Origin of the sequence: Chitinasiproducens palmae, from assembly GCF_900095735.1 — a bacterium.
Taxonomy (GTDB): domain Bacteria; phylum Pseudomonadota; class Gammaproteobacteria; order Burkholderiales; family Burkholderiaceae; genus Chitinasiproducens; species Chitinasiproducens palmae.
On the sequence record NZ_FNLO01000004.1, the window covers coordinates 226,741 to 282,275 of the forward strand.

At 67.7% G+C, this 55,535-nt stretch carries 51 protein-coding genes and 1 tRNA gene (2 of these 52 only partly in view); 27 read left to right on the forward strand and 25 right to left on the reverse strand.

Features of this window, described 5'->3' with window-relative positions; genetic code table 11:
* The 13 genes from clsB to BLU54_RS08770 form a co-directional block, all read right to left on the reverse strand.
* On the reverse strand, positions 1 to 172 hold the beginning of the coding sequence (clsB, locus tag BLU54_RS08710; RefSeq protein WP_091907397.1) for a cardiolipin synthase ClsB. 1,010 nt of this gene lie to the left of the window's left edge; the window shows 172 of its 1,182 coding nt (coding positions 1–172); the start codon lies at positions 170 to 172; its stop codon lies off the left edge, out of view.
* A gap of 97 nt (positions 173 to 269) precedes the next feature.
* Positions 270 to 773, reverse strand: a complete 504-nt coding sequence (gene nudB, locus BLU54_RS08715) for a dihydroneopterin triphosphate diphosphatase (protein ID WP_091907099.1) — start codon at positions 771 to 773, stop codon at positions 270 to 272.
* A gap of 22 nt (positions 774 to 795) precedes the next feature.
* Entirely contained in the window at positions 796 to 2,580 is a 1,785-nt protein-coding gene (aspS, locus tag BLU54_RS08720; protein ID WP_091907102.1) for an aspartate--tRNA ligase, read from the reverse strand.
* Positions 2,581 to 2,684: 104 nt separating this feature from the next.
* The gene (locus BLU54_RS08725) at positions 2,685 to 3,335 is read right to left on the reverse strand and encodes a DUF502 domain-containing protein (RefSeq protein WP_091907104.1); all 651 of its coding nucleotides are present in this window, start codon (positions 3,333 to 3,335) and stop codon (positions 2,685 to 2,687) included.
* Positions 3,336 to 3,383: 48 nt separating this feature from the next.
* Positions 3,384 to 3,791 carry an FmdB family zinc ribbon protein gene (locus BLU54_RS08730; protein ID WP_091907106.1) on the reverse strand — a complete coding sequence of 136 codons (408 nt, stop codon included), beginning with the start codon at positions 3,789 to 3,791 and terminating at the stop codon, positions 3,384 to 3,386.
* A gap of 212 nt (positions 3,792 to 4,003) precedes the next feature.
* On the reverse strand, positions 4,004 to 4,690 hold the full coding sequence (locus BLU54_RS08735; protein ID WP_091907108.1) for a class I SAM-dependent methyltransferase: 687 nt from the start codon (positions 4,688 to 4,690) through the stop codon (positions 4,004 to 4,006).
* Positions 4,691 to 4,704: 14 nt separating this feature from the next.
* Positions 4,705 to 6,282: a ubiquinone biosynthesis regulatory protein kinase UbiB gene (ubiB, locus tag BLU54_RS08740; protein WP_091907110.1), complete on the reverse strand. Its 1,578-nt coding sequence runs from the start codon at positions 6,280 to 6,282 to the stop codon at positions 4,705 to 4,707.
* Positions 6,283 to 6,284: 2 nt separating this feature from the next.
* Positions 6,285 to 7,004, reverse strand: a complete 720-nt coding sequence (locus BLU54_RS08745; RefSeq protein WP_091907112.1) for a ubiquinone biosynthesis accessory factor UbiJ — start codon at positions 7,002 to 7,004, stop codon at positions 6,285 to 6,287.
* 203 nt (positions 7,005 to 7,207) lie between these two features.
* Positions 7,208 to 8,227, reverse strand: a complete 1,020-nt coding sequence (locus BLU54_RS08750; RefSeq protein ID WP_091907114.1) for a Tim44 domain-containing protein — start codon at positions 8,225 to 8,227, stop codon at positions 7,208 to 7,210.
* 33 nt (positions 8,228 to 8,260) lie between these two features.
* On the reverse strand, positions 8,261 to 8,992 hold the full coding sequence (gene ubiE / locus BLU54_RS08755; RefSeq protein WP_091907116.1) for a bifunctional demethylmenaquinone methyltransferase/2-methoxy-6-polyprenyl-1,4-benzoquinol methylase UbiE: 732 nt from the start codon (positions 8,990 to 8,992) through the stop codon (positions 8,261 to 8,263).
* Positions 8,993 to 9,112: 120 nt separating this feature from the next.
* Complete coding sequence (locus BLU54_RS08760) at positions 9,113 to 9,574, reverse strand: gamma-butyrobetaine hydroxylase family protein (RefSeq protein ID WP_091907118.1); 462 nt, start codon at positions 9,572 to 9,574, stop codon at positions 9,113 to 9,115.
* A 187-nt stretch (positions 9,575 to 9,761) separates the two neighbouring features.
* Positions 9,762 to 10,190 (reverse strand): HIT family protein, encoded by a 429-nt coding sequence (locus BLU54_RS08765; RefSeq protein ID WP_091907120.1) that lies wholly within the window; start codon positions 10,188 to 10,190, stop codon positions 9,762 to 9,764.
* Positions 10,187 to 14,164 (reverse strand): DUF3683 domain-containing protein, encoded by a 3,978-nt coding sequence (locus BLU54_RS08770; protein ID WP_091907122.1) that lies wholly within the window; start codon positions 14,162 to 14,164, stop codon positions 10,187 to 10,189. The genes BLU54_RS08765 and BLU54_RS08770 overlap by 4 nt, the downstream gene beginning before the upstream one ends.
* Before the next feature lie 384 nt (positions 14,165 to 14,548).
* Here BLU54_RS08770 and BLU54_RS08780 point away from each other — a divergent pair, with 384 nt between their 5' ends.
* From BLU54_RS08780 to queF, 3 genes are all read left to right on the forward strand, one after another.
* A complete protein-coding gene (locus BLU54_RS08780) occupies positions 14,549 to 15,187 on the forward strand; it encodes a nucleotidyltransferase family protein (RefSeq protein ID WP_091907399.1) in 639 nt (212 codons plus the stop codon).
* A 157-nt stretch (positions 15,188 to 15,344) separates the two neighbouring features.
* Positions 15,345 to 16,886 carry a threonine ammonia-lyase, biosynthetic gene (ilvA, locus tag BLU54_RS08785; RefSeq protein WP_091907126.1) on the forward strand — a complete coding sequence of 514 codons (1,542 nt, stop codon included), beginning with the start codon at positions 15,345 to 15,347 and terminating at the stop codon, positions 16,884 to 16,886.
* 177 nt (positions 16,887 to 17,063) lie between these two features.
* On the forward strand, positions 17,064 to 17,891 hold the full coding sequence (gene queF / locus BLU54_RS08790) for an NADPH-dependent 7-cyano-7-deazaguanine reductase QueF (RefSeq protein ID WP_091907128.1): 828 nt from the start codon (positions 17,064 to 17,066) through the stop codon (positions 17,889 to 17,891).
* Here the strand turns inward: queF and BLU54_RS08795 are convergent.
* Positions 17,881 to 18,300 (reverse strand): MarR family winged helix-turn-helix transcriptional regulator, encoded by a 420-nt coding sequence (locus tag BLU54_RS08795; protein WP_091907401.1) that lies wholly within the window; start codon positions 18,298 to 18,300, stop codon positions 17,881 to 17,883. The genes queF and BLU54_RS08795 overlap by 11 nt on opposite strands.
* A 152-nt stretch (positions 18,301 to 18,452) precedes the next feature.
* Complete coding sequence (locus tag BLU54_RS08800) at positions 18,453 to 20,060, reverse strand: MDR family MFS transporter (protein ID WP_091907130.1); 1,608 nt, start codon at positions 20,058 to 20,060, stop codon at positions 18,453 to 18,455.
* A 497-nt stretch (positions 20,061 to 20,557) separates the two neighbouring features.
* Between BLU54_RS08800 and BLU54_RS08805 the strand changes: the two genes are divergently transcribed.
* On the forward strand, positions 20,558 to 21,394 hold the full coding sequence (locus BLU54_RS08805; protein WP_091907132.1) for an EcsC family protein: 837 nt from the start codon (positions 20,558 to 20,560) through the stop codon (positions 21,392 to 21,394).
* Between the two features lie 27 nt (positions 21,395 to 21,421).
* Here the strand turns inward: BLU54_RS08805 and BLU54_RS08810 are convergent, their stop codons facing one another.
* Positions 21,422 to 22,327, reverse strand: a complete 906-nt coding sequence (locus BLU54_RS08810) for an alpha/beta hydrolase (RefSeq protein ID WP_091907134.1) — start codon at positions 22,325 to 22,327, stop codon at positions 21,422 to 21,424.
* Positions 22,328 to 22,644: 317 nt separating this feature from the next.
* Complete coding sequence (locus tag BLU54_RS08815) at positions 22,645 to 23,025, reverse strand: RidA family protein (RefSeq protein ID WP_091907136.1); 381 nt, start codon at positions 23,023 to 23,025, stop codon at positions 22,645 to 22,647.
* A 341-nt stretch (positions 23,026 to 23,366) separates the two neighbouring features.
* Between BLU54_RS08815 and BLU54_RS08820 the strand changes: the two genes are divergently transcribed.
* The 4 genes from BLU54_RS08820 to BLU54_RS08840 all read left to right on the forward strand — a co-directional run bounded on the left by BLU54_RS08820 (position 23,367) and on the right by BLU54_RS08840 (position 26,403).
* Complete coding sequence (locus tag BLU54_RS08820; protein WP_091907403.1) at positions 23,367 to 23,987, forward strand: UbiX family flavin prenyltransferase; 621 nt, start codon at positions 23,367 to 23,369, stop codon at positions 23,985 to 23,987.
* Positions 23,988 to 24,063: 76 nt separating this feature from the next.
* A complete protein-coding gene (gene cadR / locus BLU54_RS08825) occupies positions 24,064 to 24,540 on the forward strand; it encodes a Cd(II)/Pb(II)-responsive transcriptional regulator (RefSeq protein WP_091907138.1) in 477 nt (158 codons plus the stop codon).
* Positions 24,541 to 24,635: 95 nt separating this feature from the next.
* Positions 24,636 to 25,526 carry an NAD-dependent protein deacetylase gene (locus tag BLU54_RS08830; protein ID WP_091907405.1) on the forward strand — a complete coding sequence of 297 codons (891 nt, stop codon included), beginning with the start codon at positions 24,636 to 24,638 and terminating at the stop codon, positions 25,524 to 25,526.
* A 328-nt stretch (positions 25,527 to 25,854) separates the two neighbouring features.
* Positions 25,855 to 26,403, forward strand: a complete 549-nt coding sequence (locus tag BLU54_RS08840; protein ID WP_091907142.1) for a glutathione peroxidase — start codon at positions 25,855 to 25,857, stop codon at positions 26,401 to 26,403.
* A 588-nt stretch (positions 26,404 to 26,991) separates the two neighbouring features.
* Here BLU54_RS08840 and ssb read toward each other — a convergent pair.
* Positions 26,992 to 27,522, reverse strand: coding sequence for a single-stranded DNA-binding protein (gene ssb / locus BLU54_RS08850; RefSeq protein ID WP_091907146.1), 531 nt, complete (start codon positions 27,520 to 27,522; stop codon positions 26,992 to 26,994).
* Positions 27,523 to 27,639: 117 nt separating this feature from the next.
* Positions 27,640 to 28,830 carry an MFS transporter gene (locus BLU54_RS08855; protein WP_091907408.1) on the reverse strand — a complete coding sequence of 397 codons (1,191 nt, stop codon included), beginning with the start codon at positions 28,828 to 28,830 and terminating at the stop codon, positions 27,640 to 27,642.
* A 173-nt stretch (positions 28,831 to 29,003) separates the two neighbouring features.
* On the opposite strand from BLU54_RS08855, the gene uvrA reads away from it, so the two are divergent.
* Positions 29,004 to 31,871: an excinuclease ABC subunit UvrA gene (uvrA, locus tag BLU54_RS08860; RefSeq protein WP_091907148.1), complete on the forward strand. Its 2,868-nt coding sequence runs from the start codon at positions 29,004 to 29,006 to the stop codon at positions 31,869 to 31,871.
* A 100-nt stretch (positions 31,872 to 31,971) separates the two neighbouring features.
* Entirely contained in the window at positions 31,972 to 33,015 is a 1,044-nt protein-coding gene (locus tag BLU54_RS08865; RefSeq protein ID WP_091907152.1) for an AI-2E family transporter, read from the forward strand.
* 19 nt (positions 33,016 to 33,034) lie between these two features.
* Here the strand turns inward: BLU54_RS08865 and purU are convergent, their stop codons facing one another.
* The 4 genes from purU to BLU54_RS08885 form a co-directional block, all read right to left on the reverse strand.
* The gene (purU, locus tag BLU54_RS08870) at positions 33,035 to 33,898 is read right to left on the reverse strand and encodes a formyltetrahydrofolate deformylase (RefSeq protein WP_091907154.1); all 864 of its coding nucleotides are present in this window, start codon (positions 33,896 to 33,898) and stop codon (positions 33,035 to 33,037) included.
* 15 nt (positions 33,899 to 33,913) lie between these two features.
* The gene (locus BLU54_RS08875) at positions 33,914 to 34,831 is read right to left on the reverse strand and encodes an NUDIX hydrolase (protein ID WP_091907156.1); all 918 of its coding nucleotides are present in this window, start codon (positions 34,829 to 34,831) and stop codon (positions 33,914 to 33,916) included.
* A gap of 57 nt (positions 34,832 to 34,888) precedes the next feature.
* Positions 34,889 to 35,491, reverse strand: a complete 603-nt coding sequence (locus BLU54_RS08880) for an adenine phosphoribosyltransferase (protein WP_091907158.1) — start codon at positions 35,489 to 35,491, stop codon at positions 34,889 to 34,891.
* Between the two features lie 171 nt (positions 35,492 to 35,662).
* Complete coding sequence (locus BLU54_RS08885) at positions 35,663 to 37,645, reverse strand: monovalent cation:proton antiporter family protein (RefSeq protein ID WP_091907160.1); 1,983 nt, start codon at positions 37,643 to 37,645, stop codon at positions 35,663 to 35,665.
* 231 nt (positions 37,646 to 37,876) lie between these two features.
* On the opposite strand from BLU54_RS08885, the gene BLU54_RS08890 reads away from it, so the two are divergent.
* From BLU54_RS08890 to BLU54_RS08940, 11 genes are all read left to right on the forward strand, one after another.
* A complete protein-coding gene (locus BLU54_RS08890; protein ID WP_091907162.1) occupies positions 37,877 to 38,860 on the forward strand; it encodes a KpsF/GutQ family sugar-phosphate isomerase in 984 nt (327 codons plus the stop codon).
* Positions 38,860 to 39,444, forward strand: a complete 585-nt coding sequence (locus BLU54_RS08895; RefSeq protein WP_091907164.1) for a KdsC family phosphatase — start codon at positions 38,860 to 38,862, stop codon at positions 39,442 to 39,444. Before BLU54_RS08890 ends, BLU54_RS08895 begins: the two co-directional genes overlap by 1 nt.
* Positions 39,445 to 39,458: 14 nt before the next feature.
* A complete protein-coding gene (lptC, locus tag BLU54_RS08900; protein WP_235837862.1) occupies positions 39,459 to 40,097 on the forward strand; it encodes an LPS export ABC transporter periplasmic protein LptC in 639 nt (212 codons plus the stop codon).
* Between the two features lie 10 nt (positions 40,098 to 40,107).
* Positions 40,108 to 40,743: a lipopolysaccharide transport periplasmic protein LptA gene (gene lptA / locus BLU54_RS08905; protein ID WP_091907168.1), complete on the forward strand. Its 636-nt coding sequence runs from the start codon at positions 40,108 to 40,110 to the stop codon at positions 40,741 to 40,743.
* 20 nt (positions 40,744 to 40,763) lie between these two features.
* Positions 40,764 to 41,567 carry an LPS export ABC transporter ATP-binding protein gene (gene lptB, locus BLU54_RS08910; RefSeq protein WP_091907410.1) on the forward strand — a complete coding sequence of 268 codons (804 nt, stop codon included), beginning with the start codon at positions 40,764 to 40,766 and terminating at the stop codon, positions 41,565 to 41,567.
* Positions 41,568 to 41,755: 188 nt separating this feature from the next.
* Positions 41,756 to 43,252: an RNA polymerase factor sigma-54 gene (locus BLU54_RS08915; protein ID WP_091907170.1), complete on the forward strand. Its 1,497-nt coding sequence runs from the start codon at positions 41,756 to 41,758 to the stop codon at positions 43,250 to 43,252.
* Between the two features lie 111 nt (positions 43,253 to 43,363).
* The gene (gene hpf, locus BLU54_RS08920) at positions 43,364 to 43,723 is read left to right on the forward strand and encodes a ribosome hibernation-promoting factor, HPF/YfiA family (RefSeq protein WP_091907172.1); all 360 of its coding nucleotides are present in this window, start codon (positions 43,364 to 43,366) and stop codon (positions 43,721 to 43,723) included.
* A 365-nt stretch (positions 43,724 to 44,088) separates the two neighbouring features.
* Positions 44,089 to 44,544, forward strand: coding sequence for a PTS sugar transporter subunit IIA (locus BLU54_RS08925; RefSeq protein WP_091907174.1), 456 nt, complete (start codon positions 44,089 to 44,091; stop codon positions 44,542 to 44,544).
* A 117-nt stretch (positions 44,545 to 44,661) separates the two neighbouring features.
* A complete protein-coding gene (hprK, locus tag BLU54_RS08930) occupies positions 44,662 to 45,618 on the forward strand; it encodes an HPr(Ser) kinase/phosphatase (protein WP_091907176.1) in 957 nt (318 codons plus the stop codon).
* A gap of 216 nt (positions 45,619 to 45,834) precedes the next feature.
* Entirely contained in the window at positions 45,835 to 46,749 is a 915-nt protein-coding gene (gene rapZ / locus BLU54_RS08935; RefSeq protein WP_091907178.1) for an RNase adapter RapZ, read from the forward strand.
* Positions 46,750 to 46,880: 131 nt separating this feature from the next.
* A complete protein-coding gene (locus BLU54_RS08940; protein WP_407919405.1) occupies positions 46,881 to 47,507 on the forward strand; it encodes an LON peptidase substrate-binding domain-containing protein in 627 nt (208 codons plus the stop codon).
* A 24-nt stretch (positions 47,508 to 47,531) separates the two neighbouring features.
* On the opposite strand, the gene mutY is transcribed toward BLU54_RS08940, so the two are convergent.
* Together mutY and mutM are read right to left on the reverse strand one after the other, a co-directional pair.
* Positions 47,532 to 48,632: an A/G-specific adenine glycosylase gene (gene mutY / locus BLU54_RS08945; protein WP_091907182.1), complete on the reverse strand. Its 1,101-nt coding sequence runs from the start codon at positions 48,630 to 48,632 to the stop codon at positions 47,532 to 47,534.
* Entirely contained in the window at positions 48,629 to 49,462 is an 834-nt protein-coding gene (mutM, locus tag BLU54_RS08950; protein WP_091907184.1) for a bifunctional DNA-formamidopyrimidine glycosylase/DNA-(apurinic or apyrimidinic site) lyase, read from the reverse strand. The genes mutY and mutM overlap by 4 nt, the downstream gene beginning before the upstream one ends.
* 356 nt (positions 49,463 to 49,818) lie before the next feature.
* On the opposite strand from mutM, the gene BLU54_RS08955 reads away from it, so the two are divergent.
* From BLU54_RS08955 to BLU54_RS08980, 6 genes are all read left to right on the forward strand, one after another.
* Complete coding sequence (locus BLU54_RS08955; RefSeq protein ID WP_091907186.1) at positions 49,819 to 51,786, forward strand: tetratricopeptide repeat protein; 1,968 nt, start codon at positions 49,819 to 49,821, stop codon at positions 51,784 to 51,786.
* Positions 51,783 to 52,445 carry a lipoprotein insertase outer membrane protein LolB gene (gene lolB / locus BLU54_RS08960; RefSeq protein WP_091907188.1) on the forward strand — a complete coding sequence of 221 codons (663 nt, stop codon included), beginning with the start codon at positions 51,783 to 51,785 and terminating at the stop codon, positions 52,443 to 52,445. The genes BLU54_RS08955 and lolB overlap by 4 nt, the downstream gene beginning before the upstream one ends.
* A 330-nt stretch (positions 52,446 to 52,775) precedes the next feature.
* Complete coding sequence (ispE, locus tag BLU54_RS08965) at positions 52,776 to 53,741, forward strand: 4-(cytidine 5'-diphospho)-2-C-methyl-D-erythritol kinase (protein ID WP_091907190.1); 966 nt, start codon at positions 52,776 to 52,778, stop codon at positions 53,739 to 53,741.
* A gap of 49 nt (positions 53,742 to 53,790) precedes the next feature.
* A tRNA-Gln gene (locus BLU54_RS08970) sits at positions 53,791 to 53,867 on the forward strand.
* A 51-nt stretch (positions 53,868 to 53,918) separates the two neighbouring features.
* A complete protein-coding gene (locus BLU54_RS08975; protein ID WP_170845084.1) occupies positions 53,919 to 54,881 on the forward strand; it encodes a ribose-phosphate pyrophosphokinase in 963 nt (320 codons plus the stop codon).
* Between the two features lie 164 nt (positions 54,882 to 55,045).
* Positions 55,046 to 55,535 carry the 5' portion of a 50S ribosomal protein L25/general stress protein Ctc gene (locus tag BLU54_RS08980; RefSeq protein WP_091907413.1) on the forward strand. 122 nt of this gene lie beyond the right edge of the window, so 490 of the gene's 612 nt are visible here — the first part of the coding sequence; its start codon is at positions 55,046 to 55,048; its stop codon lies off the right edge, out of view.

Consider the following 55,535-nt stretch of genomic DNA (forward strand, 5'->3'; position numbering starts at 1 on the left):
GCCCGATGCGGTCGTGGCAGAAGATGTAGGTTTCGAACAGGATCTCGCGGCGCGCTTGGTCGATTGCCTCGACCATGCGCTTGAACAGCGCGTCGCCGCCCTGATGCAGCACCAGCGCATTGCCGGTATGAAAGCCGGCGCGCGAAGCCCAGGCGCCCCGCAAGCGCAGCATGCCCTTGGCGGCCGCGGCGCGGCCACTGAGCCGGGTGGCCCGTCCCGGCGCACGGGCCGGTTCGTCGGCGGCCGCGCCCTCGCGCGCGCGCACTCCGTCAGCCATTGCGGTCTCGCACCAGGCGCCGGATCGCATCGCCATTGGACGGCGAAAAACACTGCCGCACCGCTTCCTGCCACGGCAGCCAGCGGAAGGCGACATGCTCGCGCGGCGCCAGCACGATCTCGACGTCGCGCGGCACTTCCAGTGCGAACCAATGCTCGGTATTGCGCACCACGCCGCTCGCGTAGCGATGCCGCCACTGCGGATAGATGTCGTATTCGATGGCGTGCGCCATGTCGCGCAGCGCGGCGGCGGGCACCCGGGGACCGCCGACGACGATGCCGGTTTCCTCGCCGACTTCGCGGCTGGCGACTGCGCGCAGCGGCTCGTCGAGGCGGTCCTTGGAACCGGTCACCGACTGCCAGAAGCCCGCACAGTCGGCGCGTTCGATCAGCAGCACCTCGAGGTCCGGCGAGTGAATCACGACCAACACCGACTCCGGAATCTTCGGCGCGCGCGCCGGCCGCGCCTCGGGTGCGAGTACGGGAGCGCGCGTCATCGCGGGGCGGTAGCGCGGCGCTTCAGTTGCGCAGCCGGATGTGCAGCTCGCGCAATTGCTTCTCGTCGACCGGGCTCGGCGCCTGAGTCAGCAGGTCCTGCGCGCGCTGCGTCTTCGGGAAGGCGATGACATCGCGGATCGAGTCGGCGCCAGCCATCATCGTCACGATGCGGTCCAGGCCGAAGGCGATACCGCCATGCGGCGGCGCGCCGTACTGAAGCGCGTCGAGCAGGAAGCCGAACTTCTCGCGGGCCTCGTCGGCATCGAGCTTCAGTGCGCGGAACACCTTGCTCTGCACGTCCTCGCGGTGGATCCGCACCGAACCGCCGCCGATTTCCCAGCCGTTCAGCACCATGTCGTACGCCTTCGCGAGGCAACGGCCCGGATCGGTCTCCAGATAATCGAGATGCTCGTCCTTCGGGCTGGTGAACGGATGGTGGGTGGACACCCAGCGTGCGTCGTCCTCGTCGTATTCGAACATCGGGAAATCGACGACCCACAGCGGTTGCCAGCCGGCTTCGAACAGACCGTTGTTCTTGGCGAACTCGGAATGGCCAATCTTCAGGCGCAGCGCGCCCAGCGCGTCGTTGACCACTTTGCGGCGGTCGGCGCCGAAGAAGATGATGTCGCCGTTTTCGGCACCGGTGCGCGCGACGATTTCGGCCAGCGCGGCATCGTGCAGATTCTTGACGATCGGGCTTTGCAGGCCATCGCGGCCCGCCGCCTTGTCGTTGACCTTGATCCAGGCCAGCCCCTTGGCGCCGTAGATCGCGACGAACTCGCCATAGCCGTCGATCTCGCTGCGGCTCAGTTCCGCGCCCTTCGGCACGCGCAGGGCCGCGACCCGTCCGTCGGCCAGGTTGGCGGCGTTGCTGAACACCTTGAAATCGACGTCCTTCATCACGTCGGTGAGCTCAGTGAATTCGAGCTTGACGCGCAGGTCGGGCTTGTCCGAGCCGAAACGCTGCATGGCCTCGCTGTACTGCATGACCGGGAACGTCGCGGCCAGCGTCACGCCGATGGTCTCGGTGAAGACCGAGCGGATCATCGCCTCGAACAGATCGCGGATTTCCTGCTCGGCGAGGAACGACGTCTCGCAGTCGATCTGCGTGAATTCCGGCTGACGGTCGGCGCGCAGGTCCTCGTCGCGGAAGCACTTGGTGATCTGGTAGTAGCGGTCGAAGCCCGACACCATCAGCATCTGCTTGAAGAGCTGCGGCGACTGCGGCAACGCGAAGAACTGGCCGGCGTTGACCCGCGACGGCACCAGATAGTCGCGCGCGCCTTCCGGCGTGCTCTTGGTCAGCATCGGCGTTTCGATGTCGATGAAGCCCTGGTCGTCGAGGTATCGGCGCACGGCCATGGCGACGCGGTAACGCAGGCGCAGGTTCTTCTGCATCTGCGGGCGACGCAGGTCGAGCACGCGATGCGTCAGCCGCGTCGTTTCGGACAGGTTGTCGTCGTCGAGCTGGAACGGCGGCGTCACCGACGCGTTCAACACCGTCAACTCGTGGCACAGCACCTCGACCTTGCCGCTTACCAGGCCGCTGTTCTCGGTGCCGGCGGGGCGCGCGCGCACGACACCGTCGACCCGCAGGCAGAACTCGTTGCGCACGCCCTCGGCGGTCTTGAACATCTCGGCGCGATCGGGATCGCACACCACCTGCACCAGACCCTCGCGGTCGCGCAGATCGATGAAGATCACGCCGCCGTGGTCGCGACGCCGGTGAACCCAGCCGCAAAGCGAGACGCTCTGTCCCATCAGGTTTTCGGCGACGAGGCCACAGTATTCGGTACGGGTCGACATGTCAGATTCGTGGTTGTGCAAATGTGGCGCCGCGGTGGGCGCCGTTCCTCGCCGCCGTTGTATGGCGACGCGTTAGGTGAGCGACGGTCAGGCGAACGGAAACGTCACAGCGGTGGCTCCAGCGGCTGGCCGCGCGATGGTGGCAGCGGCGTGACCACGCCCATCGAGACGATGTATTTCAGCGCCGCGTCCACGCTCATGTCGAGCTCGACGGTGTCCGAACGCGGCAGCATCAGAAAGAAGCCGGAGGTCGGATTCGGCGAGGTCGGCACATACACGCTGACGTAGTCGCCTTGCAGATGCTGCGCGACGTCCCCGCTCGGCGCACCGGTCAGGAACGCGATCGTATAGACGCCGGGCCGCGGGTACTCGATCAGCAATGCCTTGCGAAACGCATTGCCGTTGCCCGCCAGCAGCGTGTCCGACACCTGCTTGACGCTGGCATAGATCGGCCCGACGATCGGAATGTGCTTGAGCAGCCAGTCCCACCACTTGACCAGCGTCTGGCCGATGAAGTTGTGCGCCAGCAGGCCGACGAGCAGCACGAAGGCCACGGTCAGCAGCGCGCCAAGCCCTGGCAGGTGGAAGCCGAGCAGGCGCTCGGACTGCCACGCGCCCGGCAGCAGCGTCATCGACTGGTCCAGCGTGCCGATTACCAGACCCAGCACCCACAACGTGATCGCGAGCGGCACCACCACCAGCAGGCCGGTGAGGAAATAGGTCTTGAGCGTCTTCTTGGGTTTGACGGTGGTCATGGTCTGCAGTCGCAGCTAGGCGCGATCGGGATCGATCGGCCGCGCCGCTCAGGCGGATGTCGTCGGCGTGGACGATGACGTACCGGAGGCGCCCGACGTGCCCGAAGTACCGGAACCCGTCGACGTGCCGCCGGCCGACGCGGTGCCGCTCGCGCTGCCTGGCGCAGCGGACTTGCCGGCATCGCCGCCGCTCGCGTCGTTCTTCCCGCCCTCGCTCTTCGCCGGCTCGGTCTTGCCCGTGCTGGCCGCGTTGCCGCTGCCGGACTTCTTGCCGCTGTCCCGGAAATCGGTGACGTACCAGCCGGAACCCTTCAATTGGAACCCGGCCGCGGTCACCTGCTTGCGGAACGCGTCGGCATGACACTGCGGGCAGACCGTGAGCGGCGCATCGGACATCTTTTGCAGGACATCCTTCTCGAAACCGCAGGACTCACAGCGATAGGCATAGATAGGCATGGCGGTTCAATCGAATTCGCGTAGGCGGAGATTCAGGACAACGCGCGCACCACCGGCCCGGGCCAGACGCGCGGCAACGACCGCACGGGTGCGCAAAGCCTTGAATTATAGCCGACTGCTCTTTATTCAAGTCCTGAATGCCGGCCGCTGCCTCGTTCGCGGTCGGCGTCGGACCGGTGCGCCGCCCGCGACAACCGCGCCGCGCCGGTGCGCTAGACGCGTCGGCGCCAGACCATCCATCGCTCGCCGCTGCCGAACACCGGCAGCGAGCGGACCGGAACGCGGTGCTCGACCAGCTCGAAGGCCGGCGTCAACAGCGCGTGCAAGGCGGCTTCCGGCATCGGGAACGGCGGCCCGCGCCCCTCTTCGCCGACCAGGAAGTAGCCGGCCAGCAGCGCGCCAGGCGCCAGCCAGCTTGCGAGCCGCGCCGCATAGGCGTCGCGCAACCGCGGCGGCAACGCGCACAGGAATGCGCGCTCGTACACCCAGCCGGGCGGCGCCGGCGGCGTCCATTCGAAGAAATCGGCCTGGACGATCAAGCGGGCCACGCGCTCGCCCCCGTCGGCACTGCCGTCGCCTTCGCTGGCCGGGCCAAGGCGCGCCGTGGCCACCGCGCGCGCCGCGCGCACCGTGGTCGCGCTGAAATCGAACGCCGCCACCGGCCAGTCGTGCTGCGCCAGCCATATCGCCTCGTGCGCGATCCCGCAGCCCGGAATCACCGTCGGCACCGGCGTCAGCGACCGCGCAAAGGCGATGAAATCCTCGGGCACCGCATCGGCATCCCATGGCATGAAGCCGCGAGCCACGCGTTCGTCCCAGAAGCGCGGCTCGGCACTGTCGCGCGTCTCGAAGCGCGCCGTCGCCGGCTGGCGTTTGCCCGGGATTTCAGGATCGCTCATCGCACGGCCCTCGCTCAGCCGAATGTATAACCCAGCCAGATCTGCGTAAGCACGATGCCGGCGCCGACCGCCAGTCCGAACACGATCATGCCGCGCAGCAGGCGATTCGTGCGTTGCTGCTCGACGACCAGGGTGCGCAGCAGCGCGTCGTTGCCGTAGCCGCCGCGCCGGTCCTGCATCTCGGCCAGCGCATGGTGGATCAGGCGCGGCACCTGAGGCAGCGTCTTGCTCCATTGCGGCACTTCGTATTTCAGGCGTTCATACCAGCCACGCCAGCCCACCTGCTCGTTCATCCACCGTTCCAGGTAGGGCTTGGCGGTCTTCCAGAGATCCAGCTCCGGATCGAGATCCCGGCCCAGACCCTCGACGTTCAGCAGGGTCTTCTGCAGCAGCACCAGCTGCGGCTGGATTTCGACCTGGAAGCGCCGCGAGGTCTGGAATAGCCGCATCAGTACCTGGCCCAGCGAGATGTCCTTCAGCGCCTTGTCGAAATACGGTTCGCACACTGCCCGGATCGCGCCTTCCAGTTCCTCGACGCGCGTCGCCGGCGGCACCCAGCCGGATTCGAGGTGGAGCATCGCGACGCGGTGGTAGTCGCGCTTGAAGAACGCGAGAAGGTTCTGCGCCAGATAGTTCTTGTCGTAGTCGGACAAGGCGCCGACGATGCCGAAGTCGAGCGCGATGTAGCGGCCGAAGGTATCGGGCGCGAGGCTCACCTGGATGTTGCCCGGGTGCATGTCGGCGTGGAAGAAACCGTCGCGGAACACCTGCGTGAAGAAGATCTCGACTCCTTCCCGTGCCAGGCGCGGAATATCGACGCCCGCGGCGCGCAGCGTGTCGGTCTGGCTGATCGGCACACCGTCCATGCGCTCCATCACCAGTACCGTCGGGGTGCAGTAGTCCCAGTACATCTCCGGCACCAGCAGCAGATCGCTGGCCGCGAAGTTGCGGCGCAGCTGACTGGCGTTGGCCGCCTCGCGCATCAGGTCGAGTTCGTCATGCAGGTACTTGTCGAACTCGGCAACCACCTCGCGCGGCCGCAGCCGCTTGCCATCCGACCACAAGCGCTCGATCAACGACGCGACGTCGGCCATCAGCGACAGGTCGCTGTCGATCACCGGCAGCATGTTGGGGCGCATGACCTTGATTGCGACCGGCTTGCCGGCGTGCTCGCCGAGTTTGATCTTCGCGAAGTGCACCTGCGCAATCGACGCGCTGGCCACCGGAATGCGCTCGAAGTCGTCGAACAACGCGTCGATCGGCCGGCCCAGCGACTTCTCGATCAGCGCCACCGCGAGCGCGGAATCGAATGGCGGCACCTGGTCCTGCAGCTTGGCCAGTTCGATCGCGATGTCGGGCGGCAGCAGGTCGCGCCGCGTCGACAGCACCTGGCCGAACTTGACGAAGATCGGGCCCAGGCTTTCGAGCGCGAGACGCAGCCGCACGCCGCGCGGCTGCTCGAAATTGCGGCCGATCGTCAGCGCGCGCACCAGCAGCTTGATCCGACGGTGCCGGAACCCTGACAGCATGACCTCGTCGAGGCCGAAGCGGATGAAGGTGAGAAAGATCTTCCAGAGGCGCGGGCTACGCATGTTTACAGTTCCGACGGCTTCGAGGCGTCCGCCGGCAACTGCGGCACCGCCTCCGGCTGATCGATGCGCGCCAGCGGCGCAGCAGACACGGAGGACGTGGGGTGGCGGCCGCTCGGCCGCGCGCCGGCGGCCGCGAAGTGCCGTTCCAGCTTCTCGATACGTTTCTCCAGACGGGCCACTTCGTCGCGCGCGTCGGCCAGCTCGTCCTGCACCGCCTGCAAGGCCTGCACGCGCACCAGGTGCGGATTCTCGTCGAGCAGGTAATCGGCGGCCGCGCCGGCAAAGCCGCGCCCGACGCGCAGCGCATGCTCCAGCGCCGTGCGGCCGAGGCTGCCCAGCCGATGTGCCGGACCGTCGCCGACGAGGTTGGCCAGGTCCGCCTCCGGCTCCCAACGCAGGCGTTCGGCAAGCTTGCCGATGGTGGCGGCGAATTCGGCATCGCCTTCGATGCGCACATGCCGCATCGCGGCCGGGCGGCCGCCCTGCAGGAAGGCCGGATAGGCGTCGCCACCCACTGAAATGGTTACGTCGGCCGGCGCCTCGTCCTCGTGCTCGACCGGCCGCAGCCGGCCGTCGGCCTCGACCGCGACGCGCAGTTCGACAGGGGCGGCGACCAGGCGCGCGCGCTTGCCGGCGAAACGGGCCAGCTCGGCGCTGGCCCACGCTTCGCGGGCCAGCAGGTGGTTGACTGCGGCGGAAAACGACTGGGCGGCAAGACTCATTGCATCAGCTTGGGATTCGGTGCAGAGACGGCCGGCTGGGTCTGGCACGACGCCCGGCATCGATGCCGGAGTGGCGCGCAGGCACTGTTGGCCACGACCCGGCTTGCGCCGGTCCTGCACGGACGCGGCGTCCGATAAAAAAGCCCGCTGCGAGCATCTCGCAGCGGGCTTCTATTGTAGGGCACTTCGCCGTCGGTGGGCCGTCAGTGCGCGGTGCCGTCGGCCTGTTGAATGCCGGCCAGCAGCCAGCCTTCACCGCCACCCTTGCGGCGTGCCAGGTTCCAGACCTCGTCGAGCGGCTCCGCGGCGGCATCCTTCTCCTCGCGGATCAGGCCGGTGTAGCGCACGCTGGCGATGTACTGGTCGTTGCGCTCCTCGATGCCGAGCAGTTCCGCGTCCAGGCGGACGACATCGGTCCGATTCGGCGAGGTGCCGCGCGACGCGAGTTCGACCCGCGTGTCGGCGAACATTTCCGGCGTCGTGAACTCCCGGATGTCATCCAGGTTGCCTTCGTCCCAGGCCGCCTGCAGGCGGATGAAGTGAACCTTCGCGTTGCGCAGGAACGCGTCCCGGTCGAAATCGGCCGGCACGCCCCACGGTTGGGCCGCGGCGGTGGCAGCCGTCGCGCCGCCGAATGCGCCCGTGCCCGCACCCGCGCCCATGCCCGCGCCGAGCGAGGCCGGCGTCTGGTAGCCACCGTCGGCACGCGTCGCGCCGTAGGACGGTGCATCGTCCTGACGGCCGTAAGCGGCGCCGCCCGCGGCGCCGTAGGCCGGCTGCGGCTCGCGACGGCGCATGAAGCGGCGCACCAGCCAGATGACCGCGAACGCGATGATCGCGATCACGATCAGGTTCGCCATCGCGCCGGCGAACGCGCCGCCGAGACCGAAGTGCGACAGCAGCGCGGCGATGCCCAGCCCCGCGGCGAGGCCGGCGATCGGGCCGAGCCAGCGATTGCGCGCGGGCTGCGGGGCCGGCGTGGCGGGTGCCGCAGCCGGCGCGGCCTGCTGCGCGGGACGCGTCGGCTGCGTGGCCGGCGCGCGGTATTGCTGCGACACCGAATTCGACTGGTGTCCGAAGCTGCGGCCGCCGCCGAGCCGCTTGGCATCGGCGTGCGTCGGCAACATCGTCATCGCGACAAAGCCGGCCACGGCCAGCGCGCCGAGCCGGGAAGCGAGCGCGCCGCGCCAGCCGCGTCTGTGTACCGTCTTTGAAATGGACATCCTGGAAACCCTCAAAAGGTTGGGAACGAACCGTCAGAATTTAACGCCAACATGCAGCGCAACGACGCCACCTGACAGATTGTAATATTTGACGCGCTCCAGTCCAGCTTGTTCCATCATTTTTTTGAGTGTTTCCTGATCCGGGTGCATCCGGATCGACTCGGCGAGATAACGATAGCTGTCGGCATCGCCGGCGAAACGGCTGCCGAGCCACGGCAGGACCCTGAACGAATACAGGTCGTAGGCCTGCGCCAGCGGCTTCCAGACCTTCGAGAATTCGAGCACCATGACCTTGCCGCCGGGCTTCACGACACGGTGCATCTCAGCCAGCGCCTGGTCCTTGTGAGTCATGTTGCGCAGCCCGAAAGCCACCGTCACCAGATCGAAGTGGTTGTCGGGAAAGGGAATTTTCTCCGCGTCGCAAAGCACTACCGGCGTCACCACGCCAGCGTCGAGCAGGCGGTCGCGGCCGACGCGCAGCATCGAGCCGTTGATGTCCGACAGCCAGACCTCGCCATCCGGACCGGCCTGCCGCGCGAACGCCTTGGCGAGGTCGCCGGTGCCGCCTGCAATGTCGAGCACCTTCTGGCCCGGACGCACCGCGGCCTGCCCGATCGTGAACGCCTTCCACATCCGGTGCAGCCCGCCGGACATCAGATCGTTCATCAGGTCGTACTTGCCTGCGACGGAATGAAACACCCCGGCGACCTTCTGCGCCTTTTCGTCTTCATCAACCGTCTGATACCCGAAGTGCGTCTTGCTCATTGCTGTTGTCCTTGTCGTGTCGTCCACGCCATGCGCCCGGTGCCGCACGCCGGCGCGGCATCGGGGCAGGCAGTCCTGCCGGCCTCAGTGGCTTCCGTGGCCTCGGTGCTGGCCGCAGCCTCAGTGGCAGCCGCAGCCGCTGCCGCAGCCGCCCGCGGCGTTCGCCGGGGCCGGGGCGCCACCGGTACCGCTGACGCGCGCCGGCTCCAGCGGCTCGCGGCTCGCGCCGGCGGCCTGCAGGCGATCCAGATACTGCTGCCAGAGCGCCTCGCGGCGGATCGCCAGATTGTAAAGATAGTCCCAGGAATACAGGCCCGACGCATGGCCGTCCGAAAAGACCGGCTTGATCGCATAGTTGCCGACCGGTTCGATCGCGTCGATCGACACCTCGCGCTTGCCCGTCTGCAGCGTCTCCTGCCCGGGACCGTGACCGACCACCTCCGCGGAGGGCGAATAGACGCGCAGGAATTCGCACGGCAGCCGGAACACCCGCCCGTCCTCGTATTGGAGTTCGAGCGCACGGGATTGGCGATGCAGCACCAGGCCGGTCGGCACCGGCGTATCGTTGGACAAACCTGCCATGACGGCTCACTCGGTGATCGTCCACGACGCGGCGGGCCGCGGACTGAAAAAGGAATGGCTGCGGCCGGCCTGCGCGGGCTGCAGCACATCGGCGCGGCTCAGTTGCGGCCCAGTTGCGGCTCAACTGCGGCTTCAGTGCGGCTCAGTTGCCACTTCGCCACAAAGGCCGCATGCCCAGGCTCGCCGGCTAGCGCCACTCATGCAATTCTGCCACGACTGCCGCGCGCAGATCGCTGGCGCGCGCCCGGCGTGCGGCCAGGATTTCCGGCGCCACATCCCGCACCGGCGCGGCCCAGATCGCCTGCGGGAAGTGCCGGTCGTCGCGGTAGCGCGGGATGACGTGCCAGTGCAGGTGCGGCACCATGTTGCCCAGTGCGGCCAGGTTGATCTTGTCGCACGCCATGACTGCGCGCGCCGCCCGTTCAACCGCCATCACCACGTCCAGCATGTGGGCCTGATCATCGCGCGGCAGGTCCGACGCCTCGGCGACGTGGGCATCCCAGATCACCCGGCACAAGCCGGGATAGTCGGGCTCGTCGGCCAGGATCACGCGCAGTCGCTCGCCGCGCCACAGCACCGTGCCGCCGTCCGTCTCGCACAACGGGCAACCGCTCATACCAGCACCCGCTCGATGCCGCCGTCGTTGGCGCGGCCGACATAGTCCGCCATCCAGTTTTCGCCCAATACGTGGCGGGCCATCTCGACGACGATGTAATCCGCCTCGACCGCCGCATCCTCGCCATAACGCGACAGACCCTGCAGGCACGACGGGCAGCTGGTCAGCACCTTCACCGGCCCGTCGAAGCCGTCGGCCCGGACCTTCGCCGCGCCCTTGCGCATTTCCTCTTCCTTGCGGAACCGCACCTGCGTCGACACGTCGGGGCGCGTCACCGCAAACGTACCGGACTCGCCGCAGCACCGGTCGTTCTTCTCGATCTTCGGCGCGCCGGTTTCGCTGCCCATCAGCGCATTGACCAGCTTCAGCGGTTCGATGGTCTTGATCGGCGTGTGGCAGGGGTCGTGGTACATGTAACGCTGCCCAGTCACGCCGGTCAGCCGCTGCCCCTTTTCCAGCAGGAACTCGTGGATGTCGATGATGCGGCAACCCGGGAAGATCTTCTCGAATTCGTAGCCGGCGAGCTGGTCGTAACAGGTGCCGCACGACACCACCACGGTCTTGATGTCGAGGTAGTTCAGCGTGTTGGCGACGCGGTGGAACAGCACGCGGTTGTCCGTGATCATCTGCTCGGCCTTGTCGAACTGGCCGCTGCCGCGCTGCGGGTAGCCGCAGCACAGATAGCCGGGCGGCAGCACCGTCTGCACGCCGACGTGCCACAACATCGCCTGCGTCGCCAGCCCCACCTGCGAGAACAGCCGCTCCGAGCCGCAGCCCGGGAAGTAGAACACCGCCTCGGTGTCCGCCGTGGTCGACTTCGGGTTGCGGATGATCGGGACGATCTTGTTGTCCTCGATGTCGAGCAGCGCGCGGGCCGTCTTCTTCGGCAGATTGCCCGGCATCTTCTTGTTCACGAAGTGCACGACCTGCTCGACCACCGGCGCGCGGCCGACCGTCGCGGGCGGGTGCGCGGTCTGCTTGCGCGCCAGCTTCTTCAGCACGTCGTTGCCGGCGCGCTGCGCCTTGTAGCCCCACTTCAGCATCAACTGCCGCGTGAAGTCGATGGTGCGCGGGTTGGTCGCGTTCAGGAAGAACATGCCGGCGGCCGCGCCCGGATTGAATTTCTTCTTGCCCATCTTGCGCAGCAGATTGCGCATGTTCATCGACACGTCGCCGAAGTCGATCTTCACCGGGCACGGCGTCGCGCACTTGTGGCAGACCGTGCAATGGTCGGCCACGTCGGTGAACTCGTCCCAGTGACGGATCGAGATGCCGCGGCGCGTCTGCTCCTCGTAGAGGAAGGCCTCGATCAGCAGCGAGGTCGCGAGGATCTTGTTGCGCGGGCTGTACAACAGGTTGGCGCGCGGCACATGCGTCGCGCACACCGGCTTGCACTTCCCGCAACGCAGACAGTCCTTGATGCTGTCGGCGATCGCGCCGATCTCCGAGCGCTGCATCAACAGCGATTCGTAGCCCATCAGACCGAAGCTCGGCGTGTAGGCGTTGCGCAGATCGGCGCCTTCGAGCAGCTTGCCCTTGTTGAAGCGCCCTTCCGGATCGACGCGCCGCTTGTAGTCGCGGAACGCGGCGATCTCGTCGTCGGTGAGGAATTCGAGCTTGGTCACGCCAATGCCGTGCTCGCCCGAGATGACGCCGCCGAGCGCGCGCGCCAGCGCCATGATGCGGGCCACCGCGGCATGGGCGTCCTGCAACATCGCGTAGTTGTCGGAGTTGACCGGCAGATTCGTGTGAACATTGCCGTCGCCGGCGTGCATGTGCAGCGCCACGAACACGCGGCCGCGCAGCACGCGCTTCTGGATGGCCTGTGCCTCGTCGAGGATGGGCTTGAATTCCCCGCCGGCAAAGATCTGCCGCAACTGGGCGCGCAACTCGGCCTTCCACGACGCGCGAATGGTCCGATCCTGCACTAGGTCGAACAGGCGGGCGCCCGGCTGCTGTGCCTGGCGCGCCTCGAACGCCGCCGCGTGGTCAGCGTAACCGAGCGTATCCAGCGCGGCGCGCGCCTCGGCCAGCGGCGTATCGAGATGGTCGCGCAGGTATTGCCAGCGCCGGTCGACCGCGTCGAGCAGCGCCAGCGCCTGGGCCACGCGGTCCTCCAGCAGCTCGGCGCTCGGAATGTCGTTGGCGTCGTCGCTCTTGCCCAGCGGCAGGTTGCCCGCCGCGAAGAACTGCCGCAGCGCGGCCAGGATCGCCAGCTTGTTCTTCAGCGACAGCTCGATATTGATGCGCTCGATGCCGTCGGTGTACTGGTCCATCCGGTCCAGCGGGATGACGACGTCCTCGTTGATCTTGAACGCGTTGGTGTGCTTCGCAATGGCTGCGGTGCGGGAGCGGTCGAGCCAGAAGCGCTTGCGTGCCTCCGGACTGACCGCCACGAAGCCCTCGCCGCTCTTGCCGTTGGCCATGCGCACGACCTCGGAGGTCGCAAGCGCGACGGCGTCGGCGTCGTCGCCGACGATGTCGCCGATCAGCACCATCTTCGGGAAGGCATTGCGCTTGGACTTGGTCGCGTAGCCGACCGCGCGCAGATAGCGTTCGTCCAGGTGTTCGAGGCCCGCCAGGATCGCGCCGCCCGCCTTCGCGGTCTGGAACAGGTAATCCTTGATCTCGACGATCGACGGAATGGCGTCGCGCGCCTGCCCGAAGAATTCGAGACAGACGGTGCGCGTGTGGGCCGGCATCTTGTGCAGGATCCAGCGGCCGCTGGTGATGAGACCGTCGCAACCCTCCTTCTGCACGCCGGGCAGCCCGGCGAGGAACTTGTCGGTCACGTCCTTGCCGAGGCCTTCCTTGCGAAAGCGCCGGCCCTCGATCCGCAGCGTCTCCGCGCGCAGCCGCTTCTCGCCGGGCGCGTGCCTGCCGTCGTACCAGACGAGCTCGAAGGTGGCGACGTCGACATCGTGGATCTTGCCGAGGTTGTGATCCATCCGCGTGACTTCGAGCCAGTCGCCGTTCGGATCGACCATCCGCCACCACGCCAGGTTGTCCAGCGCCGTGCCCCACAGCACCGCCTTCTTGCCGCCGGCGTTCATCGCGATATTGCCGCCGATGCACGAGGCATCGATCGACGTCGGATCGACGGCGAACACGAAGCCGGCCTGGTCGGCCGCCTCGGCCACGCGCCGCGTGACCACGCCCGCGCCCGAAAAGATCGTGGCGACCGGCTGCGAAACGCCGGGCAGCAGCGTCATCTCGACCGCGCCCAGGGTTTCGAGCTTCTCGGTGTTGATCACCGCCGAGAAGGGCGTGAGCGGCAGCACGCCGCCGGTGTAGCCGGTGCCGCCGCCGCGCGGGATCACGGTCAGACCCAGTTCGAAGCAGGTCTTGACCAGCGCCGCCATCTCGTTTTCAGTGTCCGGCGTCAACACGACGAACGGAAACTCGACGCGCCAGTCGGTGGCATCGGTTACATGCGACACGCGCGACAGGCCGTCGAACTTGACGTTGTCGCGCCGCGTGACTTTCGCGAACGCCTTCACCGCGCGGCGGCGCAACTCGGCGGTGGTCTCGAATTCGCGCGCGAACAGGTCGACCGCCGCACGCGCGGCAGCGAGCAGCACCTCGACGCGTCCCGCGCGTTCGCGACCCGCCACGTCCGCGTGGCTGGCCAGGTCCGCGTCGCGTCGCTTGGCGATCTCGCCGAGCCGGTGATGCATTGCGTCGGTCAGCGCGGCGCGGCGCCGCGGATTGTCGAGCAGGTCGTCCTGCAGATACGGGTTGCGCTTGACTGCCCAGATGTCGCCCAACACCTCGTAGAGCATCCGCGCCGAGCGGCCGGTGTTGCGCTCCGCGCGCAGCTCCGCCACCGTCTGCCAGGCATCGTCGCCCAGCAGGCGCATGACGATCTCGCGGTCCGAGAACGAGGTGTAGTTGTACGGGATTTCGCGCAGCCGGGGCTCGTCGTGCGCGTCGGCAAGCGCACCGTTCAGGTCGAGGACGTGGGGAGCGTTCATGTTTGATACTGTGAGGGCCGGACGGGCCGGCATTGCGCTCGGATGGCGCATTGGGCACTACGGAAAGCGGCCGGGAAACGGATGCGACACACCGGGAACAGTCACCGGTGCACCACCCGTTGCCGACGGCTCGGCGGAACTCAGCGGGATCGACGACAGCGCCACGATCGTGCCCGGCCCGGCACCGCGGCGGCAGCGCCAGCGAACGGGGAGCGAAGCGATCGGCGGATCGGAGAGCGCATTGACTGGCGCGTCGCGAAAAAGGAAAGCGCGATTGTACTGCAAGCCCCGCGACCGCGCCGGCCCGGCATGCGTGCGTCCCGCGCCGTGCCTAGGGGAAGCTCCCCGATGGCCGGTTGGCCGCGAATCGGCGAGAATGATGCGATGAAACCGTCGTCCGCCCCCGCATCCGCCGCTGCCGCTCAGACCGTTCCGCTGGGCATCCTGCTTGCCGCCGGTTCCGGCAGCCGTTTCGCCGAAGCAGGTGGCGAAGGCCCGAAATTGCTGGCCCCGCTCACCGACGGTCCCGAAACCGGCCTGCCGATCGCCTTCGTCGCCGCGCGGCGCATGCGGGCCGCCCTGCCCCGGGTGGTGGCCGTGGTGCGCGAAGGCGACGGCGCGCTGGCCGACTGGCTCAGCCGCGCGGGTTGCGACGTGTTCACTTCCGCGGAATGCGCGCGGGGCATGGGCGCCAGCCTCGCGGCGGCGATCCGCGCCTTCCCGTCGCCGAGCGGCTGGGTGGTCGGGCTGGCGGACATGCCGTCGATCGCGCCCGCCACCATCCAGCAGATCGCACAGGCCTGCGCCACCGAGGACGCGATCGTCGCCCCGGCCTTCGAGGGCCGACGCGGCCATCCGGTCGCGTTCGGCGCCGCGCACGGCCCGGCGTTGGCGCTGCTCGATGGCGATATCGGCGCGCGCACGCTGGTCGCCTCCTATCCGGTCGAAGTGCTCAACACCCGCGATGGCGGCGTGGTCCGCGACATCGACCGGCCGCGCGATCTGCTCAAGCGCTCCCACTGACGCTCCCTCGGCCCCCTCCGCCCCTTGCCGCGCGCGACCGGCCGGCCATGGCGGCATAGAGCGCGGGGTAGAGGGCCGCATAAAGGGCAGGTACAAAGGCTGGCCTGACGGCAGCAGGCGCTATCATGCTGCTTTTTCCGCACGCAGCGCCCTGCCGATGTCCGCCACCGACTACCTCCGCAAGATCCTGAATGCCCGCGTCTATGACGTTGCACGCGAATCCGAGCTGGATTTCGCGCGCAACCTGTCCGCCCGCTTCGGCAACCGGATTCTGCTCAAGCGCGAGGACAACCAGAGCGTGTTCTCGTTCAAGCTGCGCGGCGCCTACAACAAGATGGCGCAGCTGGGCGAGGCCGAGCGTGCGCGCGGCGTGCTCGCGGCCTCCGCGGGCAACCATGCGCAGGGCGTGGCGCTGGCCGCCTCGCGTCTGAGCTGCACCGCCGTCATCGTGATGCCCGTCACGACGCCGCCGGTGAAGGTCGAGTCGGTGCGCGCGCATGGCGGCGCGTGGGTCGAGGTGGTGCTGGCCGGCGAATCGTACTCGGACGCGTACGCGCGCGCGCTGGAGCTGCAGGCCGAGCGCGGGCTGACCTTCGTGCATCCGTTCGACGATCAGGACGTGATTGCCGGTGCCGGCACCGTCGGCATGGAGATTCTGCGGCAACACCAGGGGCCGATCGAGGCCGTCTTCGTGCCGATCGGCGGCGGCGGGCTGATCGCCGGCGTGTCGGCCTATGTGAAGGCGGTACGGCCGGGCACCAAGGTGATCGGCGTGCAGACGGAAGACTCATGCGCGATGGCGCGGTCGCTGGAATTGGGGGCGCGCGTCGCGCTGGACGAGGTCGGACTGTTCTCGGACGGCACCGCGGTCAAGCTGGTTGGCGAGGAAACCTTCCGGCTCTGCCAGGCGCACGTCGACGAGGTGATCCGCGTGGACACCGATGCGCTGTGCGCGGCCATCAAGGACATCTTCGCGGATACGCGCAGCCTCGTGGAACCGGCGGGCGCGCTGGCCGTGGCCGGGCTGAAAGCCTATGTGGAGCGCGAGGGGCTGCGCGACGCGACACTGGTCGCGATCAATTCCGGCGCCAATCTCAATTTCGACCGGATGCGTTTCGTCGCGGAACGGGCGGAAGTCGGCGAGGCCCGCGAAGCCGTGTTCGCGGTGACCATTCCGGAAGCGCGCGGCAGCTTCCGCCGTTTCTGCGCCCTGGTCGGCGAGCGCAGCGTGACCGAATTCAACTATCGGATCGCCGACCCGGAGAAGGCGCACATCTTCGTCGGCATCCAGACCCGCAACCGCGGCGAACGCGCCGAGCTGGCCGCCGCGTTCGAACAGGCCGGCTTCCCGACCGTCGACCTCAGCAGCGACGAACTGGCGAAGCAACACGTGCGCTACATGGTCGGCGGCCACTCGCCGCTCGCCCACGACGAACTGTTGTACCGCTTCGAATTTCCTGAACGGCCCGGTGCGCTGATGCGCTTCCTGTCATCGATGTCCCCCGACTGGAACATCAGCCTGTTCCACTATCGCAACCAGGGCGCCGACTACAGCAGCATCCTGGTCGGCCTGCAGGTGCCGGCCGCCGAGTCGGCGGAATTCGCCGGCTTCCTGAAGAACCTCGGCTACCCGTGGTGGAACGAGAGCGACAATCCGGCCTACCGCTGCTTCCTCGGTGGTTCCGCCCGCCAAAGTTGATTCATCGGCCGCGCCGGCGCCATCGCGCGAACGAGCGCCGCGGCGCATGGCCGGCGGGAACGGAGCGAACGCAAGGAACGGCAGAACCGACGCGAGCCGGCACCGGCGCGGCCGTCGCGACGTGACGGACCGCAGGCCGGACGCGCCACGCGCCGGCACGCATCATTGGAGTCTAGTATGCACACCCCTGAACAGTCGCCGCTGGGCAAGACCAGCGAATATCGCGAAGAGTACGATCCCAGCCTGCTGTTCGCGATCCCGCGCGCGCAGGGCCGCGACGCCCTCGGCCTGGGCGCCAGCCTGCCGTTTTTCGGCATCGATATCTGGAACGCCTACGAACTGTCCTGGCTCGGCGTACGCGGACGCCCGCACATCGCGATCGCGACGCTGCTGGTCCCGGCCGATTCGCCGAACTTGGTCGAATCGAAGTCGCTGAAGCTGTACCTGGGCTCGTTCTCGCAGAGCCGCTTCGAGTCCGACAGCGTCCTGCGCGCGACGATCCAGGCCGACCTGAGCCGCGCATGCGGCGCCTCGGTTCAGGTGCGTCTGACCCGCCCCGCCGATTTCGGCACCTTGCGGCTCGAAGAACTGGCCGGCACGCCGCTGGACCGGCTCGACTTGGACACGGATCGCTACACGCCCGATGCGTCGCTGCTCAGTGCGGCGCGCGACGAAGCGCCGGTGGAGGAGACGCTGTTCTCGGACCTGCTGCGGACCAACTGCCCGGTCACCGGGCAGCCGGACTGGGGCAGCGTCCAGATCCGCTATTGGGGTCCACAGATCGATCACGCGGGACTGCTGCGCTATCTCATTTCCTATCGGACCCACACCGGCTTCCACGAGCAGTGCATCGAACAGATCTTCGTCGACGTCATGCGCGAATGCGCGCCGCACAAGCTCGCGGTGTACGGACGTTACACGCGGCGCGGCGGCATCGACATCAATCCGTTCCGCACCAATTTCAACCTGCCACTGCCGGACAACGCGCGCACCGCTAGACAGTAGGACGCACGGCGACCTGCTCGCGCAACTGGGTCTCGAACAGACCCAGGGCCGTCGACAACACGTTGAGCATGTCGTCCGGCAGCGCCACCGTCACCGTTTCGAGAAATGCGTTGCGGCGGGGCAGCGCGTCGTCAACGGCGGCCCGTCCCGCCGACGACAGGGACACGTTCGTGATGCGGTTGTCACGGGCGTCGACCGCCCGTTCGATCCAGCCCATCGCCTGCAAGTGCTTCAACTGGCGCGTCAGCGCGCCGGGATCGATCTGCAGATGCTCGGCCAACTGTTTCTGGGAGATCGCTTCGTCGCGCTGATGCAGCGAAAGGAGTACCCGCCAGCGTTGCATCGGCAGGCCGACGGCCGCCTCGAACGCGGCCAGGAAAGTGCGATAGGTCCTGCCGAACTGGCGCATCACCGCCAGCCGTTGATCGAGGTCACTCACGCGCTGCCACCTTGGCGATCCTGCACCGACACCTCATCACTTCGCCTGCGCTCCTTGTCTTCGTCATGCGTACGCCCCGTTCGCGCGATCGCCAGGGACTGCCATCCTCTCGGCCGATGGGTTCATTCGGACATCGTCGGCTCGAGCTTGCGGTGCAGCGACACCGGCGGCACCCGACGCGTCCGCCACATCGCATAGACCGTCACCAACGCGGCGATCGCGATGCCGATGTGGATCGCGCCGACCAACGAGTGACGGGCTGCCTCCACCAGCAGCGCGCCGTTGTCGCCATGCGCGGTCGCATCGGTGACGAAACGCTGCCGGTCGACGGCGTTGACCAGCAGTTGCGGATCGGCCAGCCGGCCATACCAATGTTGCGTGTTCTCGCCGAGGCTGCGCCGCACGCCGGCATGGTACACGGCCTGGATGGTGGTTCCGACCAGCGCGGCGCCGATCATGCCGCCCACCATCCGCAGCGATTGCAGCAAGGCCGTCGCAATGCCCAACTGCTCGCGCGGCGCGGTCTGCTGCGCAAACACCGTCAGGTTGGGCAGGATGAAGCCAAGTCCGACACCGCCGCATAGCATGCCGACCATCAGCACGACCCGCGGCAGATCGGTGGTGGCCACCGCCAGACCGATGCAGGCGACGAACAGCAGGCCGAAACCGATCGGCAGCATGCGGTTCGGCGTCTTCATCCGCGACACCAGCCGGCCGTTGACGATGCTGCCAACGGTGATGCACACCACCAGCGGCGTGATCACCAGGCCGGCTTCCCGCGGCGACCAGCCGAAACCGCCCTGGAACAGCAGCGGCGCGTAGAACAGCATCGCGAACAGCGCGAAGCCGCCGAGCAGCGACAGATTGAACAATTCCGCGAGACAGGGATGACGCCACATCTCCAGCGGCAGCATCGGCTGCGGATGACGACGCTCCCAGAAGAACAGCACCGTTCCGCAAACCACGGTCAGCACCAGCAAACCGCCGGTGTACAGGCTGAAACCGTGCTGCGGGATGATCTCGACCGCCATCTGCAGGCTGCCCAACGTCAGTGCGATCAGCGCGGCGCCAAGCCAGTCCAGCCGCGCGAGCGTACCGGGCTCGACCGTGCGGTGCCGGACGTGCGGCAGGTAACGGCCGACGAAGAACAGCGACAGCGCGGTCACCGGCAAATTCACGTAGAACACCGAGCGCCAGCCCCAACCCTCGGTCAGGATGCCGCCCAGCGACGGGCCGACGGCGTTGGCGATGCCGAACGCCGTACTGATCAGCACCTGCCAGCGCAGCCGTTGCCGCGCATCGGGGAACAGGTCGGGAATGCAGGCGAACGCGGTGCCGACCAGCATGCCGCCCCCGATGCCCTGCAGCGCGCGGCTCCAGACCAGGAAAGTCATGCTGTTGGCCGCGCCGCACAGCAGCGACGCCACCGAGAAGACGACGATCGAGGCCACCACGAAGGGTTTGCGGCCGTAGTAATCGCCCAGCCGCCCGAATACCGGGACGGTCACGACTGAAGTCAGCAGGTAGGCGGTCGCGGTCCACGCGTACAGCTCGAAGCCGTTGAGCTCGGCCACGATGGTCGGTAACGCCGTGCCGACCACCGTCTGGTCGAGCGCCACCAGCATCGTGACGAAAGCCAGCCCAAGCACAGCCAGAAGCGATTCGCGAAACGAACGTGAACTGGTTCCCTGGGCGGCAGGCGCGGGCGAACCATCAGAGGCCACGGACATGAATTGTATAAACAATGATTGATTGCGCAATTATATCGTGACGCGCGTCACCGTGGCGCTCGGCTTCGCCGAATCGTTACCGATTCAGTGCCGATTCAGTGCCGATTCAACACGGATTCCTTGCCGCCCAGTGGCCGTGCCGCGCCCGGCGACACCGATCACGCCCGATGACACTCGAAGGCGTCCACTCGCGTCCGATAGCAATAAAGTCCGATGGATCGCCGCCGCGACGGCATGGCGGCGACGGTCGCGCGCGCCGCTTAACGGCCATGCGGCGGCCGGCAACAACCGCCGACGAGAGGCTGAAAGCAACGTCCAGCGGACGCTCAAGCCAACGCGCGGCGGCAAGCACGCCCGTTCGTTCGACCGGTGCCTGCCTAACGCTTGCGCTGTCCGCTCGACGGGCGAGCGGCGCGGGCGGCCGCCGCGCGGCACGGCTGGCGGCCTCGCGTATGATGGTTCGTTCGTCCCTCGTCCCAGTATTGATCCGCTACGCCATGGAATTCGACCCACCGACTGCATCACCGCCCGCCGCCCGCGCGCCGGGCGCGGCCGATCTGAGCGCCGGCGACCTGGCAACCTTGGCCGACGCGCGCGCCCGTCTGGAGTCGCCGGGACTGGCGTTGCGCCTGGCCAATGCGGTTGGCGCGCCGTTCGACAGGCTGCTCGCCCGCCTGCCCGCGGGCGCGCACGAGATTATTGCCAGTGCGGCGCGCAAGGCGCTCGACACCTCGCTGCAACTGGCCATTAAGACCGCGGGACGGCGTTGGTCGCCGCTCGCCTCGCCCCGCCTGCATACCCTGGCGGTGGCCGGCACCGGGGCGGCCGGCGGTGCGTTCGGCCTTGCCGGGCTGCCGGTCGAGCTGCCGGTGACGACCACCCTGATGTTCCGATCGATTTGCGAGATAGCCCGGCAAGCCGGCGAGAATCTCGACGACCCGGCGGTGCGCCTGGAATGCCTGCTGGTGTTCGCGATGGGTGGACCAAGCCGGGACGACGACGATGCCTCGTTCGGCTATTTCGTAGTGCGCGGCGCGATGGCGCAGATGGTCGGCAAGGCAGCCGGCGAAATGCTCGGCAAGGGCGTGTTCACCGGCGCCACCGGGGCGCTTGCCCGGCTCAGCCACGCGATCGCCAGCCGCTTCGCCGCACGGGTGGGCGAACAGGTCGCCGCCAAATCGGTGCCGGCACTGGGCGCGGTGCTCGGGGCAACGATCAACACGGTGTTCATCAATCACTTCCAGCAGATCGCGCGCGGCCATTTCGCAATCCGCCAGCTCGAACGCCGTTACGGCCAGGATGCGGTCCGGCAAGCTTACGATCGGCTGGCCTGAGCGCCCGGCCGGTCGTCAGGCACGCGGTCAAGGGGTCAGTCCGCGGATGAAGTCGGCTGCCTGCCGGAGCGCCAGACGTGCTTCCGGCAGGACCGCGCAGAAGATCTGCCACGCATGCGGCAGGCCGGTCCAGACGTTCAGCTCCGCCCGGCCACCGGCGTCGCGCACGCGGGTGGCAAGCCGTACGGCGTCATCGAGCAGTACTTCGCTGTCGCTTGCCTGGACGAGCAACGGTGGCAGACCATGCAAGGCGCTGAAAAGCGGCGACGCCAGCGGATGGTCGGCAGGCGTGTCCGCCACGTAAAGCGATGCCGCCATGCGGGTGCCCTCGGCGGTAAACATGACATCGGTGTCGTTGTTGCGGGCCGCCGACTCGCCGCTGGCAGTCAGATCCGTCCAGGGTGAGAACAGCACGGCCCCGGCCGGCAGCGGCATGCCCTCGTCGCGCAAGGCCACTAGCGTAGCAAGCGCAAGCCCACCGCCAGCCGAATCGCCCGCCAGGACGATCGAAGCCGGTTCGATGCCGGCATCGAGCAGACGTTGATAGCCGGCCACCGCGTCGTCGAGCGCGGCGGGAAATGGGTGTTCCGGGGCCAGGCGATAGTCCAGCGAATACAGCTGGGCATCGGCTTCGCAGGCCAGGCGGTCGGTCAGGATCCGGTGGGTGCGCGGCGAGCAGCCGATGTAGGCGCCGCCATGCAGATAGTAGATGGTTCGATGGACCGTGCCGTCAGCAGGTCCGCTCGCCTGCGGCAGCAGCCACTCGTGGCCGCCGGGCAGCCCGCGCAGCAACCAACCGGGCGGCGGGCGTCTTGGCGAGCGCGGGCGCTCGGTAAGACGCCGGGCTCCCGGAAGATCGAAGCGTCCGGGCGCGGTGCGCGGTTTCAGGCCGTAACGCAAGGCCGCGCTCAGCACGGCATTCTGCCAACTCATGACTGGATCTCCGTTGCATCGCGAGCCGCCTGCGCCACTGTTCGCCCGGCGACAACGGTTTATTGCGAAAAACACGGTCTTTCCCGGACTGTCGCTGCACTACACTACGAACTGCGAGAAGCGGGCCCTTTTTCAAAGGTCTCCATCTGTTAACGCGGCCCCGGCCGCGTTTTTTTTTGGGCCGCGGCGGCGACCCACGGTCGATATGCTCTGAAAGGTCCTGCAATGCGCCGGTGAAGGCGCTGGTCGAGCGCCTGCATTGCCCCCGTCCCAGCCAGCCGGCGCCGGATCGGTCGTTTCCCTGGCTGCCGTGCGCGTCAGGCTTTGTCACCGACCGCGATGTAGGCGACGATCTCGATCTTCATGCCGGGGTGAACGAAACCGGCTACCCCGACGCTCGAACGATTCGGGTAAGGCGCACTGAAGTATTCCCGGTAGATCGCATCGATTGCCGGCATGTCTGTCACGTCCTTCATGTAAATCAGCACCTGTGCCACGTCGCGCAGGCTGCCGCCTGCCGCTTCGGCCGCGCGCCGCAGATTGTCGAAGGTCAGGCGGGTCTGTACCTCGATGCTGCCGTCGTCCAGCGTGCCATCGGCGCGGATCGGGCCATGCGCGGTGAAAACGATGGACTGCGTCTGGACTGCCCAGGAGAACGGTTGCGAGTGCTGCGGAAGGCCGATGTCGAGCGTTTTCATGTATCGAAGAGGGGCTGGGTGGTCGGGCTGGATGGTCGGGACCAACGCGCCGCGTCAAACGTCGAGTCAAACGTCGAGTCAAACGCCGCGTCGAACACGACACGGCAGTGTAACGCGCCGCATTGCGGCCCGGTGCGCGGCATCGCGCCGACCGCGGCGGCAAGGTGCGCACCGGCCCGCCGCAATCGAAACGGGCCTCGCGTGCCGGGGCGGACGCGGATGTCGCATGGCAACTGGCGGACGGGGCATGGGAGGTGGCGGACGGGGCGGCGCGGGCCGGCCGCCCCTGTCGACGGCACGACGCCCTCGAACGGCGGATAATGGCGGAGCGCCCGTGGCGCATGTCTGCGTCGCGTCGCGTCGTTCTTCTGGAGATCGCCTTGCCCACCGCCCGTCTCGTGGTCGCCATCACTGGCGCGACCGGCGCCGTCTACGGCACCCGCCTGCTGGCCGCGCTGCGCGAGCACGGCGTCGAAACCCATCTCGTCGTTTCACGTGCCGGCTGGCTGACCCTGCATCAGGAAACCGGGCTCGGCCGCGAGGCGCTCGTGGCCATGGCATCGCACCACTATGACGCCGGCGAGATCGGCGCCCGGCTGGCCAGCGGTTCGTTTCGACACGACGGCATGGTCGTCGCGCCGTGCTCGATGAAAACACTGGCCGCGCTGGCCCATGGCCTGGACGACAACCTGATCACGCGCGCCGCCGACGTCACGCTGAAGGAACGGCGCCGGCTGGTGCTGCTGGCGCGGGAGACCCCGCTGACGCTGGCGCATCTGTCGAACATGACGCTGGTGACGCAGATGGGCGGCGTGGTCATGCCGCCGGTGCCGGCGTTCTATGCGAAGCCGGCGACGATCGATGAACTGGTCGACTACACGGTGCACCGCGTCCTCGACCAATTCGGCATAGGCAGCAACCACGACTACGGCCGCTGGAACGGCGTCGCACCGGCGCGCTGAGCGGGCTCGCCCGGCGCGAGGCCGGTGGTGCGCAGCCGCGCGGGTCGGCACCCGGCGACGAAGGAGGAAGCGAACGATGAAGATTGGCGAACTGGCGAAGCGAACCGGCTGCACGGTCGAGACGATCCGCTACTACGAGCGCGAGGGACTGCTCGATGCGCCGTCGCGCAGCAGCGGCAATTACCGGCTGTACGCGGCGCCGCACGTGAAGCGCCTGACCTTCATCCGCAATTGCCGGGCGCTGGACATGACCCATGGCGAGATCCGTGCGCTGCTGGCGGTCTGGGACAGCCGCGATGCGACCGGCGGACCGGAAGACTGCAGCGCGGCCAATGCGCTGCTGGACGAGCACATCGCGCACGTCGAGACCCGCATCGCCGAGTTGCAAACCCTGCAGACGCAGTTGCTGGCCTTGCGGGAACATTGCGACTGGCCACGCCAGCCAGCCGAGTGCGGCATCCTGCGCGAATTGGCTGCCGACCCTGTCGACGACTGCGCCCCCGTGGCAGGCGCCGTGCACCCGTTGGGCGGCACGCACAGCCACCGCCGCTGATGCCGGCCCCGTCTCCTTTCCTGGCGTCCAACGCCGGGCGGGTCGATGCGGCCGCCGACTCCGTCGCGCACGCCGACGCCGCCGCGAGCGCCGTTATGCCAGCCGGCCAGGCAAGCTCGCCCACGCAAGCCGCCGACGCGAGCGACGACCGGCTGGCCACGCTGCTGCGCAGCCACCGCCGCCTGTTCGTGTTGACCGGCGCGGGCTGCAGCACCGATTCGGGCATCCCCGATTACCGCGACCGCGCCGGCGCCTGGAAGCGGCCGCCGCCCATCGCGTTCGGTCCGTTCATGGCCGAGCCGCTGACGCGCGCCCGCTACTGGGCGCGCAGCATGATCGGCTGGCGCAGCTTCGGGCAGGCGCGGCCGAACCGCGCCCATCATGCGCTGGCCGCGCTCGAAGCCGCCGATCGGATCGAATTGCTGGTGACGCAGAACGTCGACGGACTGCACCAGGCTGCCAACAGCCGCGCCGTCGTCGACCTGCACGGAAGACTCGATGGCGTACGCTGCATGCAGTGTGGCGCACGGCTACCGCGCGCCGACTTCCAGGCCGAACTCGAAGCGCTGAACCCCGATTGGCGCGATTTCGTCGCGCCGGTCGCGCCCGACGGCGATGCCGACCTGGACGGCGTCGATTTCAGCGGCTTCCGCGTACCGGCGCACGCGGCCTGCGGCGGCATCCTGAAACCGGACGTGGTCTTTTTCGGCGAGTCCGTGCCGCGCCAGCGCGTGCTTGCGGCGAGCGATGCGCTCTCCCGTGCCGACGCGATGCTGGTCGTCGGCTCGTCGTTGATGGTGTACTCGGGCTATCGCTTCGCGCTGGCCGCCGCCGAGCGCGGCATCCCGCTCGTCTCGATCAATCGCGGCTTGACCCGGGCGGACGCGCTGCTGTCCTTCAAGGTGGAGGAAGACTGCGGCGACGCGCTGGCGCGCGCGGTGGCCGCAACGGTGCTCCAGCCATGCGGTATCAGCGACGGCGCTTGACCCAGGCGAACCATGCATCTCGGCGCGACGCCGGGATCGGCGCCGGAAACGCGAGGTCCGCCCGGCAGCCTTGCTGTCCCTGAGCCGACGACGCTTGCAGCACCGCGACCGGCCAGCGCGGAATCGCCGAATGCGTCGCTGCCGATGCACGCGCCTTGCACGCGCCTTGCACGATGAGGAGCCGTTGCGTCGAGGTCCGTCTCCTGAAATTAGACCGCCAGCCGCTTAGAATGGGGCACCGGCGCGCACGGCGCGCGGGGCGCGCTGATCCGGCGCGCCACGTCAAAGCCGGCGTTCCCCATCCGCCCTCCTCCACTGCGAAACGACGATGACGAATCCCATCAAGGACATTCCGCTGAAACGAAACGACGGCTCCGCCGCGACGCTGGCCGACTATGCGGGCAAGGTCCTGCTGATCGTCAACGTCGCGTCGAAGTGCGGCCTGACCGCCCAGTACGAAGGCCTCGAAGCGCTGTACCGCAAGCATCGCGCCGACGGTCTCGAAGTCCTGGCCTTCCCCGCCAACAACTTCCGCGGCCAGGAGCCGGGCAGCGACGCCGAGATCGCCGCGTTCTGCCAGACCAACTACGACGTGTCGTTCCCGCTGTTCTCGAAAATCAGTGTGCTCGGCGAGGATCGCCACCCGCTGTACGCCGCGCTGACGCAGGCACAGCCGAAACGCGAGGGCGAAGGCCCGATGCGCGAGCGTCTGAGCCAGCGCGGCATCGAGACCAGCCAAGGCGCGGACGTGCTGTGGAATTTCGAGAAGTTTGTCGTCGACCGCGAGGGCGACGTGATCGCCCGCTTCGCGCCCGACGTCACGGCGGACGATCCGCGCCTGTTGGCCGTGATCGACGCGGCGTTGCAGGACGACTGAACCACCCGCTCGGGTCCCGGCCGATGGCGCGGACTTAGCCTGTCGAAGGCGACCGCCGCGCGCGCGCCGGACCGAATCGGCGATGCCGCCCCGCACTGCCGGACAGCGCGCTTCATGCCTCCGGCCGGCGTCATCGAACCGTTTTGAAACGTCGTTCGGGGCGTCGTTCGGGGCGTCGTTGGAAGCGTCGTTTCCTGCAGCTTCGTTGGGAGCGTCGTTTCGAGCGCCGCGCGACGACCATGCGGTCGCGTTGCCATCGCACCGTGCGGGCCACTCGCGCATTAGCGCACGTCGTGCATTTCGCGCATCGGAGCGCCGCTGGCGCGTTCTCGATTTCCGACGCCAAGGCCGCCGCGACGGAAGCCAGACCCGCCACGACGGCGGCGCATCACACGCGCCGCGTCAAATCCTGCATACACCAGCCCCCATACCGCACCGCGCCCACGGACAGGCCATCGTTCCGCTGCGGCAGCGATGCGCGATGCCCGGATCGCCATGTCGCGTCGCTGAAAAGCGACGGCCCCGGGGCCCACCCGAGCATCGATCGGGTGGGGCCCGCGGGGCCGTTCATGCCGGCATGCGACGGGCTTAGAACGGGATATCGTCGTCCATTTCGTCGAAGCCGCCGCCAGCCGGCGGCATCGAGCGCGACGGCGCATTGCCGCCGCCCTGGCGCGCGGGCGCCCGGCCACCACCGCCACCGCCCGCGGGTTCGCGGCTGTAGCCGCCTTCGTTGCCGCGGCCGTAGTCGTCACCGCCGCCGCCACCGCCACTACCACCGGCGCCGCGGCCGCCGAGCATTTGCATCTGCTCGCCGACGATTTCGGTCGAATACCGGTCCTGGCCGCTCTGGTCCTGCCACTTACGGGTCCGGATGCGGCCTTCGATATAGACCGACGAGCCCTTGCGCAGATATTGGCTGGCGACCTCGGCCAGGCGACCGAAGAAAGCCACGCGGTGCCATTCGGTCGACTCCTTCATGTCGCCAGACTGCTTGTCGCGATAACGGTCGGTGGTCGCAATGCGCAGATTCGCGATCGTGTCGCCGCTCGGCAGCGAACGCGTTTCCGGGTCGGCACCCAGGTTGCCGACGAGAATCACTTTATTGACGGAAGCCATCGCCTCTCTCCTTGATCTTCAAAACCGAAACGGGACCGCGGCCCCCGTTGGACCGGTCCGCACCCGACGCCGCCAGACCCCTCGCCAGCAGCGGCGAGCCAGCGAGCGCCGAGCGCCTCAGCGGCGCCGCGCCGGCGACCGCATGCCGGCCGCAACCAGCAGCCACACGGCCGCCAGCGCCGCAGCCCCGAAAAATACCGCGTCGCCGCCGTTGTGTCTGGCAAGCAGACCGCCCAGCGCGCCGCCCGCGAACAGGCCGAGCGCCTGGGTCGTGTTGTAGACGCCCATCGCGGCGCCCTTGCGCGCGCCAGGCGACAGCTTCGACACCATCGATGGCTGCGACGCCTCGAGAATGTTGAAGCCGGTGAAATAAACCAGCAACGCCAGTCCGATCGCAACGAGCGTAGAAGGGATTTCGGCGAAACACAACTGGCCAATGAGTACGGCGGCGATCCCCGTCAGCATCACCGCCTTCATGCGGCCGTGCTTCTCCGCGGCGATGATCGCCGGCACCATCAGCACGAAGGAGAGCGCCATGACCGGCAGATAGATGTGCCAGTGTTCGGCCACCGGCAACCCGGCTTCCTCGAGCCGGTGCGGCAACACCACGAACAGCGCGGTCTGGGTCGCGTGCAGCACGAACACGCCCAGGTTCAGGCGCAGCAGCTCCGGGTTGCGCAGCACTTCGCCAAACGGAGCGCGCACGTGCACCGGTGGCGTCGGCGCCTCCGGCACGACCCACAGCACGACAACGATCGCCAGCACGGCCAGCACGCCGATCGCGGCGAACAGGCCGCTCATGCCGATCAGCCGGAACACGATCGGTGCGGCGATGATCGCCACGCCGAAGGCAATGCCGATACTGCCGCCGATCATCGCCATCGCCTTGGTGCGGTTGCGCTCGTCGGTCAGGTCCGCCACGAATGCCGTGATCGCCGAGGAGATCGCACCGGCGCCCTGCACCGCGCGGCCGATGACGATCCAGGTCATGTTCGGGGCCAGTGCGGCAATCGCGCTGCCCAGGGCGAACACGAGCAGACCGGCCACGATCACCGGCTTGCGGCCAAGCCGGTCGGACGCCCAGCCGTAGGGAATGTAGAGCAACGACTGGGTGAGGCCGTAGATGCCGATCGCCAGACCGACGATGGTCGCGTTGTCGCCGCCTGGCACCGACTTCGCATAGATCGAGAAGACCGGCATCACCATGAACAGCCCGAGCATGCGCAGGGCGAAGATGGCGGCCAGCGACGCGGTGGCGCGCAGCTCCAGCGGACTCATCCGGGATGGCGACACGGAAGGATTGGACATGGAGACCAGTGGAAGAACGAACGCAAAGGCGCCGGCCACGGCGGGCGCCGGGACCGCGGCACGCGGGAGCCGCGCAAAGCACAGCCGGCACGCGTTCGTCAAGGGGCGCGAGGCCCTGAACCGGAAAAGTCGCTATAGTATCAGGTTTGCCCTCTGCCGGAATCGCTAGGTCAATGGAAGAAATCCGCATCCGCGGCGCCCGCACCCACAACCTCAAAAACGTCAACCTCGACCTGCCTCGGCATCGTCTGGTCGTCGTGACGGGCCTGTCCGGCTCGGGCAAATCGTCGCTGGCGTTCGACACGCTCTACGCGGAAGGTCAGCGCCGCTACGTCGAAAGCCTGTCGGCCTATGCGCGGCAGTTCCTGCAGTTGATGGAGAAGCCGGACGTCGATCTGATCGAGGGGCTGTCGCCGGCGATTTCGATCGAGCAGAAGGCGACGTCGCACAATCCGCGCTCGACGGTCGGCACCGTTACCGAAATCCACGACTACCTGCGGCTGCTGTTCGCGCGCGTCGGCACGCCCTACTGCCCGGACCACCATGTGCCGCTGACGTCGCAGAGCGTCTCGCAGATGGTCGACGCGGCGCTGGCGCTGCCGGAAGACACGAAGCTGATGATCCTGGCGCCGGTCGTGTCGACCCGCAAGGGCGAGCACGCCGACCTGTTCGCCGAAATGCAGGCGCAGGGTTTCATCCGCTTCCGCATCCGCTCGGGCGGCGGCACGACCAATGAAGGCGAGGCCCGCATCGTCGATGTCGACGACCTGCCCAAGCTGAAGAAGACCGAGAAGCATTCGATCGACGTGGTGATCGACCGGCTCAAGGTGCGCGCCGACGCGAAACAACGACTGGCGGAATCGTTCGAGACCGCGCTGAAGCTCGCCGACGGCCGCGCGGTCGCGCTGGAGATGGACAGCGGCCGCGAGCACGTGTTCAGCTCGCGCTTCGCCTGCCCGATCTGCTCGTATTCGCTGCAGGAGCTGGAGCCGCGGCTGTTCTCGTTCAACAACCCGATGGGCGCATGCTCGCACTGCGACGGGCTCGGGCACATCACCTTCTTCGATCCGAAGCGGGTGGTCGCGCATCCGTCGCTGCCGTTGGCGTCGGGAGCCATCAAGGGCTGGGACCGGCGCAACCAGTTCTACTACCAGATGCTGCTCAGCATCGCATCGCATTACGACTTCGACATCGAGCAGCCGTTCGAGGCGCTGGCCGAACCGATGCAGCAACTGCTGCTGTTCGGCTCGGGCAGCGACGAGATTCCGTTCGCCTACATGAACGAGCGCGGCCGCACGACGGTGCGCGCCCATGCGTTCGAGGGCATCATCCCGAACCTGGAACGCCGCTACCGAGAGACCGATTCGGCGGCGGTGCGGGAAGAACTGGCGAAGTATCAGAACAACCAGGTCTGCCCGGTATGCGAAGGCACGCGCCTGCGTCGCGAGGCCCGCAACGTGAAGATCGGCGACGGCGACGATGCGCGCGCGATCTACGAGGTCAGCGGCGTGCCGCTGCGCGACGCGCTCGGCTACTTCCAGCATCTGGAACTGAGCGGCGCGAAACGGGAAATCGCCGACAAGGTGGTCAAGGAGATCACCGCCCGGCTTACCTTCCTGAACAACGTCGGGCTCGACTACCTGTCGCTGGACCGCAGCGCGGAGACCCTGTCCGGCGGCGAGGCCCAGCGCATCCGGCTCGCCTCGCAGATCGGCTCGGGCCTGACCGGGGTGATGTACGTGCTCGACGAACCGTCGATCGGGCTGCACCAGCGCGACAACGACCGCCTGATCGGCACGCTGAAGCACCTGCGCGATCTCGGCAATTCGGTGGTGGTGGTCGAGCACGACGAGGACATGATCCGTGCGTCGGACTACGTGGTCGACATGGGGCCGGGCGCCGGCGTGCATGGCGGCATCGTGGTGGCGCAAGGCACCCCGAAGGAGATCGAGGCCAACGCGGCATCGCTTACCGGCCGCTATCTGGCGGGCGTCGAACGCATCCCGGTACCGGCCGAGCGGCGGCAGCCGGACCCCGAGCGCATGCTGCGCATCATCGAGGCCTACGGCAACAACCTGAAGCGGGTCTCGCTGAACCTGCCCGTCGGTCTGATGACCTGCGTGACCGGCGTATCCGGCTCCGGCAAGTCCACGCTGATCAACGACACGCTGTACCACGCGGTCGCCCAGCACCTGTACGGCTCGTCGACCGAACCCGCGCCGTTCGAGGCGATCGAGGGGCTGGATCATTTCGACAAGGTGATCAATGTCGACCAGTCGCCGATCGGCCGGACGCCGCGCTCGAATCCCGCCACCTACACCGGTCTGTTCACGCCGATCCGCGACCTGTTCGCGAGCGTGCCGGCCGCGAAGGAACGCGGCTACGACCCCGGGCGCTTCTCGTTCAATGTGAAGGGCGGACGGTGCGAAGCCTGCCAGGGCGACGGCATGATCAAGGTCGAGATGCATTTCCTGCCCGACGTCTACGTGCCCTGCGACGTCTGCCATGGCGCGCGCTACAACCGGGAAACGCTGGAGATCCGCTACAAGGACCGCAACATCCGGGAAGTGCTCGACATGACCATCGAGCAGGCGCATGACTTCTTCGCCGCGGTGCCGATCGTGCGGCGCAAGTTGAAGACGCTGCTCGACGTCGGTTTGGGCTATGTGCGCCTGGGTCAGTCGGCGACTACGCTGTCGGGCGGCGAGGCGCAACGCGTCAAGCTGTCACTCGAATTGTCGAAGCGCGACACGGGCCGGACGCTGTACATTCTGGACGAACCGACCACCGGCCTGCATTTCCATGACATCGCACTGCTGCTGCAGGTGATCCAGCGCCTGAGCGAACAGGGCAACACGGTGGTGATCATCGAGCACAATCTCGACGTCATCAAGGGCGCCGACTGGGTCGTGGATCTGGGCCCCGAAGGGGGCGCCGGCGGTGGTCAGATCATTGTGCAGGGCACCCCGGAACAGGTGGCCGCCTGTCCGGAAAGCTTCACCGGCAGGTATCTTGCTCCGCTCCTGCGCGCCGGCCGATGACACAGCGGCGCTTGGCATGGGTACTCAGGGGCGCAAAGCGCGTCGGATGGCGTGCCCGGCCAGCGCGCCGGCGCCCGCGTGAACCAGGAGAACGGAAAAGATGACGGACGGTTCGGCACCGCGACATGCGGCAGGCGTGAGCCCACGCGCGCGTCTGTGGCTCGATGGGACCAGTTATGCGCTGGCGGGATTCGGGCTCTTCATGGTGTTGTGGCTGCACCTGCTGCCGGGCCTGCTGGCGGGTCTGCTGGTCTATCAACTGGTGCACACGCTGGCGCCGCTGCTGGCGCGCCGGCTGTCCGGGCACCGTGCCCGCCTGATCGCCCTGGCCCTGCTGTCGGCGCTGATCGTCGGTGTGCTCACCGCCATCACGCTGTTGGCCATCGCGCACTTCAAGGCGGACGCGGCGCACACCACCCGGCTGTTCGACAAGATGATGGAAATCGTCGATCAGGCCCGCGATCATCTGCCGGCCTGGGCCGATCAGTACCTGCCCGACGACATCGACGACATGCGCGATACGCTGTCGACCTGGCTGCACGCGCACATGGGCACGCTGCAGCTGGCCGGCCGCGAGGCCGCGCGCGCGTTCGCCCACATCCTGATCGGCATGGTGCTGGGCGCAATCGTCGCGGTCGACGCGTCCGACCCGGCCTACCGTCGCCCGCTGGCTGCCGCGCTGATCACGCGTGTCAGCCGCGTGGCCGATGCATTCCGGCGGATCGTCTTCGCCCAGGTCAAGATTTCGCTGGTGAACACCGTGTTCACCGCGATCTTCCTGTTGGTCGCGCTGCCGCTGCTCGACGTGAAGCTGCCGCTTGCCAAAACGTTGGTCGCGCTGACCTTCGTGGTTGGCCTGCTGCCCGTGATCGGCAACCTGATCTCGAACTCGCTGATCATCATCGCCGCGCTGTCGGTCGGTCTGCCGGTGACGATCGCGGCGCTGGTGTTCCTGGTGCTGATCCACAAGCTCGAGTACTTCCTCAACGCGCGCATCGTCGGTGGCGAAATCGAGGCCAAGGCGTGGGAGCTGCTGCTGGCGATGCTGCTGATGGAAGCGGCGTTCGGGCTGCCGGGCGTGGTCGCGGCGCCGATCTACTATGCCTACATGAAGCGCGAGTTGCGGATGCGCGGGCTGGTCTGAGGCCGCGCATCCGGCGCCGTCACGGAAAGACGACGGTCTTGTGGCCGTTGATCAGCACGCGATGCTCGGCGTGCCACTTGACGGCGCGCGCCAGCGCCACGCACTCGACGTCGCGGCCGACCGCGGTCAACTGCTCGGGATCCATGCTGTGGCCCACGCGCGCCACTTCCTGCTCGATGATCGGCCCTTCGTCGAGGTCGGTCGTCACATAGTGCGCGGTTGCGCCGATCAGCTTCACGCCCCGGTCGTACGCCTGGTAGTACGGCTTCGCTCCCTTGAAGCTGGGCAGGAACGAATGGTGAATATTGATCGCGCGGCCCGCCAGCGCGTCGCACAGCGCCGGCGACAGAATCTGCATGTAACGCGCGAGCACGACCAGGTCGATCCGCTCCTGCTGCACCACTTCGAGCACCCGCGCCTCCTGCGCGGCCTTGGCCTGCGCGGTTCCGCCCAGCAGCGGGAAGTGGTGGAACGGGATGTCGTAGGTGGCGGCGAGCTGGTAGAAATCGCGGTGATTCGAGACGATGGCCGCGATTTCGATCGGCAACTGCCCGCTGCGATGACGGAACAGCAGGTCGTTCAGACAATGGCCGTGCTTCGAGACCATGATCATCACGCGCTGGCGCACCGCCTCGTCGTGCAACTGCCAGCGCATGCCGAAACTCTCGGCCAGCGGCGCGAACGCCGCGCGCAGTGCGTCGGAGTCGGCCGCACCGCCGGAGAAGTGCACCCGCATGAAGAAATCGCCGGTCAGTGCGTCGCCGAACTGCGCCGAATCGACGATGTTCGCGCTGCGCTCGGACAGGAAGCCGGAAACCGCATGGACGATGCCCGGTCTGTCCGCGCAGACCAGCGTCAGGATGAAACGGTGTTCGGTCGTCATGACCCGATTCGACTCCTATCTGAAAAATGAGGCGCCGGCCGGCGGTGCCGGCGGCGCAAACAATGCTTCATATGCGGGCGCGTCGCGCACACGCAGCCAACCGTGGCGCTGACAGCAATCGAGCGTGGCAATCGTCGCGTCCACCGTCATCGTGCCGCTGGCGATGATCTCGCCCAGGGCCGCGAGATCGACCTGCCGATGCTCGCTGACCTCGCCGTCCTGCGCGCTCGGCGCGAAACCCGCGGGCAACGCGATGTCGAAGATGAACAGCTGCTCGACCTGCGTACCTTGCTCGACCTCGTTCAGGATGTATGCGCTTCGTCCCACCATCGCGCGTTCGGTCACCGTCTCCGGCAATCCCGACTCCTCCCACGCTTCCTTGACCAGCGCTTCGGTCACGCCGTAACCCCACGCGATGCCGCCGCCCACCAGATTGTCCAGCATGCCGGGATCGGTCGGCTTGGCCAGGCTGCGCCGCGCGATCCACAACGATGGCGCCGGGTCCGCCGCGGTACCGGGCGATTCATCGGCCCCGCCGGGCAAGACCACGCCGTTCGCGTGCACCGCATAGGTGGCGATGCCGAAGAAGCGCGCCGCGGCCCGCTCGATCAGCGCGAATGGCACCGCCTCGAAACGGTTGCGGATCGCGTAGATCTCGTCGCGCCAACCGCGTAGCCTGCCAACGTCCAGCAAGCCGACCGCGGCTTCCTGCAGGGCGGCGCTGCGCGCGTCCGGCGTCTCGAAACGCGGCGCCAGCAGCACGACGCCGCCGCGCTGCTCGAACAACGCCGGCCAGCGCTGCAACAGGCGCGCGTCGTCCTCGCGCAGCCAGCCAACCTGCGCATCGCCGATCACGAACGGCCGGTGCCGCGCAACGTCGAAACGACGCGCCGCCGCCACGCATGGCGGCGTATCAAGCTCAAGCCCGCGCATCGCTGCCTCCGTAGGTCGCACCGCCGGCGCGCATCTTACCGCATCGGCCCAACCGCATCAGTGCCCCGCGAAATCGCACAGCGTGAACAGCGGCAGGCCGGCGGCCTGCAGGCGCGCCGCGCCGCCCAGCTCGGGCAGGCGCACGATCGCGCCGCCTTCGACGACATCGGCGCCAAGCCGGCGCAGCAGGTTCAGCGCCGCCATCATGGTGCCGCCGGTCGCGATCAGGTCGTCGATCAGCAAGACCCGCTCGCCCGGCGCGCACGCATCCGCATGAATTTCGACGGTCGCGGTGCCGTATTCGAGTTGGTACTGTTCCTCGACCGTGCGCCACGGCAGCTTGCCCTTCTTGCGCACCGGGATGAAGCCGGCGCCGATCGCCAGCGCGATGGCCGGCGCCAGGATGAACCCGCGCGCTTCCAAGCCCGCGACATGGGCGATGCCCGCGTTCCGATAGCGATCCGCGAAGGCGCCGACGATCGCGGCGAGCGTGCCGGCGTCGGCCAGCAGCGGCGTGATGTCGCGGAACTGCACGCCGGGGGCCGGCCAGTCGGGCACGGTGCGGGTCTTGCCGATCAGTTCGGCAGCCAGCGCGGCGCGGCGCGCATCATCGGGCGCGGCGAGCCGGAAGCGGTCCGACGTGTCGAGATTGTCAGTCATGGGAAGCCATATTCAAGGGCCGTTGGGCCGTATCGGATGCGCGCCGCGCGGTTGGCGCGCGGCGGTCGCACAATGCAACAGGCGGCGGACCGGGTGCATCGAGCGGCGCGCGCATGCAGCCGGCCGCACGGGGTCCGGCCGCGGGCAGGCCGGAGCAGGCCGGGCGGCGCGTCAGCCGTCGCGTGCGCTCAGACGGGCCTCGGCGTCGGCCAGGGCTTCCGGGGTACCGCGCAGCACGACGATGTCGCCGGCGCGCAGCCTCGCGTCCGGACCCGGCTCGCCGCCGCGGATCCCGCGCCGGCGCAATGCCGTGACCGCGACGTCCAATGCGCCGAGGTCGAGTTCGCCGAGCGTCTTGCCGACCGCGCCGGCCTGCGCGTCGATCTGTATCGATTGTAGCCTGACCCGTTCCCCGTCCGTGTCGCCCTCGTCGTCCGAGCCGTGGAAATAGCCGCGCAACATGCTGTAGCGCGCGTCGCGCATCTCCTCGACCCGTCGCACCACCCGGCGCATCGGGATGCCCATCATCACCAGCATGTGCGAGGCGAGCATCAGACTGCCCTCGACGATTTCCGGGATGACTTCGGTGGCGCCGGCCGCGAGCAGCTTTTCGAGCGACGCATCGTCGACGGTGCGCACCACCACCGGCAATGCGCGATTCAATTCCTGCACGCCCGACAACACGCGCAGCGCCGACGGTACATTGGCGTAGGTGATGGCAAGCGCGCCCGCCCGCTGGATGCCGGCGGCGGTCAATGCCTCGCGGCGGCCCGCGTCGCCGAAGACCACCGATTCGCCGGCCGCCGCCGCGGCCCGCACGCGATCCGGGTCGAGGTCGAGCGCCACGTACGCGATGCCTTCCTGGTCGAGCATGCGCGCGAGATTCTGCCCGGCCCGGCCATAGCCGCAGATGATCACGTGGTTGCTGGTCTTGATCGTCTGCGTTGCGATGCGCGTCATCTGCAGCGCCTGCGCGAGCCAGTCGGTGGAGGACAGCCGCATCGCGATGCGGTCGGCATTCTGGATCATGAACGGTGCGGCCAGCATCGACAACAGCATCGCGGCGAGCGTCGCCTCCGCCACGACCGGCTCCAGCAGCCCGCGTTCAAGACTCAGGTTGAGCAGCACGAAGCCGAACTCGCCGGCCTGCGCGAGGCCCAGGCCGGTGCGGATCGCCACCCCACCGCTGGCGCCGAACGCGCGCGCCAGGCCAACGATGAGCGCCAGCTTGAACAGGATCGGCAACACGAACAGGCCGAGCACGGCGAATGGATGGTGCAGCACGACCGCCGGATCGAGCAGCATGCCGGTGGTCACGAAGAACAGACCGAGCAGCACGTCCCGGAACGGCTTGATGTCCTCTTCGACATGGTGCCGGTACGGCGTCTCAGAAATCAGCATGCCGGCAACGAAGGCGCCCAGCGCCATCGACAGGCCCAGTTGCTCGGTGATGAACGCCGCGCCGAGCGTGACCAGCAGCAGGTTCAGCATGAACAGTTCTTGCGAGCGGCGCCGCGCCACCAGTTCGAACCAACGGCGCAACAGGCGCTGCCCCACGAACAGCACGATCGCCAACGTGATGCCGATCTTCACCGCGGCCAGCCCGAGTGCCGCGGCGATGTCGCCGGTGCCGCGCCCCAGCGCCGCGACCACGATCAGCAGCGGAACCACGGCCAGGTCCTGGAACAGCAGCACGCCGATGATGTTGCGGCCGTGCTCGGCTTCCAGCTCGAAGCGGTCGCTGAGCATCTTGCTGACGATGGCCGTCGAGGACATCGCGAACGCCGCGCCGAGCGCGAGCAATGCCTGCCAGGACATGCCGGTCCAGCGCGACAGGCCCAGCCCGATCGTCATCGTGGCGAGCAGGCAGCCGACCACCTGCGCGAGCCCGAGACCGAACACGATGCGACGCATCGCGCGCAGCCGGCTGAGCGAGAACTCCAGACCGACCGAGAACATCAGAAAGACGATGCCGAACTCCGCCAGGGACTCGACGCGTTGCGGCGCGTCGATCAGCGCGAACGCGTGCGGTCCGATCAGGATGCCGACGCTGAGGTAGCCGAGCATCGGCGGCAGATTCAGGCTGCGGAACAGCACGACGCCGACGACGCTGGCCAACAACAGGAGCAGGGTCAGTTCGAGCGGCGAAATCATGGCGGGTCGCGAAAGCGTTGAGCGGGGAACGAAGGCACCGCGCACGCGGCACGCGAACGGTGTCGGCGGCGGGCTCGCGACAGGCAAAAAGCACCTGCGCGTGCCGCGCGGCCCGCGCGTCGGAGCGCGCGGCGGCGGCACGACAATGCGGCGATGACAGCGTGCAAAGCGCGGCGCGCAGGGGCGCCGGCACGCCCCTGAGCCAGCGGACGCCTTTGATATACTCCGCGCATGATAGCGAAATTCAATGGCGATCGCGCTCTCGACCTCGCGCGCGACGTGTTGTCGATCGAGGCGGACGCGGTACGCGACCTTGCCTCGGCCATCGACGGCGCCTTTGTCGAGGCGGTCGCGCTGCTGCTCGACTGCGCCGGCCGCGTGGTCGTTTCCGGGATGGGCAAGTCCGGCCACATCGCGCGCAAGGTCGCCGCGACCCTGGCCAGTACCGGCACGCCCGCGTTCTTCGTGCACCCCGCCGAGGCCAGCCATGGCGACCTCGGCATGGTGACCGGCGCCGACGTGTTCATCGCGCTGTCGAACTCCGGCGAGACCGAGGAACTGCTGCGCATCATGCCGCTGATCAAGCGGCTCGGCGCGCGGCTGATCGCCCTGACCGGCCAGCCGGCGTCGAGCCTCGCGAAGCTGGCCGACGTGCATCTGCCGGTGGTGGTCGCGAAGGAAGCCTGCCCGCTCAATCTGGCGCCAACGGCCAGCACCACCGCCGCGCTCGCGCTGGGTGACGCGCTGGCGCTCGCGGTGCTGGATGCGCGCGGCTTCGGCGCCGACGATTTCGCCCGCTCGCATCCCGGCGGCGCGCTTGGCCGGCGTTTGCTGACCTATGTGTCGGATGTGATGCGCACCGGCGACGCGGTGCCCTCGGTCGGCACCAATGCCAGCGTCGCCGAGGCCCTTTTCGAGATCACCGACAAGCGTCTCGGCATGACCGCGGTGATCGATGAGACGCGCCGTGTCGTGGGCATCTTCACCGATGGCGACCTGCGCCGCATTCTGGCCAGCGAAGGCGACTTCAGGCAGCGCCCGCTCGTCGACGTGATGACGCGTGCGCCGCGCACGATCGGCGCGTCGCAACTCGCCACCGAAGCGCTGGAGATCATGGAACGTCATCGTATCAACCAGGTGCTGGTGACCGACGCCGATGGCGTGCTGATCGGCGCGCTGAACATGCACGACCTGTTCGCGGCGAAGGTGATCTGATGACAACGCTGACGGCACCGGCCACGCCCGACCACGCGGACTGCATGCGCCGCGCGGCGGCGGTCGAGCTGATGATCTTCGACGTGGACGGGGTCCTGACCGACGGCCGCGTGTACTTCGGCGCCGAGGGCGAGATGCTCAAGGCCTTCAACATTCTCGACGGCCAGGGCATCAAGCTGCTGCAGCGCGCCGGCATCCGCACCGCGCTGATCACCGGCCGGCGCTCGCCGATGGTCGCGCGCCGCGCGGCCGAACTGGGCATCGATCATGTCGCGCAGGGCATCGGCGACAAACGCGCGGCCCTCGATACACTGCTCGCGGAATGCGGGCTGACGCCGGCGCAGGCCGGACACATGGGCGACGACTGGCCGGATCTGCCGGTGATGTGCTGCGTGGGCTTCGCGGCCTGCCCCGCCAACGCACACGCTGCGGTGGCGGCGCGCGCGCACTTCCGCACGGCGCGCAGCGGCGGCCATGGCGCGGTGCGCGACGTGTGCGACCTGCTGCTGCAGGCGCGCGGCGTCTACGACACGCTGCTCGACGCCTATTGCCGGCCTGGCGCCGGCGACGGAGCGCAGCGATGATCCGGCGCGCGCAGTTGCGCGCGGCGGTGCGCGACGACTGGCGCGCGAAGGTCGGCAGGCTGCTGCCGGTGGCACTGCTCGCGGTGCTGGCCGGTGGCACCTACTGGCTGCTGCAACGCGCGCTGCCGACCGAGAAGACGCCGGCAGCCCGCGCCCGCATGCACGTGCCCGACAGCTTTGCCGACCGGCTGTCGGTCACCTCGCTCTCCGAGAAGGGGCAGCCGGTGTACCGGCTCACCGCCGATCACATGATCCGCTACGAGGACACGCAGGTCACCGAGATCCAGCAACCCGCGCTGCGCTCCTTCACGCCCGGCGAGCCGGAGGTGACCGTGACCGCCCAGCGCGGCACCGTCAGCGCCGATCAAGCCGTGATCGACCTGTATGATCAGGCGCATGTGGTGCGCGACGCGGCGCCGGACGCGCCCGAAATGCAGGCGCTCTCCGAGCATTTCCGGGTCCTGGTGAACGACGACGTGGTCGAAACCGAAAAGCCGGTTAAACTGCTGCGCGGCCCTTCGGTCACGAACGCCAGCGGCATGGTGTACAACAACGTGACGCGTCAGCTGCGCTTGCTCGGACAGGTGCGCGGCTCCATCGCCGCCGCGGAATTCAACGGAGGCGCGCGTCCGCGGGCCACCGCCAATCAGTAAAGAACCCAGGATGAAGCAAACGTCGGCCTCACGAATTTTCCCGCGCGCGGCGCATGTGCTGGTCAGCACGTTCGGCGCCGCCGCGCTGTTGTGCACGCCGCTTGCGCACGCGGAGCAGGCCGATAGCGGCAAGCCGCTCGTCTTCGATGCCGCCAATCTGAGCTACGACGATCTCAAGCAGATCACCGTCCTCACCGGCGATGTGGTGCTGACCAAGGGCACGATCGTGATTCGCGCCGACCGTGTCGAGATCCGCACCGATCCGCAGGGCTATCAATACGCCCAGGCGACGATGAATTCGAACAAGCTCGCGTACTTCCGCCAGAAGCGCGACGCGGTCGACGAGTACATCGAAGGCAATGCGAAACGCATCGACTACGACGGCAGGAACGAAGTCACCACGCTGACCGGGCAGGCGATCGTCAAGCGGCTGGCCGGCCTGAGCACGGTGATCGACCAGGTCCAGGGCAACCAGATACGCTACGAGCAGCAGACCGATCGCTACACCGCCACGTCGAGCGCCGGCACCACGAGCGGCGGACGCGTGCGCGGCATGCTCGGGCCCCGCAATGGCGGCGCGGCGCCGCTGCAGGGACGGACCTCGCTGACGCCGTCGACCAGCGTGAACTCGAGCAGCCAGCCATGAGCCGGCCGAGCGAAACAGGCATGGCGGACGCCGCGCCAACGCGCGAAACGATCCTGTCGATCGGCCCGGACCACAGCGGCGAGACCAGCACGCTGACGGTCAAGCAGCTCGAGAAGCGTTACGGCGCGCGCACCGTGGTCAGGGACGTGTCGCTGGAGGTGAGGAGCGGCGAGGTGGTCGGCCTGCTCGGTCCGAACGGCGCGGGCAAGACCACTTCGTTCTATATGATCGTCGGGCTGGTGCCGCTCGACGCCGGCGAGATCCTGCTGGACGATGTCGAGATCTCGCAACTGCCGATCCACCGGCGCGCTCGCCTGGGCCTGTCCTACCTGCCGCAGGAAGCCTCGGTATTCCGCAAGCTGTCGGTGGAGCAGAATATTCGTGCGGTGCTGGAACTGCAGACGGACGAACACGACCGTCGCCTGAGCCGCAGTGAAGTGAACACCCGGACCGACGCGCTGTTGCAGGAATTGCAGATCGCCCACTTGCGAGACAACGCCGCGCTGTCGCTGTCCGGCGGCGAACGGCGCCGCGTGGAGATCGCGCGCGCGCTGGCCAGCGATCCGTCGTTCATTCTGCTCGACGAACCTTTTGCCGGCGTTGACCCGATCGCGGTACTTGAGATACAGAAGATCGTGCGCTTCCTCAAGGCCCGCAACATCGGCGTGCTGATCACCGACCACAACGTGCGCGAGACACTGGGCATCTGCGACCACGCGTACATCATTGCCGACGGGCACGTGCTCGCCTCCGGCGCGCCCGCGGACATTATCGAGAACGAACACGTACGCCGCGTGTATCTCGGCGAGCATTTCAAGATGTAAGCATGCGCGCGGCGTGGCGTGCGCGCCGCGCGCGCAGAAAGTCCGTCGCCAGCATTACGCGTGCCCGCAATGCCGTTTAACATGTAGGCAGGTGCCTTCGAGGGTCGCCATGCCCGCCCGTGCACCCGGGTGCCTCGGCGCACCGACATGCCAGTGCGAATATCTTTGGACGAAATCCGGCAATTTGAATGAAAGCCAGTCTGCAACTCCGCTTCTCGCAACACCTTGCGCTGACACCGCAGCTGCAGCAGTCGATCCGGCTGCTGCAGTTGTCGACGCTCGAACTGCAGCAGGAAGTGGCTGCCGCGGTGGCGCAGAACCCGTTGCTGGATAACGACGAGGACTGGATCGGCAAGGCAACCCGCGTTGCCACCGACGGCTCGATCCATACCTCCGGCCCGGCGCAGTCGTCCGGCGACAGCGCGCCGCCCACCGGCGAATCGGCCGCGCCGAGCGACGCCGCGCCCGCCCCGGAGAGCAATGCGCTCGATTCGATCGGGCAGGACAATGGCGAGAGTTCGAGCTGGAGCCTCGACGACTTCCCGCGCGGCGGCGCGCCGAGCGACGACGACGACCTGCCGCCGATGCAGTTGCAGGAAGTGCCGACCAGCCTGCGCGACCATCTGCTCGCGCAATTGCATTTGACGCAGGTGGACCAGCGCGACCGCGCGCTCGCCACCTTCCTGATCGAATCGCTGAGCGACGACGGCTATCTGAACGAGTCGCTCGAGGACGTCGCCGAGGAACTGCCGGAAGAGCTCGACGTCGAGCTCGACGAACTGCAGGCAGCGCTATCGCTCGTGCAGAGCTTCGAGCCGTGCGGCATCGCGGCGCGCTCACCCGCCGAGTGCCTGCGCCTGCAACTGCTGCGGCTCAAGGCGGACCCGACCCGCAAGCTGGCGCTGGACATCGTCGACAACCACCTGCCGCTGCTGGCCGCACGCGATTTCACGCGACTCAAGCGCAGCCTGAAGGTGGACGAGGATGCGCTGCGCGAGGCGCACGCGCTGATCCGATCGCTCGAACCGTTCCCGGGCGCCGCCTACGGCAAGCCCGAAGCGGACTACGTGGTGCCGGACATCCTGGTGCGCAAGACCTCGGCCGGCTGGCTCGCCGAGCTCAATCCCGAGGTGGTGCCGAAATTGCGTATCAACAGCCTGTACGCGAACATCCTGCGCAACAACCGGGGCGACCCGGGCAGTGGTTCGCTGCGCCAACAGTTGCAGGAGGCGCGCTGGCTGATCAAGAACATTCAGCAGCGTTTCGAGACGATTCTGCGTGTCGCGCAGGCCATCGTCGAGCGTCAGAAGAGCTTTTTTGCGCATGGCGAAATCGCCATGCGTCCCTTGGTTTTGCGGGAGATTGCTGATACGCTAGGTTTGCACGAGTCGACGATTTCGCGCGTCACGTCCGGCAAATACATGCTTACGCCGTTCGGTACGCTGGAGTTCAAATACTTCTTCGGCTCGCACGTTTCCACCGATACCGGCGGCTCGGCATCGTCCACGGCGATCCGGGCCCTGATCAAGCAACTGATAGGAGCGGAGGATACCCGTACACCGCTGTCAGACAGCCGCATCGCCGAATTGCTGGCCGAACAGGGCTTCGTGGTCGCCCGACGAACGGTCGCGAAATATCGTGAAGCGCTGCGGATTCCAGCGGTCAACCTGCGCAAGTCCTTGTAATCCGGCGCACTGTCGCGCCGGTTAAACCGGTCGCGACCGAAGTGACAAGCGGCGATACGACCGAAGGTCCGTACCGCCGCCGGTGTCGCGGCCTCCAGCATGGAGAGCACTATGAATCTGATCATCAGTGGACACCATCTCGAAGTCACGCCTGCCCTGCGCGAATACGTGGTCGCCAAGCTCGACCGGGTCATCCGCCATTTCGATCAGGTGATCGACGCCACGGTGCTACTGGCGGTGGATAATTCCCGCGAGAAGGATCGCCGCCAACGCGCGGAGATCACGGTCCGCGTGAAAGGGCGCGACATCTACGTGGAAAGCGCCGAGTCGGATCTCTATGCCGCAATCGACATGCTGGTCGACAAGCTCGACCGCCAGGTCCTCCGTCACAAGGACCGTCTGCAGGGTCACCAACGCGAAGCGCTGAAGCACCAGACCGACATCATCGGCGCCGAGCAGCAGGTCGGCTGACCGGACGCGGCCCACGCGCCGCCCGTTCCGCAACACATTGCATCGGCCTCGGGGCCGACAAGGCTCCATCGGAGCCGGGACGCGCGTCCCACGCCGCCGCTACTGCCTGCCTCGCGCAGGTGGGAGGCGGCGGCGAAACAACTGCGGCAAAGTCGCAACGCGCACGCGCCGCTCGCGCGTGTCCCCGCCGCTTTCTCCCAGGTTTGTATTTATAATGCTTCGATCGAATACGGGGTCGTAGTGGTAGCAGCGCGCTCAAGGACTCGACGATGGACTGACATGGCGCGGCGACGCCATGCCGTTGCCCGGCTCGCCGGTGTGCGGGCCATCGCACTAGAAGACGCAGTGTCGCGCTATCCGTCAAAATGAATCGTCTAGCCAAACTGCTCCCTCTCGAAAACGTTGTTCTCGATCTTGCCGTCACCAGCAAGAAACGCGTGTTCGAGCAAGCGGGACTGATCTTCGAAAATCAGAACGGCGTCGCGCGCAGCATCGTGACGGACAATCTGTTCGCGCGCGAACGGCTGGGCTCCACGGGGCTCGGCGAGGGCGTGGCGATTCCGCACGGCCGCATCAAGGGATTGAAGCAACCGTGCGCCGCGTTCGTGCGTCTGGCCGAGCCGATCCCGTTCGAAGCCCCGGACGGCCTGCCCGTCAATCTGCTGATCTTCCTGCTCGTGCCGGAACAGGCCACGCAGCAGCACCTTGAAATTCTCTCCGAAATCGCGCAACTTCTGTCGGATGCGGCGGTTCGCGAAAAGCTTGCGACCACCGCCGACCGGGGCGAAGTGCATGGCCTGCTGACCGACTGGCGTCCCTGAGGACCTGCAACCGCCGCGCCGCGCCGTCGCGCCTGCCTTGAAGCGGGGCGACGGGTCCGGCGTGCTCCGCGGCTTTCCGGACCGTCCGGCGAGCCAAGCTTCCGACCGACTGGCACGATGGACACTTCGAGCATCAATGCGCAGAGCATCTTCGACGACAATGCGCCGGCGCTGAAGTTGAGCTGGCTGTCCGGCCACGAGGGCTGGGAGCGCGGCTTCTCCGCCGAGACCGTCGAGAATGCGACCTCGGGCGCCGACCTGATCGGCCACCTGAACCTGATCCACCCGAACCGGATACAGGTGCTCGGCGAGGCGGAGCTGAAGTACTACAACCGCCTGAGCAGCGAGGACAGCAGCCGCCACATGGCCGAGCTGATCGCGCTCGAGCCGCCGTTCCTGGTGGTGGCCGACGGCAACGAGGTGCCGAAGGAACTCGAACTGCGCTGCACGCGATCGTCGACCCCGCTGTTCACCACGCCGCTCTCCTCGGCCGCGGTGATCGACAATCTGCGTCTGTACATGTCCCGTATCCTGGCGCCGCGCGCGACGATGCACGGGGTGTTCCTCGACATCCTGGGCATGGGCGTGCTGCTCACCGGCGATTCCGGTCTGGGCAAGAGCGAACTCGGTCTCGAACTCATCAGCCGGGGCAACGGGCTGGTTGCCGACGACGCGGTCGATTTCGTCCGGCTTGGCCCCGATTACATCGAGGGACGCTGCCCGCCGTTGTTGCAGAATCTGCTCGAAGTCCGCGGGCTCGGACTGCTCGACATCAAGACCATCTTCGGCGAGACCGCGGTCCGCCGCAAGATGAAGCTCAAGCTTATCGTCCAGTTGGTGCGGCGCACCGATGGCGAGTTCCAGCGCCTGCCGCTCGATTCGCAAACGGTCGACGTGCTCGGCATCCCGGTCTCGAAGGTGACGCTGCAGGTGGCGGCTGGCCGCAACCTCGCGGTGCTGGTCGAGGCCGCGGTGCGCAACACGATCCTGCAGCTGCGCGGCATCGACACGCTGCGCGACTTCATGGACCGGCAACGGCTTGCCATGCAGGATCCGGACGGCCAATACCGCTAGCGGCACGCCGCAGCCGATGGCGGGACGCCGCCGCGGTCGCGATGCTATGATGCAAGCACTTTGGCCGCGGCCGTTGACGATGCGCCGGGCCCACCGCCTGCAAGGCATCCGTTCCAACTGCGCCGCCTGCTCCGTCGCGCCCGCCGATGCCTACCATGGCCATGCGCGGGCTACCAGGCGGCTCACCGCCGCGAGCCTGGGAGCCTCCTGTCGCCGATGCGCATTGTCCTCATCACCGGCATCTCCGGTTCCGGTAAATCGGTCGCGCTGACCGCCCTCGAAGACGGGGGCTACTACTGCGTCGACAATCTGCCGCCCCGCTTCCTGCCCGATCTGGTCAGCTTCCTGACCAACGACGGCCGCACGCTGCTTGCCGTCGCCATCGATGCTCGCTCAGGAATGGGCCTGATCGACATGCCGGGCATATTGACGCGACTGCGCGAAGCCGGCCACGACGTACGGGTGCTGTTCCTGAACGCGAGCACGCAGGCCTTGATCGCGCGCTTCTCCGAGACGCGTCGGCGCCATCCGCTTTCGTCGGTCAATCCCGAAGGCCCGGACGCGTCGCTGGCCGACGCGATCGAGGGCGAGCGCGAGCTGCTCTCCAGTCTGGCCGAACTGGGACACCAGATCGACACCAGCAGCCTGCGCTCGAATACGCTGCGTGCCTGGGTCAAGCGCTTTGCCGAACACGACAACGACCACCTGACGCTGATGTTCGAGTCATTCGGCTTCAAGCGCGGTCTGCCACTGGATGCGGACTTCGTGTTCGACGTCCGCTCGCTGCCCAACCCCTTCTATGATCACCAGTTGCGGGCGCTGACCGGCCTGGACGAGCCGGTCAAGCGCTTCCTCGGCCAGGTTCCGGCCGCCGCCGAGATGATCAGCGACATCCACGCCTATCTGGAAAAGTGGCTGCCGACGTTCCGCGACGACAATCGCAGCTACCTGACCGTCGCGATCGGCTGCACGGGCGGCCAGCATCGCTCGGTCTACATCGCGCAGGCGCTGGCGGCGCGTTTCGGCGGCGAGGCGCAGGTGATCGTCCGGCATCGCGACATGGTGCCGGCGCCGCTGCCCGCGTCTGCGCCCGTGTCTGCGCCCGTGTCTGCGCCAATCGCCGACGCCTAGCGCGCGCCGCGGCCACGGTCTATGCTGATGATGCGGCCCGGTTGCGCCGCGCGCGACTTCCGGCGTCGCTGCGCGACGCCGGGCCGGCACTGCCGCGCCGTTGCAGGCGCCCCCGCGACACGGACGTAGCGATGATGGCCGAGACTCTGCAAGACTTACCGTTGTTCCCGCTCGGCACCGTGCTGTTCCCGGACGGTCTGCTTCCGCTGCGCGTCTTCGAGGCGCGTTACCTGGACATGACGCGCGAGTGCCTGCGCGAGGCCAAGCCGTTCGGCGTGTGCCTGATCCGCGAGGGCGCGGAGGTCGCGCAGGCCGGCGTGGACGTGGTGCCGGAAACGGTGGGCTGCCTGGCCGAGATCATCGACTGCGACATGCAGCACCTCGGCGTGCTGCTGCTGCGCACGCGTGGCACGCATCGTTTTCATCTGAACGCCTGGCGCACCGGCGCCGACGGACTACTGCGCGGCGACGGCAAGCTGGTGCCAGCCGATCCGCCGGTCGACGATCCAGCCGACCTGCATTGCCTGCCGCCCTGCGCGGCGGTGCTGCGACGGATCGTCGAGACCCTCGGCGAGCGGGACACCAACCTTCCGTTCCTCGAACCGTTCCACTTCGACGACCCGTGCTGGGTCGGCAACCGACTTGCCGAAGTGCTGCCCCTGCCGCTGGGCGCACGCCAGAAACTGATGGCGCTCGAACATGCCGGGGCGCGTTTGCGGCTCGTGCATCAGTTCATGGAAAAGCATCAGTTGCTGTAGCGGCACGGCCTCGCGGGTCGCCCGTCAGAGCAAGGTGCCGCGCAACTGGCCAAGCAGCTTGCTGATCGGCGCGGGCAAGCCGTAGCTGTCGAGCGCATCGAGCCGAACCCAGCGGGTCTCGGTCGCAGCCCCACCGCCCGCCTCCGCCACCGTGCATGCTTCGGACGCCGGACCGGCGGCGCCGTCGGCTGCCCGCTGATCGATGCATGCGTGGATGTCGAGCTTGAAGTGCGTAAAGGCGTGCGACAGCGGCCCCAGCATCTCGAAACGCGCGGCACCGCCCAGCGCACGGGTGCGCTCGGCCAGCGCCGGCTCGGTGTCCGCCTCCGGCAAGCTCCACAAGCCTCCCCAGATGCCGGCGGGAGGCCGCTTCTCGAGCAGCACGCGGTCGCCGTCGCGCAGCACCAGCATCCACCGCGCGCGGCGCGGCACGGTCTTCTTCGGCCGTGGCGTCGGCAACGCGCGCTCGCGACCGGTCAGATGGGCGACGCAGTCGTCGGCGAACGGGCACCGCACGCACGCGGGCGTGCCGCGTACGCAAAGCGTCGCGCCGAGGTCCATCAGACCCTGCGTATAGGCGCCCATCGCCGGATCGCCCTCGCCGGGGAGCAGCGACTCGGCCAGCGCCCACAACTGAGTCTCGACCCGCTTTTCGCCCGGGAAGCCTTCGATGCCGTAGGCGCGCGCCAGCACACGCTTCACATTGCCGTCGAGGATGGTCTCGCGAGCGCCAAATGCGAAGGAAGCGATCGCCGCGGCGGTGGACCGGCCGATGCCCGGCAACATCGCCAGCGCGGCGGCATCGCTCGGGAATACGCCGCCGTGGTTGGCCACCACTTCCTTCGCAAGCCGGTGCAGGTTGCGCGCACGCGAGTAATAGCCGAGCCCCGCCCACAGCGCGAGCACCGCGTCCTCATCCGCCGCGGCAAGCGCCGCCACATCCGGGAACCGCTCCAGGAAACGCGCGTAGTACGGAATCACCGTCGTCACCTGCGTCTGCTGCAGCATGATCTCGGACAGCCAGATCCGGTAGGGATCGCGGGTGCGCTGCCAGGGGAGGTCGTGCCGGCCATGGACGCGTTGCCATGCGACCAGCCGCGCGGCGAATTGCTGATGCGGAATCATCGTTGGCACGCGGGACAGAAGAACGTCGAGCGCTGCTGCTGCACGATCTGGCGGATCGGCGCGCCACAAGTCTTGCAGGGCTGACCGGTGCGGTCATAGACGTAATGATCCAACTGAAAATAGCCGCTTTCCCCGCTGCTGTTCGCAAAATCGCGGAGCGTGCTGCCGCCCTTGCTGATCGCTTCGGCGAGCGTTTCCTTGATCGCGTCGGTCAGGCGTCTATAACGCGCGAGCGAAATACGGCCGGCCGGCGTGGTCGGACGGATGCCGGCCTTGAAGAGCGCTTCCGACGCATAGATGTTGCCGACACCGACCACGATGGTGCCGGCCAGCAGCGCCTGCTTGATGGCAAGCGAGCGGCCGCGCGTGGCCCGGTACAGCATGTCGGCCGAAAACGCAGGCGTCAGTGGCTCGACGCCGAGACCGACCAGGAGCGGATGCAGCAAGACGTCGCCCGCGCTGCGCGGATGCCAGAGCACCGCGCCGAAACGGCGCGGATCGCGGTAGCGCAGCAGGAAGTCGTCGAAGCGCCAGTCGACGTGGTCGTGCTTGCCCGCCGCGTTGCCGGTCGCCGGCTTCCCCTCCAGCACGCGCAACGTTCCAGTCATGCCAAGGTGGACGATCAGCCAGCCCTCGGCGGACTCGAACAGCAGGTATTTGCCGCGTCGCTCGACGCGCTCGATGAGCGCACCTTGCAAGCGCGTCGGCAGATCGGGCGGCACCGGCCAGCGCAGGGCGGGCACGCGAATCTCGACGGCCTGGACGCGGCGTCCGGTCACATAGGGCTCGACGCCCCGTCGGGTCACTTCGACTTCTGGTAGTTCTGGCATGGGGTCCGATGTATGGAACCGTTCATCGCGGTTCCTGTCCGATCGCGCGTGCCCGCGGTCCGGCGTGCACCACTGCGTCTGCTTCTGTGTCCGTGCTTGTGTCCGTCGGCGTGCCTGTGTCTTGCCGTGCGTCGGGCGCCGCCGGTGGCGAGCCCGACGCACGCAGGTCGGCGCACCCGCCCCCAGGCGCCCCCAGGCGCCACCGCCCGCCACGACGCGTCTTGAATGGCGCCTCGGCGAGGGTCCGGCACCGGCGCGCCCGGCAGAGATGACGGCGACGCCGGCCATTGCAAGGGCAGCAAGTCCGCCATTCTAGCGGTCGCGCTACAATCTTCGGAAACCCTCATCACGCGTCCATGAATCCAGTCGTCGCCCCGCATACGGCCGGCTCGCAGCCGGCCCCGTCTCGAAGCGAAGCCCGCGCCGCGCCGGCAAGCCTCCCCTTCCGGCTCCGCGCTTCGCTACGGACGCTCACGCTGGCGGGATTCGTCGGCGCACTGAGCTACGGCACGGCCTACGCGCAGGATGCCGACACCCCCGCCGCGCCGCCTGCCGATGCAGCGGTGGTGAAGTCCAACAGCGCGCCGCCGATCAGGAAGGCCGATGCCAGCCTGCCGAACACCCGGTTGACCAGCCAGATCGTCTACCAGGTGCTCGCCGCCGAAATCGCGCTGCAGCGCGGTCAGGTCGCGCCGGCGTACCAGACCTACATGGCGCTGGCGCGTGAATCGCGCGACCCGCGCATGGCGCAGCGCGCCGCCGAGATCGCGCTGAAGGCGCAGAGCCCCGGCGACGCGTTGACTGCCGCCCGGCTGTGGCGGCAGTACGCACCGAACTCCGAGCAGGCGGTGCAGCTCGATACCTCGCTGCTGGTACTGGCCGGCAAGCTCGACGACGCGCGACCGGTGCTGGTGGCCGAGCTGGCGCGCGTGCCGCAGGGCGAGCGCGGCGCCGGCATCATCGCGCTGCAGTCCTTGCTTGCGCGTGCACCCGACCCGGTGGCGGCGCTGGCGCTGCTGCAGGATCTGTTGAAAAACGACCTACAGCGCCCCGAAGCACGCTTTGCGATCGCCCGGCAGCAGATCGCGGCCAACGACATCCCGGGCGCGCGCGCATCGCTCGAAGCGGCGCTGAATCTGAAACCCAACTTCGAGCCGGCGGCGCTGCTGCTCGGCCAGATGGGCCCGGCCGAGCGCCGCGAAGCCATTGCCACGCTGGCCGGCTACGTCGATCGTCATCCGGACGCGCGCGAGACCCGCGTCGCGCTGGCACAGCTCTACGTCAGCGACAACCAGCCGGACGCAGCGCGCGCGCAATTCGAGGCGATGCGCAAACAGGACCCGCTCGACCTGACACCGCTGCTCGCGCTCGGCATGCTGGACCTGCAGGCCAAGCGCTACGACGCCGCCGAGCAATCGTTCCGGCAGTACGTGGCCGGTGCCGAAAAGCAGGCGGCCGCCGGCACGGTGGTCGATCCGGGGCAAGCGTATCTGTTCCTCGCGCAGATCTCGCTCGAACGCGGCGACAAGGATGGTGCGCGCGCCTGGTTGGGCAAGGTGTCGCCGAACAGCAGCCGCTACGTGAACGCGCAGATCGGGCGCGCGCAGTTGCTGGCGGATGCGGGGCAATACGACGCCGCGCGCGATACGCTGGCCAGCCTGCAGCCGCGCGACCCGCAGGAAGCGGTCGCGGTCGGACGCGCGGAGGCCGGCATCCTGTTCGTCGCAAAGCGCTATCCGGAAGCGGAAAAGAAACTCGCGGCGCTGTCGCAGCTGGTGCCCGACGACCCGGACGTGGCCTACGATCACGCGATGGCCGCCGAACGGACCGGCCATTACGAGGTGATGGAAAACGAACTGCGTCGCCTGATCGCCCTCGATCCGACCAATCCGCAGGCCTACAACGCACTCGGCTATTCGCTGGCCGATCGCAACGTGCGGCTCGACGAGGCGGCAAAGCTGGTCGAGAAGGCGGTGTCGCTGGCGCCTAACGACGCCTACATTCAGGACAGCCTCGGCTGGGTGCGCTATCGCCAGGGCGACAAGACGCAGGCGCTGTCGCTGTTGCAAGGCGCATGGGACAACAAGCCGAACGCCGAGATCGGCGCCCACCTGGGCGAGGTGCTGTGGCGGGTCGGACGGCAGGACGACGCGCGCAAGACCTGGCAGGCGGCGGTGGCGCTGGATGCCGACGATCCGACCCTGCTGGCAACGCTGCGCCGGTTCAAGATCGAGCCGCGCGCGGTCCCCGGACCCGCCGCTGCGCCAAGCAGGCCGGGCGACGGTAGCGGATCGGTCCCGGCGGCAACGGCGAACCCGTCATGATCGGCCGCCTGCTCCTGATCGCCACGCTGGCGCTGGGCGCCTGTGCCACGGTGCCGCCTGGAGCGCAGAACGAGACGGATGCCGGACGCGCAACGCGCACCGTGCCGCCGACTGCCAGCTACCAGGGCCGCTTCTCGCTCGGTTACGTCGACCAGACGCAGAGCGAGCGGCATGTGTACGGCAACTTCGCCTGGCGCGAGACGGGCGACGCGGTGCGGGTCGAACTGCGCAATCCGTTCGGTTCGACACTGGCGGTGATCGACAGCGACGAGGCCGGCGCCACTCTGACACTGCCGAACCGGGAGCCGCAGCGTGCCGCCGACGTCGAAGGACTGATGCAACGCGCACTGGGCTTTGCGTTGCCGGTGAGCGGCCTGCGGTATTGGCTCGCTGCGCAGCCGGCGCCCGGCACCGCGCCGTCCGGCGTGCGTCGCGACGCGCAGGGACGCCTCAGTCATCTCGACCAGGACGGCTGGTCGATCGATTACCTCGGCTACGCGGAACCGACCGCCAGTGGCGACGCAGCACGCGCCGGCGCGAACGGGCCGGCCCAAGCGGCCGCGCCCGGCGCCGCAGCGGTCACGCGGATGAACCTGGAGCGCGACGGCGCCAGCGGCAAACCGCTGGACGTGCGTCTCGTGATCGACCCGCCGGCCTGACCGCCGACTCAGGTCCTGCATCGGCCAACGGCATCCCGACCGATGCAAGGCCGGCGTCGCCGCGCCACTGCCGGTGCGATGGCGACTGTCATCGCGCCGGCCCTGGCCAGGGCCACTGCGCGTGCCCGTGCATCCGCGGCCACGCCCGCTGCCACCCCGCTTTCAGCTAGCTGCCGCCCACCGATCGACTGATCGACGCGAAAAGCGCACCGGGGCACGACTGTCAGGCACAATTCGGCACGGCGACGGCGGGCCGTGGCATGAAACTGCGTGCCTGCCTCGCCGTCCACTCATCGATCATCGTCGCCCGATGGCGCCGCGCTACCCGTCATGTCTGTCAAGCCCGTCAGCCCGGTCAGTCCCGCCATTCGTCCGCTGCCCCCCGCGGTTGCTCCAGCCGATGCGTCAACGGATGCTTCAGCCGATGAGCCGCTGGCTGCGCCGACGCGCCTCGTCGACTGCCTGGCGCCCGCGAAGCTGAACCTGTTCCTGCACATCGTCGGCCGCCGCGCCGACGGCTACCATCTGTTGCAGACCGTCTTTCAACTGCTCGATTGGGGTGACCGGCTCGACTTCGAACGGCGCGACGACGGGCAAGTCGTGCGTGAGTCGGAAATCGACGGCGTGCCGGCCGACGACGATCTGACGGTACGGGCCGCGCGCCTGCTGCAGGCGGAAACCGGCACGCCCTTCGGCGTCTCGATCGCAGTGAGAAAAGTGCTGCCGATGGGCGCGGGCCTGGGCGGCGGCAGCTCGGATGCGGCGACCACGCTGCTTGCGCTGAACCGCCTGTGGGATCTCGGTCTGACGCGTGCGCGACTGAAGGAACTGGCGCTGCGGCTCGGCGCCGACGTGCCGTTCTTCGTGCACGGCGAAAACGCGTTCGCCGAGGGGGTTGGCGAAGCCCTGCAAACGGTGCCGCTGCCGACGCGCTACTTCCTGGTCGTCACGCCACCGGTCCATGTCGCCACCGCAAAGATTTTCACCGCAAAAGACTTGACACGCGATTCGGCTCCAGTCAGAATTACGGACTTCCTAGGAGCACACAGCTGCGACGGTTTCGGCAGAAACGACATGCAGCCGGTGGTGATCCGGGAATACGCCGAAGTGGCACAGGTGCTGGATGAGTTGAATCGCCATGCATCTGCGCGGATGACCGGATCTGGGGCAAGCGTTTTCTGTGCCTTTGCATCCCGGCAAGCGGCGCTCGATGTGGCTGCGTGTTTGCCGGCGGATTGGCGGGCAGTGGTCGCGAAGAGCCTCGACACGCATCCGCTGCACGCGATGGCATCCTAGTTGTAGCGTTTGTATCGACTGCACGATACGAATGTCTAGTCAGTGCTGCAGGGGAGTCGCCAAGTTGGTCAAGGCACCGGATTTTGATTCCGGCATGCGAGGGTTCGAGTCCTTCCTCCCCTGCCAAAGTTTCCGCTCACAGCCGTGCCCCAAGATTGCCGTAAAGGCGACATCACGATGAACGACAGTCTGGTGGTATTCACCGGCAACGCCAACCCTGGCCTTGCTCACGAAGTCGTCAACATCCTCGGTATCCCGCTCGGCAAGGCAGCGGTCAGCCGCTTCTCCGACGGCGAAATCTCGGTCGAAATTCAAGAAAACGTTCGCGGCAAGGACGTGTTCGTGCTGCAGTCGACCTGCGCACCGACCAACGATACGCTGATGGAATTGATGATCATGACCGACGCGCTGAAGCGCGCCTCGGCAGGTCGAATCACCGCAGCCATTCCGTATTTCGGTTACGCCCGGCAGGATCGCCGGCCCCGCTCGGCGCGGGTCGCGATTTCCGCCAAGGTTGTCGCCAACATGCTGGAAAGCGCCGGCGTCGATCGCATCATCACGATGGATCTGCATGCCGACCAGATCCAGGGCTTCTTCGACATTCCGGTCGACAACATCTACGCGACGCCGATCCTGCTCGCCGATCTGCAAAAGCAGAACTACGACAATCTGCTCGTGGTGTCGCCGGACATCGGCGGCGTGGTGCGTGCCCGCGCGCTGGCCAAGCAGCTCAACACCGATCTGGCGATCATCGACAAGCGCCGCCCGAAGGCGAACGTGGCCGAGGTGATGAACATCATCGGCGACGTTGAAGGCCGCAACTGCGTGATCATGGACGACATGGTCGATACCGCCGGCACGCTCTGCAAGGCGGCGCAGGTATTGAAGGATCGCGGCGCGCTGAAGGTCTTCGCCTACGCGACGCACCCGGTGCTGTCCGGCGGCGCCGGCAAGCGGATCGCCGAATCGTCGCTCGACGAGCTGGTGATCACCGACACGATCCCGCTGAACGCGGAAGCCCGTGCCTGCGCGAAGATCCGTACGCTGTCGAGCGCCAGCCTGCTCGCGGAAACGTTCTCTCGAATCCGCCGCGGCGACTCGGTCATCTCGCTGTTCGCCGAGAAGCAGGACGAAAGCTGAATTCACGACACGCGGCCTGGTCGCGTGTCGCGACGGTGGGGCGGTGTAACGCTCCACCGTCACCGGCGCCCCGCTCGAACGGGGCGTTGCTTCAAGGTCGGCCGGACGGGAATGCCCTCCGGCCTTTTCACTGCCTGGTCGCGGGCAGTCATATGGAGAAACTCATGCAAGTCATCGCTTTCGCGCGCAGCGAACAGGGAACGGGTGCGAGCCGCCGCCTGCGCCGCGCCGGTCGGACCCCGGGCATCATCTATGGCAGCGGCGAACCGGAGCTGATCGAACTCGATCACAACGCGCTGTATCACGCGCTGAAGAAGGAAGCCTTCCACGCGTCGATCCTCGACCTGGAAATCGCCGACGCGAAGCAGCAAGTGCTGCTGCGCGACGTCCAGTATCACCCGTTCAAGCAGCTTATCCTGCACGTGGACTTCCAGCGCGTCGACCAGAACCGTGCGCTGACCACCAAGGTGCCGCTGCACTTCATGAACCAGGAAAGCAACCCGGCGGTCAAGCTGGGCGGCGCGATCATCTCGCACGTGGCAACGGAGCTGGAAATCAGCTGCCTGCCGAGCGCCCTGCCCGAGTTCATCGAAGTCGACCTGTCGAAGATCGAATCCGGCCACTCGGTTCACGCGAAGGACGTGACGCTGCCCG

Excerpts from the sequence above, each read along its gene's own strand:
- BLU54_RS08725 (WP_091907104.1), bottom strand. The coding sequence starts at position 3,335 with ATGACCACCGTCAAACCCAAGAAGACGCTCAAGACCTATTTCCTCACC.
- BLU54_RS08865 (WP_091907152.1), top strand. The coding sequence starts at position 31,972 with ATGACGGACGGTTCGGCACCGCGACATGCGGCAGGCGTGAGCCCACGC.
- BLU54_RS08915 (WP_091907170.1), top strand. The coding sequence starts at position 41,756 with ATGAAAGCCAGTCTGCAACTCCGCTTCTCGCAACACCTTGCGCTGACA.
- rapZ (WP_091907178.1), top strand. The coding sequence starts at position 45,835 with ATGCGCATTGTCCTCATCACCGGCATCTCCGGTTCCGGTAAATCGGTC.
- BLU54_RS08925 (WP_091907174.1), top strand. The coding sequence starts at position 44,089 with ATGAATCGTCTAGCCAAACTGCTCCCTCTCGAAAACGTTGTTCTCGAT.
- ubiB (WP_091907110.1), bottom strand. The coding sequence starts at position 6,282 with ATGCGTAGCCCGCGCCTCTGGAAGATCTTTCTCACCTTCATCCGCTTC.
- BLU54_RS08770 (WP_091907122.1), bottom strand. The coding sequence starts at position 14,164 with ATGAACGCTCCCCACGTCCTCGACCTGAACGGTGCGCTTGCCGACGCG.
- BLU54_RS08810 (WP_091907134.1), bottom strand. The coding sequence starts at position 22,327 with ATGAGTTGGCAGAATGCCGTGCTGAGCGCGGCCTTGCGTTACGGCCTG.
- BLU54_RS08880 (WP_091907158.1), bottom strand. The coding sequence starts at position 35,491 with ATGACTGACAATCTCGACACGTCGGACCGCTTCCGGCTCGCCGCGCCC.
- BLU54_RS08890 (WP_091907162.1), top strand. The coding sequence starts at position 37,877 with ATGATAGCGAAATTCAATGGCGATCGCGCTCTCGACCTCGCGCGCGAC.
- nudB (WP_091907099.1), bottom strand. The coding sequence starts at position 773 with ATGACGCGCGCTCCCGTACTCGCACCCGAGGCGCGGCCGGCGCGCGCG.
- BLU54_RS08805 (WP_091907132.1), top strand. The coding sequence starts at position 20,558 with ATGGAATTCGACCCACCGACTGCATCACCGCCCGCCGCCCGCGCGCCG.
- BLU54_RS08975 (WP_170845084.1), top strand. The coding sequence starts at position 53,919 with ATGAACGACAGTCTGGTGGTATTCACCGGCAACGCCAACCCTGGCCTT.
- BLU54_RS08895 (WP_091907164.1), top strand. The coding sequence starts at position 38,860 with ATGACAACGCTGACGGCACCGGCCACGCCCGACCACGCGGACTGCATG.
- mutM (WP_091907184.1), bottom strand. The coding sequence starts at position 49,462 with ATGCCAGAACTACCAGAAGTCGAAGTGACCCGACGGGGCGTCGAGCCC.
- hprK (WP_091907176.1), top strand. The coding sequence starts at position 44,662 with ATGGACACTTCGAGCATCAATGCGCAGAGCATCTTCGACGACAATGCG.
- ubiE (WP_091907116.1), bottom strand. The coding sequence starts at position 8,992 with ATGAGCAAGACGCACTTCGGGTATCAGACGGTTGATGAAGACGAAAAG.
- BLU54_RS08815 (WP_091907136.1), bottom strand. The coding sequence starts at position 23,025 with ATGAAAACGCTCGACATCGGCCTTCCGCAGCACTCGCAACCGTTCTCC.
- mutY (WP_091907182.1), bottom strand. The coding sequence starts at position 48,632 with ATGATTCCGCATCAGCAATTCGCCGCGCGGCTGGTCGCATGGCAACGC.
- BLU54_RS08855 (WP_091907408.1), bottom strand. The coding sequence starts at position 28,830 with ATGTCCAATCCTTCCGTGTCGCCATCCCGGATGAGTCCGCTGGAGCTG.
- uvrA (WP_091907148.1), top strand. The coding sequence starts at position 29,004 with ATGGAAGAAATCCGCATCCGCGGCGCCCGCACCCACAACCTCAAAAAC.
- lolB (WP_091907188.1), top strand. The coding sequence starts at position 51,783 with ATGATCGGCCGCCTGCTCCTGATCGCCACGCTGGCGCTGGGCGCCTGT.
- BLU54_RS08765 (WP_091907120.1), bottom strand. The coding sequence starts at position 10,190 with ATGAGCGGTTGCCCGTTGTGCGAGACGGACGGCGGCACGGTGCTGTGG.
- BLU54_RS08955 (WP_091907186.1), top strand. The coding sequence starts at position 49,819 with ATGAATCCAGTCGTCGCCCCGCATACGGCCGGCTCGCAGCCGGCCCCG.
- BLU54_RS08875 (WP_091907156.1), bottom strand. The coding sequence starts at position 34,831 with ATGCGCGGGCTTGAGCTTGATACGCCGCCATGCGTGGCGGCGGCGCGT.
- BLU54_RS08795 (WP_091907401.1), bottom strand. The coding sequence starts at position 18,300 with ATGCGCCAGTTCGGCAGGACCTATCGCACTTTCCTGGCCGCGTTCGAG.
- BLU54_RS08780 (WP_091907399.1), top strand. The coding sequence starts at position 14,549 with ATGAAACCGTCGTCCGCCCCCGCATCCGCCGCTGCCGCTCAGACCGTT.
- BLU54_RS08730 (WP_091907106.1), bottom strand. The coding sequence starts at position 3,791 with ATGCCTATCTATGCCTATCGCTGTGAGTCCTGCGGTTTCGAGAAGGAT.
- BLU54_RS08885 (WP_091907160.1), bottom strand. The coding sequence starts at position 37,645 with ATGATTTCGCCGCTCGAACTGACCCTGCTCCTGTTGTTGGCCAGCGTC.
- BLU54_RS08820 (WP_091907403.1), top strand. The coding sequence starts at position 23,367 with ATGTCTGCGTCGCGTCGCGTCGTTCTTCTGGAGATCGCCTTGCCCACC.
- ispE (WP_091907190.1), top strand. The coding sequence starts at position 52,776 with ATGTCTGTCAAGCCCGTCAGCCCGGTCAGTCCCGCCATTCGTCCGCTG.
- BLU54_RS08840 (WP_091907142.1), top strand. The coding sequence starts at position 25,855 with ATGACGAATCCCATCAAGGACATTCCGCTGAAACGAAACGACGGCTCC.
- BLU54_RS08735 (WP_091907108.1), bottom strand. The coding sequence starts at position 4,690 with ATGAGCGATCCTGAAATCCCGGGCAAACGCCAGCCGGCGACGGCGCGC.
- queF (WP_091907128.1), top strand. The coding sequence starts at position 17,064 with ATGCACACCCCTGAACAGTCGCCGCTGGGCAAGACCAGCGAATATCGC.
- hpf (WP_091907172.1), top strand. The coding sequence starts at position 43,364 with ATGAATCTGATCATCAGTGGACACCATCTCGAAGTCACGCCTGCCCTG.
- cadR (WP_091907138.1), top strand. The coding sequence starts at position 24,064 with ATGAAGATTGGCGAACTGGCGAAGCGAACCGGCTGCACGGTCGAGACG.
- ssb (WP_091907146.1), bottom strand. The coding sequence starts at position 27,522 with ATGGCTTCCGTCAATAAAGTGATTCTCGTCGGCAACCTGGGTGCCGAC.
- BLU54_RS08830 (WP_091907405.1), top strand. The coding sequence starts at position 24,636 with ATGCCAGCCGGCCAGGCAAGCTCGCCCACGCAAGCCGCCGACGCGAGC.
- BLU54_RS08940 (WP_407919405.1), top strand. The coding sequence starts at position 46,881 with ATGATGGCCGAGACTCTGCAAGACTTACCGTTGTTCCCGCTCGGCACC.
- ilvA (WP_091907126.1), top strand. The coding sequence starts at position 15,345 with ATGTCCGCCACCGACTACCTCCGCAAGATCCTGAATGCCCGCGTCTAT.
- BLU54_RS08760 (WP_091907118.1), bottom strand. The coding sequence starts at position 9,574 with ATGGCAGGTTTGTCCAACGATACGCCGGTGCCGACCGGCCTGGTGCTG.
- BLU54_RS08800 (WP_091907130.1), bottom strand. The coding sequence starts at position 20,060 with ATGTCCGTGGCCTCTGATGGTTCGCCCGCGCCTGCCGCCCAGGGAACC.
- purU (WP_091907154.1), bottom strand. The coding sequence starts at position 33,898 with ATGACGACCGAACACCGTTTCATCCTGACGCTGGTCTGCGCGGACAGA.
- aspS (WP_091907102.1), bottom strand. The coding sequence starts at position 2,580 with ATGTCGACCCGTACCGAATACTGTGGCCTCGTCGCCGAAAACCTGATG.
- BLU54_RS08745 (WP_091907112.1), bottom strand. The coding sequence starts at position 7,004 with ATGAGTCTTGCCGCCCAGTCGTTTTCCGCCGCAGTCAACCACCTGCTG.
- lptB (WP_091907410.1), top strand. The coding sequence starts at position 40,764 with ATGGCGGACGCCGCGCCAACGCGCGAAACGATCCTGTCGATCGGCCCG.
- BLU54_RS08750 (WP_091907114.1), bottom strand. The coding sequence starts at position 8,227 with ATGTCCATTTCAAAGACGGTACACAGACGCGGCTGGCGCGGCGCGCTC.
- lptA (WP_091907168.1), top strand. The coding sequence starts at position 40,108 with ATGAAGCAAACGTCGGCCTCACGAATTTTCCCGCGCGCGGCGCATGTG.